The sequence below is a fragment of the Pseudomonas sp. genome (assembly GCF_028293835.1).
Taxonomy (GTDB): domain Bacteria; phylum Pseudomonadota; class Gammaproteobacteria; order Pseudomonadales; family Pseudomonadaceae; genus Aquipseudomonas.
On record NZ_JAQGNX010000127.1, the window covers coordinates 1 to 57,671 of the forward strand.

General features: G+C 57.1%; 47 protein-coding genes and 1 pseudogene (1 of these 48 running past the window's edge). 26 read left to right on the plus strand and 22 right to left on the minus strand.

Annotated features, from left to right (window positions below):
• Positions 1–440: pseudogene (locus JWR17_RS17585) on the plus strand (dienelactone hydrolase); the annotation flags it as partial.
• A 28-nt stretch (positions 441–468) separates the two neighbouring features.
• Here the strand turns inward: JWR17_RS17585 and JWR17_RS17590 are convergent.
• The 9 genes from JWR17_RS17590 to JWR17_RS17630 form a co-directional block, all read right to left on the minus strand.
• Positions 469–1,227 (minus strand): PIG-L family deacetylase, encoded by a 759-nt coding sequence (locus JWR17_RS17590; protein ID WP_299833221.1) that lies wholly within the window; start codon positions 1,225–1,227, stop codon positions 469–471.
• Positions 1,228–1,317: 90 nt separating this feature from the next.
• Positions 1,318–3,522, minus strand: a complete 2,205-nt coding sequence (gene glgX, locus JWR17_RS17595) for a glycogen debranching protein GlgX (RefSeq protein WP_299833222.1) — start codon at positions 3,520–3,522, stop codon at positions 1,318–1,320.
• A gap of 158 nt (positions 3,523–3,680) precedes the next feature.
• Positions 3,681–4,049, minus strand: coding sequence for a DUF2934 domain-containing protein (locus tag JWR17_RS17600; RefSeq protein WP_299833223.1), 369 nt, complete (start codon positions 4,047–4,049; stop codon positions 3,681–3,683).
• 17 nt (positions 4,050–4,066) lie between these two features.
• Positions 4,067–6,859 (minus strand): malto-oligosyltrehalose synthase, encoded by a 2,793-nt coding sequence (locus JWR17_RS17605; RefSeq protein WP_299833224.1) that lies wholly within the window; start codon positions 6,857–6,859, stop codon positions 4,067–4,069.
• On the minus strand, positions 6,856–8,934 hold the full coding sequence (gene malQ, locus JWR17_RS17610; RefSeq protein ID WP_299833225.1) for a 4-alpha-glucanotransferase: 2,079 nt from the start codon (positions 8,932–8,934) through the stop codon (positions 6,856–6,858). The genes JWR17_RS17605 and malQ overlap by 4 nt, the downstream gene beginning before the upstream one ends.
• On the minus strand, positions 8,927–10,738 hold the full coding sequence (gene treZ, locus JWR17_RS17615) for a malto-oligosyltrehalose trehalohydrolase (protein WP_299833226.1): 1,812 nt from the start codon (positions 10,736–10,738) through the stop codon (positions 8,927–8,929). The genes malQ and treZ overlap by 8 nt, the downstream gene beginning before the upstream one ends.
• 14 nt (positions 10,739–10,752) lie before the next feature.
• Complete coding sequence (gene glgA / locus JWR17_RS17620; protein ID WP_299833227.1) at positions 10,753–12,339, minus strand: glycogen synthase GlgA; 1,587 nt, start codon at positions 12,337–12,339, stop codon at positions 10,753–10,755.
• A 607-nt stretch (positions 12,340–12,946) separates the two neighbouring features.
• A complete protein-coding gene (locus tag JWR17_RS17625; RefSeq protein ID WP_299833228.1) occupies positions 12,947–14,689 on the minus strand; it encodes a phosphoethanolamine transferase CptA in 1,743 nt (580 codons plus the stop codon).
• Positions 14,690–14,949: 260 nt separating this feature from the next.
• Positions 14,950–15,126, minus strand: coding sequence for a DUF6026 family protein (locus JWR17_RS17630; RefSeq protein ID WP_299833230.1), 177 nt, complete (start codon positions 15,124–15,126; stop codon positions 14,950–14,952).
• A 219-nt stretch (positions 15,127–15,345) separates the two neighbouring features.
• Here JWR17_RS17630 and gnd point away from each other — a divergent pair, with 219 nt between their 5' ends.
• The 4 genes from gnd to JWR17_RS17650 all read left to right on the plus strand — a co-directional run bounded on the left by gnd (position 15,346) and on the right by JWR17_RS17650 (position 20,693).
• Positions 15,346–16,419, plus strand: a complete 1,074-nt coding sequence (gnd, locus tag JWR17_RS17635) for a phosphogluconate dehydrogenase (NAD(+)-dependent, decarboxylating) (RefSeq protein ID WP_299833231.1) — start codon at positions 15,346–15,348, stop codon at positions 16,417–16,419.
• Complete coding sequence (gene zwf, locus JWR17_RS17640) at positions 16,419–17,948, plus strand: glucose-6-phosphate dehydrogenase (protein WP_299833232.1); 1,530 nt, start codon at positions 16,419–16,421, stop codon at positions 17,946–17,948. The genes gnd and zwf overlap by 1 nt, the downstream gene beginning before the upstream one ends.
• The gene (locus JWR17_RS17645) at positions 17,945–18,772 is read left to right on the plus strand and encodes an HAD family hydrolase (RefSeq protein WP_299833233.1); all 828 of its coding nucleotides are present in this window, start codon (positions 17,945–17,947) and stop codon (positions 18,770–18,772) included. The genes zwf and JWR17_RS17645 overlap by 4 nt, the downstream gene beginning before the upstream one ends.
• Before the next feature lie 97 nt (positions 18,773–18,869).
• Positions 18,870–20,693, plus strand: coding sequence for a glycoside hydrolase family 15 protein (locus JWR17_RS17650; protein WP_299833234.1), 1,824 nt, complete (start codon positions 18,870–18,872; stop codon positions 20,691–20,693).
• Between the two features lie 24 nt (positions 20,694–20,717).
• On the opposite strand, the gene alkB is transcribed toward JWR17_RS17650, so the two are convergent.
• The 3 genes from alkB to JWR17_RS17665 all read right to left on the minus strand — a co-directional run bounded on the left by alkB (position 20,718) and on the right by JWR17_RS17665 (position 22,058).
• On the minus strand, positions 20,718–21,398 hold the full coding sequence (gene alkB / locus JWR17_RS17655; protein WP_299833235.1) for a DNA oxidative demethylase AlkB: 681 nt from the start codon (positions 21,396–21,398) through the stop codon (positions 20,718–20,720).
• A 93-nt stretch (positions 21,399–21,491) separates the two neighbouring features.
• Complete coding sequence (locus JWR17_RS17660) at positions 21,492–21,671, minus strand: hypothetical protein (RefSeq protein WP_299833236.1); 180 nt, start codon at positions 21,669–21,671, stop codon at positions 21,492–21,494.
• Between the two features lie 81 nt (positions 21,672–21,752).
• Entirely contained in the window at positions 21,753–22,058 is a 306-nt protein-coding gene (locus JWR17_RS17665; RefSeq protein ID WP_299833237.1) for a DUF1883 domain-containing protein, read from the minus strand.
• Between the two features lie 164 nt (positions 22,059–22,222).
• On the opposite strand from JWR17_RS17665, the gene JWR17_RS17670 reads away from it, so the two are divergent.
• Together JWR17_RS17670 and JWR17_RS17675 are read left to right on the plus strand one after the other, a co-directional pair.
• Positions 22,223–22,576 carry a hypothetical protein gene (locus JWR17_RS17670; RefSeq protein ID WP_299833240.1) on the plus strand — a complete coding sequence of 118 codons (354 nt, stop codon included), beginning with the start codon at positions 22,223–22,225 and terminating at the stop codon, positions 22,574–22,576.
• Between the two features lie 57 nt (positions 22,577–22,633).
• On the plus strand, positions 22,634–22,864 hold the full coding sequence (locus JWR17_RS17675) for a hypothetical protein (protein ID WP_299833241.1): 231 nt from the start codon (positions 22,634–22,636) through the stop codon (positions 22,862–22,864).
• An 86-nt stretch (positions 22,865–22,950) separates the two neighbouring features.
• Here JWR17_RS17675 and JWR17_RS17680 read toward each other — a convergent pair whose 3' ends face one another.
• Together JWR17_RS17680 and JWR17_RS17685 are read right to left on the minus strand one after the other, a co-directional pair.
• Entirely contained in the window at positions 22,951–23,232 is a 282-nt protein-coding gene (locus JWR17_RS17680) for a hypothetical protein (protein WP_299833242.1), read from the minus strand.
• A 116-nt stretch (positions 23,233–23,348) separates the two neighbouring features.
• Entirely contained in the window at positions 23,349–23,540 is a 192-nt protein-coding gene (locus tag JWR17_RS17685) for a hypothetical protein (protein WP_299833243.1), read from the minus strand.
• 293 nt (positions 23,541–23,833) lie between these two features.
• Between JWR17_RS17685 and galU the strand changes: the two genes are divergently transcribed.
• The 3 genes from galU (at position 23,834) to JWR17_RS17700 (ending at position 29,488) form a co-directional block, all read left to right on the plus strand.
• Positions 23,834–24,673, plus strand: a complete 840-nt coding sequence (galU, locus tag JWR17_RS17690) for a UTP--glucose-1-phosphate uridylyltransferase GalU (RefSeq protein WP_299833390.1) — start codon at positions 23,834–23,836, stop codon at positions 24,671–24,673.
• Between the two features lie 118 nt (positions 24,674–24,791).
• Positions 24,792–26,150: a glutathione-disulfide reductase gene (gene gorA / locus JWR17_RS17695; protein WP_299833244.1), complete on the plus strand. Its 1,359-nt coding sequence runs from the start codon at positions 24,792–24,794 to the stop codon at positions 26,148–26,150.
• Positions 26,151–26,239: 89 nt separating this feature from the next.
• Entirely contained in the window at positions 26,240–29,488 is a 3,249-nt protein-coding gene (locus JWR17_RS17700) for a GAF domain-containing protein (RefSeq protein WP_299833246.1), read from the plus strand.
• Positions 29,489–29,647: 159 nt separating this feature from the next.
• Here JWR17_RS17700 and JWR17_RS17705 read toward each other — a convergent pair whose 3' ends face one another.
• Positions 29,648–30,655, minus strand: a complete 1,008-nt coding sequence (locus JWR17_RS17705; protein ID WP_299833247.1) for a DNA-binding protein — start codon at positions 30,653–30,655, stop codon at positions 29,648–29,650.
• Positions 30,656–30,816: 161 nt separating this feature from the next.
• Between JWR17_RS17705 and JWR17_RS17710 the strand changes: the two genes are divergently transcribed.
• The 5 genes from JWR17_RS17710 (at position 30,817) to JWR17_RS17730 (ending at position 36,517) form a co-directional block, all read left to right on the plus strand.
• The gene (locus tag JWR17_RS17710) at positions 30,817–31,791 is read left to right on the plus strand and encodes a site-specific integrase (RefSeq protein ID WP_299833249.1); all 975 of its coding nucleotides are present in this window, start codon (positions 30,817–30,819) and stop codon (positions 31,789–31,791) included.
• A gap of 102 nt (positions 31,792–31,893) precedes the next feature.
• A complete protein-coding gene (gene ahpC, locus JWR17_RS17715; protein WP_299833250.1) occupies positions 31,894–32,457 on the plus strand; it encodes an alkyl hydroperoxide reductase subunit C in 564 nt (187 codons plus the stop codon).
• A 137-nt stretch (positions 32,458–32,594) separates the two neighbouring features.
• Positions 32,595–34,157, plus strand: coding sequence for an alkyl hydroperoxide reductase subunit F (ahpF, locus tag JWR17_RS17720; protein ID WP_299833251.1), 1,563 nt, complete (start codon positions 32,595–32,597; stop codon positions 34,155–34,157).
• Between the two features lie 232 nt (positions 34,158–34,389).
• Positions 34,390–34,719, plus strand: coding sequence for a hypothetical protein (locus tag JWR17_RS17725; RefSeq protein ID WP_299833393.1), 330 nt, complete (start codon positions 34,390–34,392; stop codon positions 34,717–34,719).
• 136 nt (positions 34,720–34,855) lie between these two features.
• Positions 34,856–36,517 carry a diguanylate cyclase gene (locus JWR17_RS17730; RefSeq protein WP_299833252.1) on the plus strand — a complete coding sequence of 554 codons (1,662 nt, stop codon included), beginning with the start codon at positions 34,856–34,858 and terminating at the stop codon, positions 36,515–36,517.
• On the opposite strand, the gene JWR17_RS17735 is transcribed toward JWR17_RS17730, so the two are convergent.
• Positions 36,475–37,056, minus strand: a complete 582-nt coding sequence (locus JWR17_RS17735) for a flavin reductase family protein (protein ID WP_299833253.1) — start codon at positions 37,054–37,056, stop codon at positions 36,475–36,477. The two genes, JWR17_RS17730 and JWR17_RS17735, sit on opposite strands and share 43 nt — an antisense overlap.
• Before the next feature lie 100 nt (positions 37,057–37,156).
• Between JWR17_RS17735 and JWR17_RS17740 the strand changes: the two genes are divergently transcribed.
• The gene (locus JWR17_RS17740) at positions 37,157–37,930 is read left to right on the plus strand and encodes an SDR family oxidoreductase (RefSeq protein ID WP_299833255.1); all 774 of its coding nucleotides are present in this window, start codon (positions 37,157–37,159) and stop codon (positions 37,928–37,930) included.
• Between the two features lie 220 nt (positions 37,931–38,150).
• Here JWR17_RS17740 and JWR17_RS17745 read toward each other — a convergent pair whose 3' ends face one another.
• Together JWR17_RS17745 and JWR17_RS17750 are read right to left on the minus strand one after the other, a co-directional pair.
• Positions 38,151–38,522, minus strand: a complete 372-nt coding sequence (locus JWR17_RS17745) for a histone-like nucleoid-structuring protein, MvaT/MvaU family (protein ID WP_299833256.1) — start codon at positions 38,520–38,522, stop codon at positions 38,151–38,153.
• A 123-nt stretch (positions 38,523–38,645) separates the two neighbouring features.
• The gene (locus tag JWR17_RS17750) at positions 38,646–39,080 is read right to left on the minus strand and encodes a potassium channel family protein (protein WP_299833257.1); all 435 of its coding nucleotides are present in this window, start codon (positions 39,078–39,080) and stop codon (positions 38,646–38,648) included.
• A 270-nt stretch (positions 39,081–39,350) separates the two neighbouring features.
• Between JWR17_RS17750 and JWR17_RS17755 the strand changes: the two genes are divergently transcribed.
• The gene (locus JWR17_RS17755) at positions 39,351–41,285 is read left to right on the plus strand and encodes a PAS domain-containing sensor histidine kinase (protein WP_299833258.1); all 1,935 of its coding nucleotides are present in this window, start codon (positions 39,351–39,353) and stop codon (positions 41,283–41,285) included.
• A 127-nt stretch (positions 41,286–41,412) separates the two neighbouring features.
• On the opposite strand, the gene JWR17_RS17760 is transcribed toward JWR17_RS17755, so the two are convergent.
• Complete coding sequence (locus JWR17_RS17760) at positions 41,413–41,601, minus strand: hypothetical protein (RefSeq protein ID WP_299833260.1); 189 nt, start codon at positions 41,599–41,601, stop codon at positions 41,413–41,415.
• Between the two features lie 283 nt (positions 41,602–41,884).
• Between JWR17_RS17760 and JWR17_RS17765 the strand changes: the two genes are divergently transcribed.
• The 6 genes from JWR17_RS17765 to JWR17_RS17790 all read left to right on the plus strand — a co-directional run bounded on the left by JWR17_RS17765 (position 41,885) and on the right by JWR17_RS17790 (position 48,627).
• Positions 41,885–44,113, plus strand: coding sequence for a CoA transferase (locus JWR17_RS17765; RefSeq protein ID WP_299833261.1), 2,229 nt, complete (start codon positions 41,885–41,887; stop codon positions 44,111–44,113).
• Positions 44,114–44,144: 31 nt separating this feature from the next.
• Positions 44,145–44,897, plus strand: coding sequence for an SDR family NAD(P)-dependent oxidoreductase (locus tag JWR17_RS17770; RefSeq protein WP_299833262.1), 753 nt, complete (start codon positions 44,145–44,147; stop codon positions 44,895–44,897).
• A 35-nt stretch (positions 44,898–44,932) separates the two neighbouring features.
• Positions 44,933–46,234 carry an acyl-CoA dehydrogenase family protein gene (locus tag JWR17_RS17775; RefSeq protein WP_299833264.1) on the plus strand — a complete coding sequence of 434 codons (1,302 nt, stop codon included), beginning with the start codon at positions 44,933–44,935 and terminating at the stop codon, positions 46,232–46,234.
• Entirely contained in the window at positions 46,231–47,295 is a 1,065-nt protein-coding gene (locus JWR17_RS17780; RefSeq protein ID WP_299833265.1) for a phosphotransferase family protein, read from the plus strand. Before JWR17_RS17775 ends, JWR17_RS17780 begins: the two co-directional genes overlap by 4 nt.
• A gap of 110 nt (positions 47,296–47,405) precedes the next feature.
• Positions 47,406–48,176, plus strand: coding sequence for an SDR family NAD(P)-dependent oxidoreductase (locus JWR17_RS17785; protein ID WP_299833266.1), 771 nt, complete (start codon positions 47,406–47,408; stop codon positions 48,174–48,176).
• 100 nt (positions 48,177–48,276) lie between these two features.
• Positions 48,277–48,627, plus strand: coding sequence for a hypothetical protein (locus JWR17_RS17790; RefSeq protein ID WP_299833267.1), 351 nt, complete (start codon positions 48,277–48,279; stop codon positions 48,625–48,627).
• Positions 48,628–48,635: 8 nt separating this feature from the next.
• Here JWR17_RS17790 and JWR17_RS17795 read toward each other — a convergent pair whose 3' ends face one another.
• Entirely contained in the window at positions 48,636–49,235 is a 600-nt protein-coding gene (locus tag JWR17_RS17795; protein WP_299833268.1) for a TetR/AcrR family transcriptional regulator, read from the minus strand.
• Between the two features lie 217 nt (positions 49,236–49,452).
• Positions 49,453–53,019 (minus strand): indolepyruvate ferredoxin oxidoreductase family protein, encoded by a 3,567-nt coding sequence (locus tag JWR17_RS17800; protein ID WP_299833394.1) that lies wholly within the window; start codon positions 53,017–53,019, stop codon positions 49,453–49,455.
• Between the two features lie 231 nt (positions 53,020–53,250).
• Between JWR17_RS17800 and JWR17_RS17805 the strand changes: the two genes are divergently transcribed.
• A complete protein-coding gene (locus tag JWR17_RS17805; protein WP_299833271.1) occupies positions 53,251–54,180 on the plus strand; it encodes a zinc-binding dehydrogenase in 930 nt (309 codons plus the stop codon).
• A 36-nt stretch (positions 54,181–54,216) separates the two neighbouring features.
• Positions 54,217–55,236: an amidohydrolase family protein gene (locus tag JWR17_RS17810; RefSeq protein WP_299833272.1), complete on the plus strand. Its 1,020-nt coding sequence runs from the start codon at positions 54,217–54,219 to the stop codon at positions 55,234–55,236.
• Positions 55,237–55,482: 246 nt separating this feature from the next.
• Here the strand turns inward: JWR17_RS17810 and JWR17_RS17815 are convergent, their stop codons facing one another.
• Positions 55,483–56,325, minus strand: a complete 843-nt coding sequence (locus JWR17_RS17815; RefSeq protein WP_299833273.1) for an SDR family oxidoreductase — start codon at positions 56,323–56,325, stop codon at positions 55,483–55,485.
• Positions 56,326–56,753: 428 nt separating this feature from the next.
• Between JWR17_RS17815 and JWR17_RS17820 the strand changes: the two genes are divergently transcribed.
• Positions 56,754–57,671 carry the 5' portion of a DUF1302 family protein gene (locus JWR17_RS17820; protein WP_299833274.1) on the plus strand. It continues 741 nt past the right edge of the window, so only the first 918 of its 1,659 coding nucleotides appear in the window; its start codon is at positions 56,754–56,756; its stop codon lies beyond the right edge, outside the window.

A 57,671-nucleotide genomic window follows, 5' to 3' on the forward strand; every position in this document is an offset into this window, starting at 1 on the left:
CTTGCAAGACCCGAGGCGAATTGGTTGCCGATCGGGACGACCTGCGCGCCGAGGCTGATCCTCGGGTCGGCGCTTTGATGCTCATGGCGCCGCTGAGTTTGATGTTCGGTCGCCAGGCGCTGGCCGATGTGCATGTGCCGGTGCTGATGTATAGCGGCGACGGCGACCAACTGGTCGCACTGGATAAAAACGCTGAGGCGCTGGCGCGTAAACTACCTAACGCACCGGATTTCAAGCTGCTGCCGGGCGCTGGGCACTTCGTGTTTCTTGCGCCGTGCACGGATGAACAGCGGGCGACACAAGCCATCCTGTGCACCGACGCCGAAGGCGTAGACCGGGTCGATATCCACCGTAACCTCACCGCTGACGCCGCACGTTTCTTTGCTGAAACCATCGGGCAACCAAGCCGGGCCGGGATGCAAACTGCGCATCAGGAGTGAATGGAGAGCTCCCTGCAGTAACCCCAGCTCACAAGAACACTACTTCAAAGGGCTGTAACAAGCGCTCTAACACAGTGGCAGTCAGCACAGGAGAGAGGCTGATGTCCGGATCGCCCTGTAGGGGGTTGGCAAACGCGTCTGCCGCATGGCGTTTGCGCGCAATGGTCATCGGGTCAAGCAGGATTTTGCGGGCACGTTGCCAAGGGATTGATTCATCCTCCGGCTGAGCCCAGTGCCACGTCCATAGGGGAACCTGATAACACTGCGCACCGGCGTTCCGTGCGGCCTGCAGAGCCGCGCGACCGACCGCTTCATTATCGCTACGGCCATCTAGCTCCCAGGTTACGAATACCACGTCGGTGGGGCGCAGCTGGTACTCAATAAACAGGCTCAGCGCCTGTTCCTCCCGGGCGACGGCGCTGTCGCTGAAACCACCACGGACCCATTGCACGCTATCCAAGGGCAGGTCGAGGCGCTGCAGCGCTTCGCTGGACGCTTTCGGCCGTACTGCCGCCACACGCTCTGTAGGCCATGTAGTGGAACCGGGCTGGCTGGGATCGCCATCAATGATCGAAATGAGCTGCATGGTGCGTCCCAGTTGCCCCAACTGTTGCATCAAGCCGCCAAAGCCCACCACTTGGTCATCAGGGTGCGGCGCCACAATGACCGCACGCGAACTGACCGGGACCAGTATTTCGGCACTAATAACCGGCAGTTGTGCCAGATGTGTGGAGTGATCCCATGCGTGCAGCGAAGTACCCTCACCAAGAATCAATTTTTCGCTCATAAACCCCACGTCCTTGCCAGCACTCACCCGGCGCTTTGGCATCGGCATCACCGTGCTTGCGCCAGCTGAGGTATTCGCTAAGCGCCTAGGTCAGGCTTGCTCTTCGTGGTGCAGTTCAAACAACAACAGAGAGCGTGCGGTCACTGCGTAATCGGTTCCGAAGGGCAGTTGCTCTTTACCGCGGATGTCGGGCTGGTTGGTATCGATCAGGCACGTCCAGTGAAAACCCTCAGCCACTTCCGGCAACTTGAAATTGACCATGTCATGGTGCGAATTGACCACCAGCATCAACGTGGCATCGGCCCCAGGGCGACGAATGCCGGTAACTTGCGCCCGGCCGTCCATCAGCATGCCAAGGCAGCGGCCATTGGCGTCTTCCCACTGCTCTATGGTCATTTCGTTACCGTCTGGTGCGAGCCAGGTGACGTCCTTGACGCCGATTTCTTCGTTGTACTCGCCGACCAGGAAACGTCCGCGACGAAGAATCGGATAGGTTTTACGTAACTTGATCAGACGGCGAACAAATTTCAGCAGGGATTTGCCGTCTTCGTCCAGGTCCCAGTTGACCCAACCGATTTCGCTGTCTTGGCAATAGGCGTTGTTATTGCCGTGCTGGGTGCGGGCGAACTCGTCGCCGGCGACTAGCATTGGCGTGCCTTGGGCGAACAGCAACGTGGCGAAGAAGTTGCGCATCTGCCGTAAGCGCAGAGCGTTGATTTCCGGATCATCGGTGGGGCCTTCAACACCGTGGTTCCATGACAGGTTGTTATTACTGCCGTCCTGGTTGTTTTCGTCGTTGTCTTCGTTGTGCTTGTCGTTATAAGACACAAGGTCGTGCAGGGTAAAACCGTCGTGGGCGGTGATGAAGTTGACTGAGGCGAATGTGCTGCGGCCACGTTGGTTGAACATCTGCCCGGACGCGGTCATGCGTGCTGCGAAATCAGACAATTGAGCCTCATCGCCTTTCCAGAATGCGCGCACGGTGTCGCGGAATTTGTCGTTCCATTCCATCCAGCCCGGCGGGAAACCACCCACCTGGTATCCGCCGGGACCGCAATCCCAAGGCTCGGCGATCATCTTCACCTGGCGCAATATCGGGTCTTGGCGGCAAGCCACGAGGAAACTGTGGCGTTCATCAAAACCATCATGGTAACGGCCGAGAATGGTTGCCAAGTCGAAACGGAAACCGTCGACGTGCATTTCGGTGGCCCAGTAACGCAAGGAATCAGTGACCATCTGCAGGACGCACGGGTGGCTCAAGTCCAAGGTGTTACCGGTGCCGGAATCGTTGATGTAGAAACGTTTGTCATCAGGCATCAGACGGTAGTACGAGACGTTATCGATGCCACGCATCGACAGGGTAGGACCGAGCTCGTTGCCTTCAGCCGTGTGGTTGTACACCACGTCGAGGATTGCTTCCAATCCGGCTTCGTGCAGGTGCGCGATCATCTCCTTGAACTCAGCGATTTTGCCGCTAGCCAGATAACGTGGATCCGGTGCAAAAAAGGCGATGCTGTTGTAGCCCCAATAATTGGTCATGCCCTTTTGCAACAGGTGCTGGTCATTGACAAACGCATGGATGGGCAGCAACTCCACGGAGGTCACGCCCAGTGAGCGGATGTGCTCGATGACTTCGTCGTTTCTCAACCCGGCGAACGTCCCGCGCAGCTCCTCGGGAACGGCCGGGTGGCGCATGGTGAATCCGCGGACATGGGTCTCGTATATGATGGTTTTGTCCCACGGCACGCTGACACGGTGATCGCGGCCCCAGGTGTAAGCAGGGTCGATGACTTTGCTTTTCGGCACAAAGGGCGCGCTGTCGCGCTCGTCGAAACTAAGGTCGCCGTCTTCATGACCAATGGTGTAGCCAAAGAGTGCCTCCGACCATTTCAGCTCGCCGACCAGCTGTTTCGCATAGGGGTCGATCAACAGTTTGTTGTGGTTAAAGCGATGACCGTTTTGCGGGTCATAAGGACCATAAACCCGGTAGCCATAGATCAACCCAGGGTGGGCGTCGGGCAAGTAGCCATGGAAAATCTCATCGGTGTATTCAGGCAGCTCGATGCGCTCGAGTTCCACTTCACCGGTTGAATCAAACAGGCACAGCTCAACTTTAGTGGCGTTCGCCGAGAACAGCGCGAAGTTCACCCCCAAACCGTCCCAGTTAGCGCCAAGCGGGAAGGGCAGGCCTTCGCGTATGCGCGAGGTGACTTGTGCTATATCTGCGCTTTCTAGCGCCGATTTGTCAGACTCTTTTGCAGCCTTGTCTTTAGTAGGTGCTTGTTGCGTACTCATAACGTTTCCTGTGCATTAATGCTTTCTGGAGAGCGGCCGAAATCTTCACCGCGGCCATGGGCGCCTCGGTGTGGAGTTAATCTTCAGTTAGAACTACTGCAGGCAGTAATCGGTAATGAGCCGATGCCTGCAGTAATACACTTCTTGGCGACGAACAGTCAGGTCGCAGATGGCTTGCGCGGTGCGCGGGCTTTTTTCGCCGAGGGCGCTACCGGTGCAGCCACTGGGGTGGATTGTGCAGCCGGTGCCGCTTTAACTGCCGGCTTTGCAGCTGCTTTGGCCACAGGCTTGGCAGTGGCTTTGGCGGCTGGCTTGGAAGCTACGGATGTCGCGTCTGCCGCACCGTCGACCTTAGGCAGCTTAGGTTTGGCCGTCTTGCGTACATCTTTCTTGTCGGGCGCCAGAGCTTCGGCTTCAGCCAGTTTGCGAGCCATTTCCCAATGGCGTTCTTCCTCGCCCTCAGGTTGCCCTTCTGACTCCCAGATTTGGTACGCAAAATCCCGAATACGTTTCTCGTCGGCACTCATCTCGGCACTCCCAGGTATTACACAGTTTGAATAATCAGGTTTACAGAAAACGTGTCGAGCGCTGCACTGAGCAGCAGCTCCTTATCGGTTGAGACTGCCACCTCGGAAAAAAGTCCCTTCCAGCGATGGCCCGTCTCGGCGAACGGTACTACCACTCGCGTATCACCCCAACTTTCTGCATTGATCAATGGAGTTTGCGCGGTGCCCAATAGTTCATTGATTAATCGCGGTGCGATGACAACAACATACTTTCCTTCACGTTCCCGTGCGAACGCGACGACGTGTTCGGCCTGTGCACCAAGCACCTGCAACGGTATATAACGACCGCGACTGAACACCTCAGAGTGCTCTGCTCGAACCGTTAATACGCGGTGAATCAACACCTGCTTGATCCGTCCATCTTGCCAGCTCTCGATCAACGCTTGCGGGGTCAGGGCTTGCGTCAAGGCTTCGACCCGGGCGGGGTAATCCACGGGGCGCCGGTTGTCGGGGTCGACCAACGTAAAGTCCCAGAACTCAGTGCCCTGGTACAAATCCGGTACGCCGGGTGCGGTGATCCGCAGCATCGTCTGGGTCAGGCTGTTGACAGCACCGGCGGCGGCGATGCGATTGGCGGTGGCACCCACCGATTGACGCAGGGCCAGTCCCTCCGGTGCCAGTAGCAGGGCTTTGAGAAATGCTCGGCATGCGCTTTCATAGGGTTCGTTGGGCGCGCTCCAGCTACTTTGCAGTTTGGCCTCGCGCAGTGCTTTTTCCTGCCATTTAACCAGGCGCTCGGCATACGCTTCGAATGCCGGCTCGCCTTCCATGTTCAGTGGCCAACTGCCGATCAATGCTTGATAGAGCATCAACTCGTCACCGGCACTGATACTGACCTCGGCGCTTTTCAGCGGTGCGGCCAACTGTCGCCAATGCTCGACTTGTTCGGCGTACCAACCGGCGCACTCACTTAATACCGCGAGCCGGGCACGGGTGTCTTCACCGCGTTTGTGATCATGAGTCGCGGTGGCCAACAGATTGTCCGGGAAAAATTCGACCCGGCGTTGACAGGCGTCATGGAAGCTTTTGATCGGGGCGCTGAAGTGCTGAGGATGGAAACCAACGTCGTTGCGTGACAGCAACACAGCGGACCGATAAAACGAGGTGTCTTCAACGGATTTCGCGGCCACCGGCGACGTCAGTTGCTGAAAACGTACGCAGGCATTGCGGTGAATCTTGCGCAAACGTCCCAACGGCAATTGACGCCAGGGTTGACCACCCAACCAGCGTTGCAAGTAATTCAATACCGGCCAATCGGCCTCGCCTAGGCTAAGTCGTGCGCCTTCCAGCGCTTGCTGGAAAAACCGGTCATCTTCAGCGGAGCGACCACACGCACTGATGTAGGTACGGTAAATCGGAAAGTTCACGATCAATGCCAATAACGCCCGGCGAATCGCGCCGAAGGTCAAATCCCGGCTCATCAGATCACTGCGGGCCACCTGCAGCAGTGCCTGGGCAACGCTCTCAAAATCGCCAGCCAACGTTCCGTGCAGCACCAAGTCCCGGGCTTCCAGAACTTCTTGGTTAAAGTCGGCGGTGCGCTCGCTGAGCCGATTCCACAATTCGCCCAGAGGCACTTCACCTTGAGGGTCGTGTTGCAGCAATGACACCTGGTTCATGAACTCATAACCGGTGGTGCCATCAACGCCCCAGTCCAGCGCCAGTTGTTCATCCGGGCCGAGAATTTTCTCGACGAAGATCGGCACATGGCTCAGTTGGGTTGCAGGGGGACGTTTCGCCAGCAGGCCCTCGACTCGCCGCCGCAGCTTGCGGCAGTAACCGCGCGGATCGGCGAGGCCGTCGATATGATCGATGCGTAGGCCGTCTACAAGGCCCTCGCTGATCATTTCGAAGATTTTTCCATGGGTAGCCTCGAACACATTCGGTCGCTCGACACGCAGTCCGCCCAGTTCGTTGATGTCGAAAAAACGCCGCCAGTTGATATCGTCGCCCGCCGTACGCCAACTGGCCAAACGGTAGTGCTGACGTTCGAGTAGCTGGTGTAAGCGTTCGAAGCCGTCGGGCTCGCTGGAATCAAAGTGCTTCAGTCCCCCTTCGATGGCTTGCTTGATGTCCGGCTGCAGTGCCAGATCAGCCAGTTCGGCACGGGCTTGTCGCGCACGTTCGTAAGCCTGTGGGTACTGGTCAAGCGCGGTGAAGCGTTGAGCCAGTTCACTGAGCGCCGGGGATTGGGCCGCCTCCAGTAGCGAGCCAAAACAGCCCGGATTAATGGGGAAGCGATGCTGGTAGTGCTCGATGTAAAACGAACCCTGCGCCGGGTCGAAGCGCAGCGGAATCTCACCCGCTTGCAGCACGGCGCCGTAGTCACTGCTGAGGAATGGCAGCAGCAGTTGGCCTTCCAGCAGGGGGTCGGGCGAATGCCATTGGATGTCGAAGAAATCTGCGTAGGGACTGCGGCGACCCCATTCCAGCAAATCCAGCCACCACGGGTTGTCCGCACCGCCGACGGCCATATGGTTGGACACGATGTCGAGAATCAGGCCCATGCCGTGTTCGCGCAAGGCGCTGACCAGGCGCCGCAGTGCCGGTTCGCCGCCGAGCTCCGGATTGATCACCCTTGGATCGACGACGTCGTAACCGTGCATTGAACCGGCGCGCGCCTTAAGCAGCGGCGAGGCGTAGACGTGGCTGATGCCCAGGCTCGCAAAATAAGGCACCAGGGGCACCGCGTCGTCTAGGGTAAAGTCCTTGTGAAATTGCAGGCGTTGGGTGGCGCGCAGGGGTTGCAACGGCTTGATTGGCGTATTCATTGGTCACGCTCTGTGGCTTGCAGGCGTGACTGAGAAAGCAACTCTAAACGGCGAGCGGCGGTTTCATCGTCAAGCAATTTCGCGCTGTCGCCGGGTAAACGCCGGCGCCAATTGGGGTGACTGTCGGTGGTTCCCGGCAAGTTCGCTTGTTCGTGGATGCCTAAGGCGTCTTCCATGGGCAGCAGCACCAGCGGTGCGCGGGTATGGCCGAGGTAGCGCACGCTTGCGTCAATCACCTGCTCGCATTCGCTGAGGCGGTCACGGAAATTGGCGTGATCCTGTCGCAAGGCATGATGCAGACCTTCGCGTTCCCGTTGGCGATTGCCACGGGCCTGCTGCTCGGTATATTCGTCGATCAGGCCCAGCTCCCGACTGCAGTCGATATCCACTTCATTCCACCAGCCGGTGAGGGTTGGCAGGTCATGGGTGCTGGTAGTGGCCAAGGCTTCGTCGGACCATTTCAAAACCGGTTTGAAGTGCGCGTTGTCCTGTTCGAACAGCAGTACGCGCATGCCGAGAATGGCCCGAGCCGACAGTTTGTCATGCATGCCTTCAGGCACAGTGCCAAGGTCTTCACCCAGTACCACGGCTTTGTAACGCCAGGACTCCAAGGCCAGCAAGCGCAGCATGTCGTCCAGTGGGTAGTTCAAATAAGCGCCTTCGCTCGGCGGCGAGCCAACCGGCACGACCCACAAACGTTGCAGGCCCATCACGTGGTCGATGCGCAAGCCGCCGGCATGGGCGAAATTAGCCCGCAGCATTTCGATGAATGCGCGAAAACCATTCCTTTTCAATCCGTCGGGTGAGAATGCGGAGATACCCCAGCTTTGGCCGGAGCGATTGAGAACATCCGGTGGCGCACCCACGGTCAGGGACGACAACAGTTCGTCTTGTCGGCTCCACGCCTGGCTGCCAGCGCCGTCGGCACCCACCGCCAAATCCGCAATCAGTCCCACGCGCATGCCGCTGCTGCGTGCGGCGACTTGCGCACGTTCAAGTCCCCGTGCGATTAGCCATTGGGTAAACGCATGGAAGCGAATCTGCTCCGGGTGCTGCTGTGCAAACTCAGCAATGGCCGTGCCTTCAGGGTCCTTGAATTCTTCCGGCCATTCGCGCCAGTCAAGGCTCATTCCTCGGTCAACACACTCCGCCTGCAAGGCTTCGAAGCGGCAATGGTTTTCCAGCGCTTCGCCGCCGCTGTCGCAAAAACTCGCGAAGTCTTCACTGAGCGGATGGCTGCCATTGTTGAAGCTTTCAAACAGCGCATGCAGCAGTGTCCATTTGGCAGCGGCTGCTGCTGGCCAGTCGATCAGCGACAGCGCTTCGAGACGCTCGAACTCATCGGCCAGTTGCGTTTGCTCAATCGCCATGCGCACGTCCCGTTCTCCCAGGAGGGCACCGGGCGCCGCATACAAGCTATTCAGAAACAGGCGGCTGGAGGGCGAGTAGGGGCTGTAACGATGAGGGTCGCTGGCGAACATTGCGTGCATGGGGCTGATGGCCACGGCATCTGCGCCGCGCTCACCGGCGGCGCGAACGAACACTTCCAATGCTTGGGTATCACCGAAGCCTCCATCGCCCTGCCGGCGTAACGCATACAACTGCACGGTCAGACCCCAGACGCGAGGCCGGGCTGATTCAGTGGCCATGGCGATGCTGTAGCAGGTTTTTGGCGCTACGGCCAACGTCAGGCGCTGGCCCTCAATGATCAATTGCTGATAACCCACCGCAGCCAACGCAGGTAGCTGCGCCGTGTCGGTCAGTACTGCGTCGAGGGTGCCGCCGTCTTCGAGCTCCAGCACAAAGGCGGTGTTAGGCGCGAACCAGGCCGACAGGTCAAGGGTCTGCCCGTAATCGACGGTCAGCAGGGGCGGCGCGGCGCGTTGTTTTTCTGCATCGTCCAGGCGTTGCAGGCTGCATTCGATATCCTCGGCGCTATCGGCAGGGTAGCCGAGGCCGTCCAGGACTTTACACAATACGTTGGAGCTAACGGTCTGTGGTCGTCCGTTCGCATCGACCCAGTCGACTGACAGACCAGCGCGGGTAGCCAATCTCTGGAGTAGCTCATTACTCATCCTGTTCCTCCAACACATCGTTCTCTACCAGGCTGACAATAGCCGTGTAGGGATTGAGGGTGCCGTGGCGAGAAAGTTCTGCCGCATTTGGCAAAGTCTCAAAAACGACGGTGCCGTGCTCGGATGCAACAACCTTGACTGGATGTTCGCTCAAGTTGAGGTCGATGCGCAGTATTTGCCCATCACCCATTTGCCAACGTGCAATGACCGCGCCATGGCCCACTACAGTCGCGCCTAAAGGTCGCGCACCGAGCAGACGCGGCACGATGTGCTGATGCCTAAGCGCCAATAACCGGGTGTATAGCGCGAGCCATTGTTGGTGGTCGCTGCCTATATCGGTTTCGAGGAACACCACGTCAAATGCCGGACGTGACGCCTCGAAGGTGCTGTGAGCATTGGGGTCGGGAATGTGCTCGCGTTTTTCTTCGTCGGCAAACGCCGGAAAATCAGCGAATTCGGCACGACGACCTTCGCGCACTGCGTCGGCCAATTCGCCGTGATGGCTGGTGAAAAATAGAAAGGGTTCGCTGGCGCCCCATTCGTCACCCATGAACATCAACGGGATCATCGGCGACAGCAGTAACAGTGCGGTGGCTGCACGCAATGCTGGAGCGGGGGTCAATAACGGCAGTCGTTCGCCGTAAGCGCGGTTGCCGATCTGGTCGTGGTTTTGCAAAAACAGTACGAATGCACTGGGCGGCAAATGCCCGCTGGGTTCGCCGCGCTGATGACCGTGGCGGGTATTTTCCCCCTGGTAAACGAAGCCTTCACCCAGGCACCTGGCCAGTTTTTGCGTGGGCTCCTGGGTGAAGTCGGAGTAGTAGGCTTCGCTTTCACCGGTCAACAGTACGTGCAAGGTGTTATGGCCGTCGTCGTTCCATTGAGCATCAAAGCCCTCCGCTAACAGACTGGCCTCGTTATGCTCGTTCTCCAGGTTCAGCCATACCTGCCGCGGCGCCTCGACGTGATGCCGAACCTGCTGGGCAAACTCTTGAAGGAAAGTGGGGTCGTTGATGGCGTGGACAGCATCCAGACGTAGGCCGTCGAAGCGGTAGTCCAACAACCACATCAGAGCGTTATCGATGAAATAGTCGCGAACCTGCCGGCGGCGAAAATCGATGGATGAGCCCCACGGGGTTTTTATATCGTCGCGGAAGAAGCCCTTGGCATAATTGCCCAGGTAATTGCCGTCCGGGCCGAAGTGGTTGTAGACCACGTCGAGGATCACCATCAGGCCGTGGCTGTGGGCGGTATCAATGAGGTGCTTTAGTTGATCCGGAGTCCCATAAGAGGATTGCGGCGCATAAGGCAGAACGCCGTCGTAACCCCAGTTACGATCACCTGGAAATTGCGCCAACGGCATCAGCTCAATGGCAGTGATGCCCAGTTTGGCAAGATGTGGCAGGTGTTTTTCGACCTCGGCATAGCCGCCAAGCACCCCGACATGCAGTTCGTAGATAACCGCCTCATGCCATGGCCTTCCGGTCCAGGCTGTGTGTTGCCAGCGGTAGGCTGACGAATCGACCACCACACTGAAGGAATGCACACCGTCCGCTTGGGCTCTTGACGCTGGGTCAGGCACCTTAAGCTCATCATCGATGCGGAAGCGGTAGTGAGTGCCTGCCGGGCAGCGGACTTCCAGCACAAACCAGCCGTCCTTCTGTGGCAGCATCGCCACAGAAGACTGGTTTTCAAACTCAACGCTTACGTCGCGGGCATCCGGTGCCCAGAGGGCAAACCGGGTATGTTCTGCATCCATCAATACGGCGCCGTGGCGCCAGTTTTCATCCGTGCGCATTGGCATCCGTTCAACCCCTTCTAGAGATGGGCGATAGCACCCACGTTCTTTTTCAGTAGTTCTTGATAAAGCTCAGCATACGGCTCAACTGCTTGAGTCCAATTGAAAGGCGCCGCCATGGCGCGGCAGCGCATGGCATTAAGCAACTCGGGACTATTGAACACTTTGAACGCCCGATTGAGTGCCTCGGTGTAACTTTCGATGGTCGCGTCTTCAAACAAGAAGCCGGTGACGCCGTCTTCAATAGTGTCAGCCAGGCCACCGGTATTGCGTGCCACTGGCAATGAGCCAAACCGCTGCGCATACATCTGGCTCAAGCCACAGGGTTCATAGCGCGACGGCATCAATAAGAAGTCACTGCCAGCAAACATACGCCGGGCGTCAGTCTCGTTGAAGCCGACACGCACACTGACTTGACCGGGGAAGCGCAGGGCGAGTTCCCTCATTGACTCTTCTTCTTCCGGTTCACCACGACCGATGATTGCGATCTGGCCGCCGAGGTTGACAATGTGTTCAGCGACACCGATGGTCAGGTCTAGGCCTTTCTGGAAGACCAACCGTGATACCACGGCAAATAGCGGTCCCTGGGACGGCTCAAGTTCAAACAGCTCACGCACGTAGTCGGCGTTGATTTCCTTACGCTGCCATTCGTTGGGCTCAAAACGGCAAATCAAGTGCTCGTCAGTGGCTGCATCCCAACTGGCATCAATCCCGTTTGGAATCCCGCTCAACAGACCCTGCTCGGCTTTGCTCTGGAGAAAACCTTCCAGACCACAGCCGAATGTCGGGGTGGTTATCTCTTTAGCGTAAGTAGCGCTCACCGTGGTGATATGGCTCGCGTAAGCCATGCCCGCCTTGATAAAGGAGAGCTTGCCGTAGAATTCCATACCGTCGGTGCCCAATGCCTGGTCAGGAATACCCAGTTCACGGTTGCAGCCGGTACTCACCGTCCCTTGGTAAGCAAGGTTATGGATGGTGAAAATGCTTGGCGTAGTCTGGCCGCGCCATTTCATATAGGCAGGCGCCAGTCCGGCAGGCCAGTCGTGGGCATGAACCAGTTCAGGGCACCACTGGGTTTTAACCGAGCCCCCTGCAAAATCCGCAGCGGCAAGACCAAGGCGCGCGAAGCGAATGTGGTTGTCGGCCCAATCGCGACCATTCTTGTCGCCATACGGTGTGCCTTCGCGTTCATACAGCTCAGGACAAATCACCACATAGATAACCAGGCCGTCTTTCATGTCCATGCGACCGATCTTGCATGGAGGCAGCCCGGCATATCCGCTCAATTGACTAATAACGTGTATCGGGTTGCCGCTGTTGAGAACCTGTGGGTAGCCGGGAATCAGCACTCTGACATCGTGCAGGTGGCGCATCGCTCGCGGCAGTGCGGCAGACACATCGCCAAGACCTCCGGTTTTTACCAGGTCAGCCATTTCCGAAGTCACGAATAGAATCTTTCTTTTATTCGTCAGAGTAACCGTTGGCGAGGAAGTCGGCAGTTGCAGCAGTGGCGCGCTAGTCGAGGCGAAGATCGGCAGAGGGGTCAGCCCGCTTGCCGGCTGGTTGAAACTCTCTCCCTTCTGGGTTTGGACAGCGCCGCTAATCATCTTTCTCTCCCGTTAAATGCAGTGATTGGTGCAGCTTTGAATTTCTTGTAGGCCATATCCTATGGCGTCCACACAAGCGCTACGCAAGAACAGTACCCATTTACCGGATGCGTTATAGCTGGACAGGGGACAGAGCCTGAACTCGGGTTATGCCAATAGCTTAGGCTCTCTTTCATGATGACCCACCGTTGTCGTAGAAAGTTTCGAATATTTTTCCAAACGGGTCTGGAGCAGGGGTCGGGGCGTAGCTGACTGCTTTAGCGAAGGATATTACAAGGCATTTTTTGTGTGGAATGCGCTTTTATGGGGCGCGCACCTTGCCTGCCGGTGCTTCAGACCGTTGGTCTGATTGTTCTACAATGAAACAACACGACGATGAAGGGGCCAGAATAAGCTTCAACAAAATAAGCGGAAAGTCGGGTAAAAAACTGACGTGCATTTTATCGGTGCGCGGATAGTTCTAGTTGTACGGATTTGAACGGTTTTCGTGCGAGGGTTAAGGAGTGATTTATATCGGCTCAGGTACGTCAGGCGTATTGGCGATCAACAGAATATGTGGGTGTATTTGTATAATAAAAGGCCCACCAAGTGGGTGGGCCTTAAGCGCTTACTGGGCGACTACCTTCGCTACAGGGGGCGGGGGTGTGTTGCCGCGCATCAGACTGAAGTCAGTCAGGCCTTTCTGTGCGTAGGGGTCACCTATCAAGCGTGGGCGTTCTTTGAAGTCAAAACCCACCAGGCTCTTGGTACTGTCCAACTGATCAAAGCTCAAGCCCGCCAACTGCGCCCAGGTGTGGATCAGCGACGAACTGCTGAATGGCCGGCTCTTGATAGCGGAGAAGTCCCAGTTGTGGGTTTGGCGCCACTTCGGTGAGGCATACAGCATGAAGGGGATCGTATACATCGGTACGGTCGGGGCGGCCTCATTGCGGCCAAGCACATTGTATTTAGGGCCGTCATAGACGTCTTCGCCGTGGTCGGACAGGTACATCAAGAATCCGTTTGGGTCGGACTTGGCGTAGCTTTTAATCAGGCTAGACACCACGAAATCGTTATACAAGACTGCGTTGTCATAGGTGTTGTAGATCGGCACCTGGTCATCAGTGAGTGCCGCTGGCACGCCCGTCCGGTCGGTAAACTTGTCGAACGACTCGGGGTAGCGGTACTGGTAGCTCATATGGGTGCCCAGCAAATGGACGACGATGAATTTGCGCGGCGCCGGATCGTCAAGAACCTTGTTAAACGGTTCGATGACATCGCCATCGTACTGGCGCGCATTTTGGTTGCGGTTGTTGTTGAGGTAGACCTGCTCGTCGGTCTGTTCAGAGAACGTCGTGAGCATGGTGTTGCGCTTGGTCATGGTCTGCTGGTTGGTGATCCAGTAGGTCTTGTAACCGGCTTGCTTCATGACGCTAACGATCGACGGCGTTTTCAGGTAAAGGTCCGGGTCCTGTTCGTTGGCGAAGGTCAGCACCTGTTGCAGCGCTTCAATGGTGTAAGGCCGTGGGGTAATGACGTTATCAAATACCTGCAACTGGTCTTTCAGCGCGTCCAGGTTGGGCGTGGTCTCGCGGGGATAACCGTAGAGGCTCATGCGCTGGCGGTTGGTTGATTCGCCGATCACCAGCACCATGGTCGCTGGAAGATTGGCCTGTTGGTCCTTCAAGTTCGTCAGCGGCGGGATCTCGCTGCTGCTTTTAAGCATGCCTTGCATGCTGTTCAGCTGTTGGCCGTAACGGTGGTAAGCCACCAGCATTTGCCATGGCACCGCGGGCTCGACGCGAGTTTCAAAGCTTTCGAACGCTCCTGCCATGTCACCGTGCCGGTCTATCTGCTTGTAGAACGGCAGCACGATAAGCATGAACACGATGAACGCTGACGCGATCCAGGCCCTGCGGCGCGGCATTAGCACCGGGCGCAAGCGAGTCCAGAGGAATATCGCGAAAGCGGTGTGGGCCAGGAATGCCAGCAACATCCACCAGGCGAAATACTGGGTGATGTATTCGCCGGCTTCCGAGACGTTGGACTCGAACATGATAAAGATGACGCTTTGCGAGAACTCTTGCTGGTAGATGAAGAAGTAACCCAGGCTCGCCAGCGAACATAACCACAGCACGACGCCGATGACAGCAGCCATGACGCGGGTTTTAGAAGGGATCAACAACATTGGCACAAGCCACAGCGCGCTCATGACGAACGCCTGGCGGAAACCGGCAAAGCCTGAAGTCCCGGTCACTTGGATAAGCAGCTGGGTGATGCCGGAAAAATACCAAAAGAACACAAAGAGCCAGCACAGCCCGGCCCAGTCAAAACCTTTCGGGGACGTCTTACCCCGTTTGAAAATCGCCATCAAGCGCTCCAGCACATAAACCCGTGAGAATCCGGCGGCAAAAAGCCAGGCCGACTATCTCTTCACCCGAGAGCCGGGCCGTTTGAAAAGGGCGAGAAGTATAGCCGAGAGGACGTGAAGAAATCACATCAAGTGACGGGCGAGGGGAAAGGGGGCGGAACGTTAGTCAGTGTATCTGGTCCGAAGCAACAGTCTCGGCGCACAATGGCGCATGGGAAGGGGGCTCGAAGAAGACCTGCGAGCCGCCCGGACCGGTTAGCTCACTGACGCAGTGGGGGAATTGACTCAAGCGGCAGGGACGTTTGGAGCATGAGTGTTAGATGAGCAATTTTTTGCTGCAACTGTGCGTTTTCGTCCTTGAGCTGCCGCAACTCGTCACGGCGAATGCTCACGAACAGCGTTTGGGGTGGGAGTGCTGCCAGTAGGGTGGTGACCATTGCTTGCCTCGAAAAAAAGACGTGTATCGGCTCAGCGTCAGGCGTTTCGAGATTTTCAGGCTTCGTTGAAGCATGACTTTTCGTTTAGCCTACTGAGCTATCGGCGCGATTCTGGTTTCTTTTATACAAAATTGGAACTTTTTTATTTTAAATTGTCGCGAACGTTGCTTGATCGCGAAAACAGATTGAATCAGGCAGGCTCACCTATGCCCCCTGCCTATGGCAAACCTGGTCCGAACGCTCTGGACTACCCTTTTTGTACTGCTGGGCTATAAGGTGAGGCATCCCTTTCTTCGTATTCAGGAGCACACCCACATGCAACTCGGGATTATTGGTTTGGGCCGTATGGGCGGCAACATCGCGCGACGGTTGATGCTTGATGGCCATACCACGGTTGTGTATGACCGCGATGAGAGCTCCCGCGCCGCGCTCGCTAAAGAAGGCTCGACGGCCGTTGTGGACCTGGCGGCGTTGGTTGCCGGACTGGATAAACCCCGCGCAGTGTGGGTCATGCTTCCTGCGGGCGCGCCTACTGAAGACACGATCAATACCCTAAGCGAGTTGCTTGAGCCCGGCGACGTGATCATCGACGGCGGCAACAGCTTTTATAAAGACGATATTCGTCGCGCCCAGGCCCTGACGCAGCAGCAACTGCACTACGTTGATGTCGGCACATCGGGCGGCGTCTGGGGCCTGGAGCGCGGTTACTGCATGATGATCGGGGGTGATGCCGAGGTGGTTCAACGCCTTGATCCGCTGTTCAACACCCTGGCTCCCGGTTACGGATCGGTAGAGCGGACCAAAGACCGTAACGCGGCCGATGATCGTGCTGAACGTGGGTATATCCATGCCGGTCCCGCTGGGGCGGGGCATTTCGTGAAGATGATCCACAACGGCATTGAATACGGAATGATGCAGGCGTTCGCCGAGGGCTTCGACATCCTCAAGATGAAAAACTCGGAAAACTTGCCGCCAGAAGAGCGCTTTGATCTCAATGTCGCTGATATCGCTGAAGTCTGGCGCCGGGGCAGTGTGGTTTCTTCCTGGTTGCTTGACCTGACTGCCGACGCTTTGGCGATTGACCCGCAGCTCAGTGCCTACTCCGGCAAAGTGGCGGACAGCGGTGAAGGCCGCTGGACCATTGATGCCGCCATGGAGCAATCGGTGCCGGTGCCGGTGCTGTCCAGCGCACTTTTTGCACGGTTTCGCTCACGCCAGGACAGCACCTACGGCGACAAAATGCTGTCGGCCATGCGCTTTGGCTTCGGCGGTCACAAAGAGGGGCCAAAATAATGGGTCTGTCGCGCACGAAAACCAGGCAAGAACCGAAAGTTGCACCGCCGACCACGCTGTTTCTATTCGGTGCCCACGGTGATTTGGTCAAGCGGCTGCTGATGCCCGCGCTGTATAACCTGAGCCGTGATGGATTGATTGGCAACGGCATACACATCGTGGGCGTCGACCATAACGCCATTAGCGATGCCGATTTCGCTAAAAAGCTTGAGGACTTTATCCGCCAGGAAGCCGCCAGCAAGGTCGCCGAAGGTGGGGCAGAGCCGCTGGACCCGGAATTGTGGGACCAACTCGCCAGCCGTATCAGTTATGTCCAGGGTGATTTCCTCGACGACTCCACCTACCGCGACATCGGCGAAAAAATCAAAGCAACCGGCACTGGCAACGCGGTGTTTTACCTTGCCACTGCTCCACGCTTTTTCAGCGAAGTCGCCAAGCGTCTGGGTTCATCGGGCCTGTTGCTGGAAACCGATGACTACTTCCGTCGCGTGGTGATTGAAAAGCCGTTCGGTTCCGATTTGCCTAGCGCAGTGGCCCTCAATGCCTGCTTGCTCAAAGTCATGGCGGAAAAGCAGATTTACCGGATCGACCATTACCTGGGCAAAGAGACCGTACAGAATATTTTGGTCAGCCGTTTTTCCAACGGCCTGTTCGAATCGTTCTGGAATAATCATTACATCGATCACATTCAAATCACGGCAGCGGAAACCGTAGGCGTTGAGACCCGTGGCAGCTTTTACGAGCACACAGGTGCACTGCGTGACATGGTGCCCAACCACTTGTTCCAACTGCTGGCGATGGTTGCGATGGAGCCACCTGCGGCATTTGGCGCTGATGCGGTACGCGGTGAGAAAGCCAAGGTCATCGGTGCCATTCGCCCGTGGACCGAGGAAGAAGCCTTGGCCAACTCGGTGCGCGGCCAATACGCTGAAAGCACGATTGGCGACAAAAGTGTCGCCGGTTATCGGGAAGAGGCCAATGTGGCGCCGGACAGCACCACTGAAACCTTCGTCGCGCTGAAAGTGATGATCGACAACTGGCGTTGGGTGGGGGTGCCGTTCTATTTGCGCACGGGCAAGCGCATGAGCACTCGTGACACCGAAATTGCGATTTGCTTCAAACCCGCGCCTTATGCTCAGTTTCGCGACACGGAAGTGGATCAACTCAAGCCGAATTACTTGAAAATTCAGATTCAGCCTAACGAGGGCATGTGGTTTGACCTGCAGGCCAAGCGCCCAGGTCCGACCCTGGACATGGAAAACATTGAGCTGGGGTTCGCCTATAAGGACTTCTTCGAGATGCAACCGTCGACAGGTTACGAAACCCTGATTTACGACTGCCTGACCGGCGACCAGACCTTGTTTCAGCGGGCAGACAACATCGAAAATGGTTGGCGGGCCGTGCAACCGTTCCTGGATGCCTGGGCTAAACACGCCCAGGTCGAACAGTACAAGGCCGGTGAAGATGGCCCGACGGCTGCCGACGAACTTCTGCAACGTGACGGTCGCGAATGGCGCAGCATTAAATGAGCGATCCAGCGCAGCCCCTCATCCAGTTCTTGTTATCGGACATCGATGGCACATTGTTGCGTCCTGACCACAGCTTGAGTCAGGCCAACATTGACGCCATTGGTGAATTACGTGCCGCAGGTATTCGTTTCACTCTAGCCAGCAGTCGCCCGCCGAGGGCCATGCTTCAGCAGATCGAAGCCTTGGGCATCGATCTGCCGACGGTGGCGTTCAATGGTGGTCTGATTACCCATCCAGACGGTCGTGTGTTGTCTGCCCACCGGATTCCCCGGGCGGCGGCCGAGGACGCGCTGGCCATGTTCACCGGCAGGGACTGTTCGGTCTGGGTGTTTGCTGATGACCAGTGGCTTTTGCGCGATTTGAATGGAGCGTACGTCGACCATGAGCGCAAGACGCTGGGTTACGATCCGGTGCTGGTCGGCAGTTTCGATCCGTACCTGGATCGAATCGACAAAATCGTTGCAGCCAGCGCTGACCATCAATTGCTCAAGGATCTTGAAGCACAGCTCAATCCGCAGATTATCGGATTGGCGTTGGCGTCCCGGTCGCAGGTGTACTACCTGGACGTTAACGCGGTGGCGGCCAACAAAGGTAATGCCTTGACCGTCCTGGCTGAATTTCTTGGCGTCCCGCTCGCGCACACCGCTGCCATTGGTGACGGCAGCAACGATGTGGCAATGTTTCGTGTGGCCGGCTTGTCCATTGCCATGGGGCAGGGTGAGGAAAGTGTTCGCAGCCAGGCAGACCATGTCACTGGCAGCAATCTGGAAGACGGCGTAGCGACGGCGATCAAACGCTACATTTTGCCGGGCCGGCTAAGCTGACAACGGTCTGGCGGAGGCGACATTACATTACCCTGCGGGTCTCCTGGAGCGGGGGCCCGTTCGGAAATCGTTTACTGACATTTTCGGATAACTGCCCATGGCCGCACTGATTGAAGACTACGCATTGCTCGGCAACTGCAAGACTGCCGCGCTGGTCGCCAAGGACGGTTCACTGGATTGGCTGTGTTTCCCCCGATTTGACGCTCCCGCCTGCTTCGCAGCATTGTTGGGTGAAGCCGATAACGGCCGCTGGAAAATCAGCCCGACCGATCCCGTCATCACCACCGAAAGACGTTACCGTGACGGCACGTTGATCCTGGAAACGGTGTTCGAGACCGACACCGGTCGCGCCATGCTCATCGACTTCATGCCCACCGAGACGTCCAGTAGCGTGGTGAGGATCGTCGTCGGACTGGAGGGTCGCGTTGAGTTCGACATGGACTTGGCGATTCGATTCGATTACGGCAGCAGCGTGCCGTGGGTCGAGATGAAAGATGAACACACCCTGACTGCCGTCGCCGGGCCGGAGATGCTGATCCTGCATACGCCTGTCCATTTGCACGCCCTGGATCACCACACCGGCAGTCACTTTCTGGTCGAGACCGGCCAGCGCAAAGTCTTCGTCCTTAGCCATCAGGCGTCGAATCATCCGGTGCACTCCGGGATCGATGGCGAGTTGGCACTGAAAAAAACCGAACATTTCTGGCTGAAATTTTCTGATCGCTGTCCGGAAGTCGGGCAGTGGTCCGCTCAAGTCAAGCGTTCGCTCATTACCCTCAAGGCGCTGACCTATGAACCGACCGGGGGCATCGTTGCGGCGGTGACCACATCGTTGCCGGAGCAGCTGGGTGGCGAGCGTAACTGGGACTACCGGTTTTGCTGGCTACGTGATGCAACCATGACGCTGCTGGCCTTTATGAACCTTGGCTATTACGAAGAGGCCGAAGCCTGGCGTGGCTGGTTGCTACGGTCGGTGGCGGGCAACCCGGAACAAATCCAGATCATGTACGGCCTTGGCGGAGAGCGGCGGTTGCCAGAATACGAACTGCCTTGGCTCAGCGGTTATGAACATTCCAGGCCGGTGCGCATCGGCAATGCGGCGGCGACGCAAATGCAGTTAGATGTCTTCGGCGAAGTTGCCGATGCCATGGCTCAGGCTGCTAAAGGTGGGCTGCCAAGGCCGCCACGCAGTGCAGCGATCATCAAGGTGATCATGCCGTTTCTGGAGAAGGTCTGGCACTTGCCGGACAAAGGTATCTGGGAGATGCGTTCCGATCCGCAGCACTTTACCCACTCGAAGGTCATGGCCTGGGTCTCTTTTGACCGCAACGCGTACTTTGCCGAACAGTCAGCGAAAACCGACGAGGACCGGGCTCTGGCGATCCATTACCGGGCCATTGCCAACGAAATACATGCCGACGTCTGTCTCAATGGTTTCGATGCTCAGTTGGGCAGTTTTGTCCAGACCTATGGTTCCCAATCATTGGATGCGAGCCTGCTACAGATCGCGTTGACCGGCTTTTTGCCAGCCGACGATCTACGGGTAGTCGGCACGGTGCAAGCCATCGAGAACGCCCTGATGCAAGAGGGATTATTGCTGCGTTACGACGCAGACCGGACGGTGGATGGGGTCGCGGGTCACGAGGGTACGTTCCTCGTGTGTTCGTTCTGGCTGGCCGATGTTTATGTGCTGATGGGACGTTGGGCCGATGCTGAGGCACTATTTGAGCGCTTAAGCGGGTTGTGCAATGACGTCGGGCTGCTCGCTGAGCAATATGACCCGCGGGAGAAGCGCATGCTGGGTAACTTCCCGCAGGCGTTCAGCCACATTGGCATCATCAATACCGCATTGAATCTGCACCGATCTGCCTGTCCCGCCGTGGCGAGAGCCAGTGGTCATAGCGAGCCGTTAGCGAGCTGAATCCACTGTTGGGGCTATTTCGGGTTATTGGGCTTTACGAAACGTAACGTTAATTCGCTGTTCACCCAGCAACGGGTGTTCAGCGTGCTTGATCGGTAGCACGCCATGGTAGCGCAGGCGGTCTTCGCCACCCCAGACAACTACGTCACCATGAAACAACGCAACGCGTTGGGTTTTGTCGCTGCGCTCCATGCCCCCAAACAGGAAAATTGCGGGAATCCCCAGTGATACCGAGACCACCGGCCATTCATAGCCGTGCTCATTTTTATCTTGATGCAACGACATCTTTGCCCCAGGGACATACCGATTGATCAGGCAGGCGTCCGGGGTAAAGCCTGGAAAGCCGCTTTCGGCTGCTGCGGTTTGCGCCAGTTTCAGCAAGACGTCAGGCAGCGCCGGCCATGGCGCATCGGTTTCAGGATCAATTCGAGTGTAGCGATAGCCACTGCGGTCAGTGACCCAGCCCACGCGGCCACAGTTGCTCAGCGCCACCGACATGGTAAATCCGCCAGGCGTCATCATGTGCCTGAAAGGGGATTGTTCAAGCACCTGCTGCAAAGCAGGCAGCACTTGCTCGATCAGCGGTAGCGCAAAACCTCGTAGTACAAAAGCGCGTGGGCCGATTTGCTCGGTGCGCGGCGCTTGTACTGCCTCGTCGGCGAACATGTCCAGGGTGGTGGGTTCTGAACCCATGCGCCTAAGCATTCAGTGCCCTCCGTGAAGGGGGTTTTGTGCAGGTTGCCGACTTCACGGTGGTAAACACCCGGCACTTGTGGTCGAATCCCGGCCCGGAACGTTTTAGAGCGCCTTGCTGACTTTAACGTCAGTGATTTTATCGTCACTGCCGCTGTGCATTTTTTCAAGGGTCGCTGTAGCTTCTTCCGCTGAAGCCGATTGCAACTGGGCAAATTCAAAACGGCGTTCGCCATTGAGCTTGTAACTGATTGCGTATTTGGTGGTGGCGGTCGGGGTGCTCACAGGCGGCTCCTTTCAGATGCAGGGCTTCAGCTTCAGCTTTCGATACAAAAAAGTCAGGAAGTCAGGAAGTCAGAAAACGTATCAGCTCAGCCGCGTTGCCGAGCGACGAACGATTTTAATAGTGTGAGTGAACACGGCCTTGCGACCGCCACCCGCATCGGCTTTACGGCCGGTGGTATCGATTGTGATGTTCCAGAAGCCGGTGCTGGGTGCAGCGATTTTTGCCGGGAAGCGGTCAAACGCACCGCCGTGGTAGGTGTGGCGTCCGCCGTTCTTGAAGCTGCGAAAATTCGCATCGTTCATCAGCCGGATGTTGCAGAGCTGGGAACACTCAATAACGACCAGGTCGTCTTCGTTGAGGTGTTCGCGCTGGTGTACAAATTTCATGGTGTCTCCGAAAAGGCTTTTTCTGCAAAATCAAAACGATAGCATGGGCGCGACGCCATTTATTCGTCGCGAATGGATTTATTGCGTTTATACCCGATAAAAGTGCCTAAATAGGGATCTATTCGGTCACCAGCCTGTCGTAGGTTTTTTAATGGAGTGATTGTATGAAATTAGCTGTAGTTGTTTTGGCACTTGCGATGACCGGATGCGCGACCGTTGCCGACCTGGAGCATACACCGCCGACGTTAAGTGTGATTTCTGGAAAAAGCCCACAGGGCTATGCCGAATGCCTGACCAATAAACTTGCCGGTAGCCGCAAACCACCGCTGGTCGAGCCGCATCATGATGGCTTGCGCATGATTATCTCGCAGAATCTCAGTAAAGACCCTGCTGCGGTCGTGGTGATTGAAACCCGCACGAACAACGGCAGCTCCATCAAGCTGTATGAGCATTTATCCAACGTGCCAATCCGTCCTAAAGACATCCAGAACGCCGCTACTGCTTGCATTTCCGGCTGATGTTCGACTGGTTCCTGTACACATGGGGCAGGCACACATGCAGCAAATGGAGCGGTAATGAAGCGCGAACTGGTTAAGCAACGTCACGCCGAAGGTCATATTTCAGCCACGCACATCATCCAGAATCCAGCCGTTGCCGGCGAGTGGATCGTTTTTTTCAAGAAGAGTGCGGGCAGAAGTTTTTTTCTGGTGGATGACAGCGACGAGGTAGAGTCTTTCAGCCAGTTGGACGAAGTGGTGGTTATCGTCCGTGGGTTGGGCATCAAGTTTGCCGAGATACATCTTTGAAGGCAGCTACAAGCCAGGCGCTTCAAGTCAGAAGCAAGAAGCCGGCCGCGCGGTCGAGCTTGAAGCTTGAACTCGTAGCCTCCAGCTTACTTACACATCACCACAAGACTGCGGCTCTTGTAGTTGCCGACATCGACCCCGAGGGTCTTGTCGCTTTCATTGGGCTGTGGTGTGCCATTGGTAGCAACAATGTTGTAGCCCTTGCCTGGGCAGGAGGCATCTGCTTTTTGATAGCAGCTGTCCCATGACATCGCTTCGCCCGAGCAATCGATGCTGATGCCTTGTTGGCCATTTTTGAGGACGGTGCTGGAGGCAGTCGCACAGCCGGTGAGCCCTGATACCGCTATAACCAGTAAAAGTCTGTTCATGTATTCATGCTTCGCAATAAGGACTGATGAGGGCCGTGGTGTTTCAAGACTGAAAATTCGACTGGCTGATTGCGTAATAGTTGCGCTGTGGCGAACCCCTGCAGTCGGGCTCGGAATCAGGGCTTGGGGCCAGAGCGACGACGGGAGTGCGCCTTGGGTTGGTCCTGCAACACGGCGGCGACTTCAATGGCCGCTGCTTCTGAGGCGAACGGACCGGCAATGGCCTCTCCGCTGGCATCCGATACCCACCACTGTCCATCGTGCAGTTTATTGATCAAATACCCGTTTACGTTTTTAGCTTCCGACATCGATCTATCTCGTTAAATGATTCAAGCGGCCCATGATAGAGCGCATGGTCATCGCCTGCACATTATTCCCGCACAGACCGGGCGCTCAGCTAGACTTTCCTCAGCCATTACGCTTCATAACCGCTGGATCTCGGCGTGCGCAATGTCATCTTTGATGGAACTATCCTTACGCAAATCCCTCTACCAAGGCATAAGGACGGCCAGTAAGGGCATTGTAAGGTGCCCTTAGCCTGATTAGACTGCGCCGCAAACAGCCACAGCCTTTTTTATTAGGGAATTATATGAGCCAGAATGTGATCAAGAAATGCTTGTTCCCAGCAGCCGGTTACGGCACTCGCTTTTTGCCAGCGACCAAAGCCATGCCCAAAGAAATGCTGCCGGTGGTCAACAAGCCACTGATCCAGTACGGCGTAGAAGAAGCACTTGATGCTGGCTTGAAGGAAATCTCCATCGTTACCGGTCGCGGCAAGCGCGCACTGGAAGATCATTTCGATATCAGCTACGAGCTGGAGCATCAGATCAAGGGCACCGACAAAGAGAAATACCTGGTGGGTATTCGCCGTATTCTTGATGAGTGCAGCTTCTCTTACACTCGCCAAACCGAGATGAAAGGCCTTGGCCACGCAATTCTCAGCGGGCGTCCACTGATCGGTGACGAACCTTTCGCCGTGGTACTGGCAGATGACTTGTGCGTTAACCTCGAAGGCGACGGCGTTCTGACCCAGATGGTCAAGCTGTACAACAAATACCGTTGCTGCATCGTCGCCATCCAGGAAGTACCAGCTGACGAAACGCAAAAATATGGTGTTATCGCTGGCGAAGAAATTCACCCAGGCCTTTACCGTGTCAGCCACATGGTGGAAAAACCGAAGCCGGAAGATGCACCGTCCAACCTGGCGATCATCGGTCGTTACATCCTGACCCCGGATATCTTCAAGATGATTGAAGACACTCCGCCGGGCAGAGGCGGCGAAATCCAAATTACCGACGCTCTGATGAAAATGGCCGAAGAAGGCAACGTTCTGGCCTACAAATTCAAAGGTCAGCGTTTCGACTGCGGTGGTGCTGAAGGCTACATTGACGCCACCAACTTCTGCTTCGAGAACTTCTACAAGACGGGCAAAGCGTACTAAACAGCGCTTGTTTGATTGTAGGACAAAGCCACCTTCGGGTGGCTTTGTCGTATATGGCTTTCGACGCTGACCGAAGCCGCCGAAGCGGTTATGCTGTGCAACAGCTTAGGAGACCACAATGGCTTACGACTTCGACCTCTATGTAATTGGCGCCGGCTCTGGCGGTGTACGTGCTGCACGTTTTGCTGCCAGTTATGGTGGGCGAGTAGCGGTAGCAGAAAGCCGCTACCTGGGCGGCACCTGCGTTAACGTGGGCTGTGTGCCGAAAAAATTCCTGGTGTACGGAGCGCATTTTTCCGAAGACTTCCAGCAGGCCAAAAGCTACGGCTGGTCTAGCGGCGAGCCTGAGTTCGATTGGGCAACGTTGATCAGCAACAAAGACCGCGAAATTCACCGCCTTAATGAGGTGTATCGCGGCCTGCTGACTAACAGCGGCGTCACCCTGCACGAAGGGCATGCCAGATTGGTCGATCCACATCGGGTTGAAGTCAACGGTCAGACGTACAGCGCCGAGCGCATTCTGATTGCTACCGGCGGCTGGCCGCAGGTGCCGAAATTTCCTGGCAGCGACCTTGCAATTACCTCCCAGGACGCGTTTTTTCTTAATCAGCTGCCTAAGCGTATCGTGGTGGTGGGCGGCGGTTACATTGCTGTCGAGTTTGCCTCGATCTTCAACGGTTTGGGGGCCGAGGTAACCCAGCTCTATCGCGGCGAGCTATTCCTGCGTGGCTTTGACAATTCTGTTCGGGTCCATTTGAAAGAAGAGCTGATCAAGCATGGCATTGACCTACAGTTCAATGCTGACATCGAACGCATCGATAAAAATGACAACGGCAGCTTGCGCGTTACTCTGAAAAACGGCGGCGTGCTAACCACCGACTGTGTGTTTTATGCCACGGGCCGCCGACCAATGTTGGATAACCTCGGTCTCGAAAACGTTGATGTAAAATTGACCGAAGCCGGTTTCATCGAAGTGGATGAGCTGTTTCAAACCAGCGAGCCTTCGATTCTGGCACTTGGCGATATCATCGGCGGCGTGCAACTGACACCGGTAGCCCTGGCGGAAGGAACCGCGTTGGCCCGTCGCCTGTTCAAGCCGGAACAGTATCGCCCGGTGGACTACCGGCACATACCGACCGCAGTGTTCAGCCTGCCTAATATTGGCACCGTCGGTCTGACCGAAGAAGACGCTAAAAAAGCCGGCCATAAAGTGGTGGTCTTCGAAAGCCGCTTTCGTGCGATGAAACTGCTGCTGACCGAGGGCATGGAGCGCACACTGATGAAGTTGGTGGTCGACGCCGATACTGATCGGGTGCTGGGCTGCCACATGGTCGGGCCTGATGCCGGTGAGATTATTCAGGGTCTGGCAATCGCCTTGAAAGCAGGCGCAACCAAGCAGATTTTCGATGAAACAATCGGCGTGCACCCCACAGTCGCCGAAGAGTTTGTCACTATGCGTACACCGGTCGGCAGCTAAGCGCCGGGCGGGGCGGGGCTGTCAGCGCTACTCGGGCGTCCGGACGACGCTTGATGCACTTCAGGACTCTTTCAGGACACGGATCCATCTTGAATAACTATAACGTCTGGTCAGCGCCGCCTTGGCTCGAGCAGGACCGGCTTGCCGCTCTTGCGCGCCTGGAAATCCTCGATACTTCCCCGGAGCTGGCCTTCGAAGAGCTTGCCAATCTCGCGGCTCAGCTGTGCGATGTGCCCATGGCCCAGATCAATCTGATCGACGCTGATCGGCAATGGTCCATGGCGCAATTCGGTCTGTCGGAGCCCGATCAACCCCTTGAATTGTCCCTGTGTGCGCACGCTATTCACCAGCCTGGTGGAATGGTCATTGACGATTTGCGGACGGATCCGCGGTTTGCCAATCATCCGCAAGTTGCCGGTGGTGCCGGCTTGCGGTTCTACGCGGGTGCGTTATTGAACTCCGCCGACGGGCCTCTGGGCGCTATCTGCGTACTCGATGTGCGCCCGCGACATCTGTCTGAGCGCCAGGTTGCGGCGTTGGCAACCCTGGCACGTCAGGTGGTCAGCCAGCTGGAGCTGCGCCGAGCATTGTCTGCTCAGCGTGAAAGCGAGATTCGACACCTGCAACAACAGGCGCGCCAATCTTTTTTGCTGCAGCTCAGTGACCGCCTGCACGACGCGGTTCGCGCTGAAGATGTAGTGTTCAACCTTGGCGAGAGTCTGGGGGCGACCCTTGAAATTCAGCGCATTGGCCATGGTCGCTTCGATTCGAATGGGCTGTTGACCATCGAAAGCGAATGGCTGGCGGGGCCGGCACTCAGCAGTCGAGGCCAGCACCGAATCAATGAATACGGCGAAGGTTTGTTCGAACGCTTGAGTCAAGGTGAACTGGTCGCGGTTGAGGACGTCAACCTCGACCCGCGCACCGTTGGCGCTACTCAGCGCTATGCCCGGTACAACGCGCGCAGCATATTGATTGCTCCTCTTGGTGACGAGGACAGATTCAATGCATTGCTTTATATAAGCTCTGAGCAGCCACGGGTGTGGTCAGTTGAGGACATCGCTTTGGTACGCGAGGTGGTGGACCGTACTCGGGCCGCGGACGAGCGCGCCAAGGCTCGAAAAACGCTGATGGAGGCGGATCAGCAGATCAAACTGGTCAACTCGATGCTGGAAAGCCAGATCGCCGAGCGTGCGCGCGCCGAGCGTTTTCAAGCGGCGCTGTTGATCCTTGGTGATCAACTGCGGGAGAAGACCGGGTGTGCAGAAATCCGCCAGTCCGCCGGAAGAATTCTCGGCATGACCCTAGGTATCCAGCGTGTTGCGTTCGCTAAAGTCAACGTCGAGCTGGACAGCGTTGTTATCAAGCGCGATTGGGTCTTGGGCGCTACCCCCAGCATCGTAGGCACGTACAGCCTCGATAGCTTCGGCGCGTTGTTCGACAAGGTCCGCCCAGGAGAAGCGGTGGTGGTCAACGACACGCAACTCGATTTGCGCACCGCTTCGGGTCGTTGCGAATGCCAGACCCGGGGAATGCGCACGCTGATCAATGTTCCTTTGCTTGAGCGCGGGGTTATTAACACGTTGCTGGCGTTGCACGGCGTTCAGCCGAGGGTCTGGAGTGACGAAGAGCTGAGCTTCGTTCGCGACGTCGCCGAGCGCTGCTGGGTTGCAATGGAGCGGTCCCGGGCGGAACAGGCCCTGCGGGAAAGCGAACTGCAGTTCCGCACGCTCGCTGACAACATGAGCCAGTTGGCCTGGACGGCGGAACCCTCGGGCAAGATTTATTGGTACAACAAGCGTTGGTACGACTACACCGGCACGTCGCTGGAAGCGATGCAGGCGCTGGGTTGGCGCTCGGTTCATCATCCGGCGCATTTCGAGCGGGTAACCGCCCGGATCAAGCATTGTTTTGCCACGGGTTCGGTCTGGGAGGATACGTTTCCGCTGCGCAGTAAAGACGGCAGTTACAGTTGGTTTTTATCCCGCGCCTTGCCCATTCGCGATGGGTTGGGGCACGTCATCCATTGGTTGGGAACCCATACCGACATTACGGCGCAGGTGAACGCCGAAGAGGCGTTACGCGAGCTCAATGACAGCCTTGAGCGTCGTGTTGCGGAACGTACCCGGGAAATGGTCGCGATCAATGAGTTGCTGCAGGTCGAGATGTCCGAACGCGAGAGTGTTGAAGAGGCCTTGCGTCACGCACAGAAAATGGATGCCATCGGCCAACTCACCGGCGGCATTGCCCACGACTTCAATAATATGTTGACGGGTGTTTTGGGGGCGCTGGATTTAATTCAGCGCCGGGTCGCTGCAGGGCGTGTCGCCGAGGTCGACCGTTATATCAATGCGGCAATCACGTCGGCCAACCGCGCCGCTTCGTTAACCCATCGATTGCTGGCGTTTGCCCGGCGTCAATCGTTGAACCCGCAAGCTGTGGACGTCAACCGAATGGTGATGTCCATGGAAGAATTGCTTCGACGCACCCTCGGTGAACGTATTGAGTTGTGTATCGATCTCCAGCCTCGCTTGTGGCATGCCAACACCGATGAGCATCAACTGGAGAGTGCGCTGCTGAACCTTGTAATTAACGCGAGGGACGCCATGCCAGACGGCGGACGCCTTACGGTCAGCACTGCCGTGGTTCACATTGAGGCTCAACTGGACGCCATGGTCCCCGGCGAATATGTGCTGCTGAGTGTGGAGGACAATGGTTTCGGGATGTCTGCGGAAGTCATGAGGCGCGCTTTTGACCCGTTTTTCACCACTAAGCCGATCGGGCAGGGCACCGGGCTTGGGTTGTCCATGGTATATGGCTTCGTCAAGCAAACCGGCGGCCACGTGCAGATCGAAAGTGTTGTTCAGCAGGGCACGCGGATTCAGCTGTATTTGCCGTGTCATCTTGAGCAAGGCGAGCGGCATATCACCGAACCGGAAAACCCGAGCACTCCGCGTGCGTTGATTGGCGAGCAGGTATTAGTCGTCGAGGATGAAGTGGCTGTGCGTACGCTGGTCATCGATGTGTTGCGCGAACTGGGTTACTCGACCCTCGAGGCAGAAAACAGCGAGACCGCGCTGCCGGTCCTGCAAGGTGTGGAGCGCATCGATCTGCTGGTCAGTGATGTGGGGCTGCCGGGGCTTAACGGTCGTCAATTGGCGGAAATGGCTCGGCAATACCGGCCAAATCTACCGGTGCTATTCATGACCGGCTATGCAGGGAACCCTGAAGTGCGGGCTGAGTTTTTCGACCCTGGCATGGACATGTTGATCAAACCGTTTAGCGTCGACGACCTGGCCTTGAAGGTGCGAGAAATGATTGGCGACAAGAAAGTCTGAACATTTCTCGATTTTTGTGGGGCGCGGACTTGTTCGGGAGGTTGGCAGTGCGGTTTGTCTGATACGCCGAGGTGCTGCATTCGGGAACAAGTTCCCTCCCATGTGATCTGTGGGTTGGCCCAGGTCCAGCGCCACGCCGCGATTTCTATGGGAGCGAATTTATTCGGGAAGCGCTATAAGCTCTGGCGGCTGCGGCGGGGGTTTTAAAGCGGCCGCGTCCAGGGCCAGTTGGGTCTTGATCAGCTCAAGCTGTACCACCTGATGGGCCTGTTGCTGCTCAGTCAGCGTCTGCTTGAGTGCGCCGTTTTCGTTTTGTGCGGTACTCAAACGCTCTTGGAGTACGGTGCACTGCGTGTGAGCAAATTGGTATTTCTCGCCTAATTCGGCCGTTACTCGGGTGGAGTTCTTCAGTTGTTCCTGGTGCGTGCCAAGCTCGCGTAACGTACTGCGCGTTTCGCTCAACAAGCGTTCGTTGTCTCTATTCAGCTGGGTAAGCTCTTCCTGTCGCACGATGGCCGCCTGCTGAGCCTGGCGTAATTCCATCTGCACCTGTTGCAGTTGCCCTTCGTGACGGCGCTGCTCCTGTTCCCGTTGCTCCTTGGCTGCGTTGCGATAGTGCTCGAGCGCATCACGGGCGTGCAGGTGCTTTTCTTCCAGGGAACGGATCTGTCCATCTTTGTCCTGTAGCCGAATTTCCAGATCGAGATGCGCTTGCTGGAGGCGGGCGTTAGTCGTTTGTGTGGTTTGCAACGCGTGCCGGGCACTGTCCAGGGTGGCGTTTGTAGCTTCCAGTTCACTGTTGAGCGCCTTGTTTTGTTGCTGCAGCGCGCCGAAATGCAACTGGGTTCTGGCCAACTCCTCCGACAGGGTTTGCAATTGATCATCGAACACGGCCTGGGCGCGATCAATGCGCTCTTGCCCTTGGTCCTGTAGTCGCTGAGCAAGACGGCTGACCAACTCGGTCAGCTCATCGTCGATCTGGGCGGGCGGCGCCGCCCGCCGCGACTCCTGATCATCCAGCTCTTTCAGATAACGATGAATCGTGGTCTTGGAGCCGGTGTTACCCATCTCAATCCGCACGGCATCGATGCTCGGGTTTTCGCCGCGAGCCAGTAACGCCATGCGCGCCGTTTGAACCACTGCCTTGTTGACTCCGCCGCGTGCCATGCCGTACTCCTATGATTTCGTACTGTGGTACGTACACTGTAATTACATACGATTTAATTCGCAATTATCATCCGTGTCTTTTAAAAACACACACGGAATAATAAGGTATTATCCCGCGTCATCGACTAATTCGGCATTTGGACGTGGTTTTCAGTACAAATATGAACCCCTCCGGCAGCAACGAACTGGATCGTTACCTCAACGCCGCCACCCGCGACAACACGCGGCGCAGTTATCGGGCAGCCATTGAGCACTTCGAAGTGACGTGGGGCGGCTTTCTGCCTGCCACCAGCGACAGCGTGGCGCGCTATCTGGTGGCGTTTGCGGGGGTGCTCTCCATCAATACGCTAAAGCTGCGCTTGTCAGCGCTGGCGCAGTGGCATAACAGTCAGGGATTCCCTGACCCCACCAAGGCGCCGATGGTACGCAAGGTGTTCAAGGGCATTCGGGCGCTACACCCCGCGCAGGAAAAACAAGCCGAGCCGTTGCAGTTGCGGCAACTGGAGCAGGTGGTCGCAAGGCTTGATCTTGAGGCCGCACAGGCCGTTGCCGATAGCGATCGTCCGTCACTGCTGCGTTGCCGGCGCGACGCCGCGCTGATTTTGCTGGGATTCTGGCGTGGCTTTCGCAGCGATGAGCTGTGCCGACTGGACATCGAGCATGTGCGGGCGATGCCAGGCTCGGGGATCAGCCTGTACCTGCCGCGCAGCAAAAGTGATCGCGACAACCTCGGACGTACCTATCAAACGCCGGCCTTGAAGCGTTTGTGTCCGGTGCAGGCTTACATCGAATGGGTCAACTGTGCGGCGCTGGTGCGTGGGCCGGTATTTCGGGGAATTGATCGTTGGGGGAATCTGGCAGAGGAGGGCTTGCACGCCAACAGTGTCATTCCGTTGCTGCGCCAGGCTCTGGAACGCGCGGGTATTGCCGCCGAACACTACACCAGCCACTCATTGCGTCGCGGCTTCGCCACGTGGGCCCATCAGAGCGGCTGGGACTTGAAGTCACTGATGAGCTACGTCGGCTGGAAGGACGTCAAGTCGGCCCTGCGCTACATCGACGCCAGCCCGTTTGCCGATATCATCGCGCCCTCAGATGTGTCACAGATTTCTTCTATTAATAAGAACCCCTTATAGTGAAAAGTAATCGGCGGCATCAGGTTTGCCAATGAGCCTATATCGCCGGTTTTGCGTAAGATTCATTTCATCAACTTTTACCCACCATCAGGAGATTCACCGATGCCTATCATCAACAGCCAAGTCAAACCATTCAAAGCCACTGCGTTCGCTAACAACGAATTTGTTGAAGTGTCGGAAGCAAACCTGAAAGGCAAATGGTCTGTCGTATTCTTCTACCCAGCTGACTTCACCTTCGTTTGCCCTACCGAATTGGGCGACCTGGCTGATAACTACGCTGAGTTCAAGAAATTGGGCGTTGAAATCTACGGCGTGTCTACCGACACCCATTTCGCTCACAAAGCTTGGCACGACACGTCTGACGTGATCGGCAAAGTTACCTTCCCGTTGATCGGCGACCCGACCCACGTGATCTCTCGCAACTTTGACGTTCTGATCGAAGAAGCGGGTCTGGCTGACCGTGGCACGTTCGTTATCAACCCGGAAGGTCAGATCAAGATTGTTGAACTGAACGACGGCGGTGTTGGCCGTGACGCTTCTGAGCTGCTGCGCAAGGTTAAAGCCGCTCAATACGTTGCTGCTCACCCAGGCGAAGTTTGCCCAGCTAAATGGAAAGAAGGCGAAGCCACGTTGGCACCGTCTTTGGACCTGGTTGGCAAGATCTAAGTCGACATGCTTCGGCTGGGGGCCATGGGCTCTGCTTCAAGCACGTAATCAAGTAAGCCGCATCGCCCCCAAAAAACGCCCGGGCGACCATCGCTCGGGCGTTGTTTTTTCTACCGAATGAAAAAGGAAATCGCGCCATGTTGGACGCCAATCTGAACGCCCAGTTGAAATCGTACCTGGAGCGGGTTACCCGCCCGATCGAGATCGTTGCGTCCCTTGATGACGGCGCGAAATCTCAGGAAATGCTGGAACTGCTCAAAGAAGTTTCTAGCCTTTCTAACTTTATTACATTGAAAGACAACGGCAGCGATGCGCGTACGCCGTCGTTTTCGTTAGACAGCCCGGGACAAAATATCAGCCTGCGTTTCGCCGGCATCCCAATGGGCCACGAATTCACCTCGCTGGTACTGGCGTTGCTGCAGGTCGGCGGCTACCCCTCTAAAGCCAGTGCGGACGCTATTGAACAGGCGAAAGCGCTGAAGGGCGATTTCAAGTTCGAAACCTATTTCTCTCAGTCATGTCAGAACTGCCCGGACGTCGTTCAAGCGATCAACCTGATGGCAGTGCTTAACCCGAACATCAAACACGTCGCTATCGACGGTGCGCTGTTCCAGGCGGAAGTGACTGATCGTCAGATCATGTCGGTGCCAAGCATCTACCTCAACGGTGAGCTGTTCGGTCAGGGTCGCATGGGTCTGGAAGAAATTCTGGCCAAAATCGACACCAGTGCCGGTGATCGGCAGGCAGAAAAACTGAACGCAAAAGAAGCCTTCGATGTTCTGGTCATCGGTGGCGGCCCGGCAGGTTCGGCGGCAGCGATTTACGCGGCCCGTAAAGGTATTCGTACCGGTGTTGCTGCAGAACGTTTTGGCGGTCAGGTGCTGGACACCATGGCCATCGAAAACTTCATCTCTGTTCAGCACACCGAAGGTCCTCAGTTGGCCGTGGCGCTTGAAGAACACGTCAAGCAATACGAAGTCGACATCATGAATCTGCAGCGTGCAGACAAATTGATTCCAGGCAAAGCGGGGGAGCTGCACGAAGTGAAATTCGCCAGCGGCGCTTCGTTGAAGGCCCGCACCGTGATCCTCGCGACCGGCGCAAGATGGCGCGAAATGAACGTGCCAGGTGAGCAGCAATATCGGAACAAGGGCGTGGCGTACTGCCCGCATTGCGATGGTCCATTGTTCAAGGGCAAGCGTGTTGCGGTCATTGGTGGCGGTAACTCCGGGGTTGAAGCTGCAATCGACCTGGCCGGTATCGTCAGCCACGTCACCTTGCTGGAGTTCGATGTGCAGCTGCGTGCGGACGCAGTATTGCAGCGTAAGTTGTTGAGCCTGCCGAACGTGACAGTGATCACCAACGCACACACCACCGAAGCCACAGGTGATGGGCAGAAAGTCAATGGTCTGCGTTACAGGAATCGCTTGAACGACGAAGAAATTGCTATTGAACTGGAAGGAATTTTCGTTCAAATCGGTTTGCTGCCTAATACCGATTTCCTGAAGGGCACGATCGAACTGTCACCCCGCGGCGAAATCGTTGTGGATTCCCGTGGCGAGACGTCGATTCCAGGCATCTTCGCAGCTGGCGACGTGACCACCGTGCCGTTCAAGCAGATCATTATTGCCTTGGGCGAAGGTGCCAAAGCGTCGCTGAGCGCCTTTGATCACTTGATTCGCACTTCAGCGCCAGAGTAAACAAACGTTGCTGTGCAACACCTGAGCGTCAGGAAAATCCGGAATCTGAAAAGACTCCGGATTTTTTTTGTGTAAGAGGGCCACACAGATTCTGGGGGCAACCTGTTGGCGAAGCGCTTTCGCACCGTGGCGCAGCCGTCGGTAAATCCCACAAATAAGGTCCATTGCTGGCCCTTTGACCTTGATCTTGTTGTCAGAATCGTCGGCTATTCAGGCGCTTGGGATAAGCCGCATGCGGATTTTGGTGTCGATACTCGCAACGTTTTTCTTGGTTAGTGTTGCGCTTTGCGCTCAGGCAAAGGAGTTGAGCAAGAGCGACCGGTTTGTGTGCGGTTGGGGAGCGGGAATAGCGGGAGGCGCTCAGGCATCAAAACTCTCGGGAGTTAGTCTTTACGGTGCCCGCAGAAAGTTACAGTACCGCAGGTTCCAACAAAGCTGGATGCGCATGATGGCAATGGGGATCACCGAGCAGACGTACAACAGTGCATCACGGCTCAAGCCTGACGGCGTTGCCCAGACGTATAACGAAGAATGCTTGAAGCATGAATTGGCGCAGCGGTAAAAAGGCAGTCGCGTCTGTGTATCACGCGGTCCGGTAGTTGCATGTCGAGTGCCATCCGCCGGGATGTTGACGCGTGTAAAACGGCATTGCCTGAATCACGCTTGATCCGGCAACTCGCTGACTAGGTGATCTGGACGTGATACTCGACCGTTTGTTTTCGATACCTGCGCCGGCATTGCTGCTGTTGGCCTCAGGAATCGCACTGGTCGTCACCCTGCGACTGGTGCCCCGACGCGAGGGGCCGGGGCGCCGCGACCTGATCGGTTTTTTATGGGCAACGGTCTGGTGGAGCGCCTGCTCTATGACCGAAAACCTGTCGCTGCCAGCGACGTATCGTCTGGTATTCGGCAATCTCGCCTGGTTCAGTGTCACCTTGGCGCCGTTACTCGCGTGTTTCCTGTTGTGGGCCAATACGTTTGGCAATCGCCGTTCCGTGTCAGCAAGGCTACGCGCAGCCGCCGTTACTGTTAGCGTGGGCGTCTGCCTCGTCGCGTTCATTAATCCCGCTCACGCGATGTACCAACAGGTGATCCCCTCAGCCGACAACAACGGTCCGTTGCGTTACGTTCACGGGCCGTTCTTTTATCTGATCGTCAGCCTGATTTACCTCATCGTCCTGCTGACCATGGCGATCACGGCGTGGGCACAGCGCAAGCTGTCAGCGCGCCGACGGCGCATCCATGTGGGTGTGATCCTTGCGATCAGCGCGCCACTGATTGCCAGCGCCTTTTACGCCAGTGGCCTGTTATTGGTCTTCGCTTACGACCCAACCCCTTTTACTTTCCTGCTCACTGCGCCGGTGTTGGCGTGGCTGTTGGCCTATAACGACCTGTGCGATCCGTTGCCCATCGCGCGTCGGGCGTTACTCGACGTGCTAAGCGACTCGGTTATCATTCTGGATAACGACGGGCGTATCGTTGACTTGAATCCGTCCGCTTACAACTTGGCGCAAATGCCGGCGCGACCCCTAGGCACCGTGCTTTCGCAGCTTTCGTATTGGCAGCAGACAGTAAATCTGTCCGTTGCCCAACCGCATCATCCCGTGTCGGTTCGTTTGCCCCTGGACCCGCCGCAATATTTTGAGCTGACGACGACGGTACTCGAAGATTCGGGGATCGTTGCCGGACATTTGCTCCTGGTGCGGGACATGACCTTGCGCCAGGAAACGGAAAACCACCTGCAAGCAACGTTGGACGCGCTGAATGTGCAACTGGCCGATAACCTGTTGTTGCAGGCCGATCTGCACGCTCAGGCACGGCGCGACCCGCTGACCGGCTTGTACAACCGGCGGCAACTGGATGAAGCGTTGCCCTCGACGCTGAGCAACGCGATCCAATCCAGGCGTCCCGTGTCCGTTGCGATGATCGATCTGGATCATTTCAAATCGATCAACGATAACCACGGTCACATGTTTGGCGACAGCGTGCTGAAAGCCTTCGCCACCCATCTGGCCCAGATTTCTCGCAAGAATGATGTGTTGTACCGCATGGGCGGCGAGGAGTTTCTCGCCGTCCTGCCCGACACTTCGCCCAATGAGGCCGCCGAGGTGGTCGGTCGTTGGCTGGAAAGTTGCCGGGCAGGATTGATGGTCGAGGGCAAGATGCTGTTTATCACTTTCTCTGCGGGAATCAATGCGGTGCCGACGCTTGAGTCGGACCCCGGCATGCTGGTTGCCCACGCCGACAGTGCGACTTATTTAGCCAAGCGTCGCGGTCGCAACCAAGTGATTTGCTACCAACTCAATGGTCCAGATACTCAATTTGAGCCGGAAACAACAAGTGGATCGCCGATGGCGTAGAAGTGGCCTCCGGCCAAGTAATGCAGACTTCTCCAGCGCGGTTCTGCGGTTTCGAACTTCCAGTGCCCATTTTCAAAGATTCGGGTATCAGCCCACGCGCCGATCACTTCTCCGATGAACAGGTCATACGTCGTTTGGTTGTGCGGTTCCGGAATGATTTTGCAGATCAGCCAACCCGAGCATCCCTCAACCAGCGGCGTGTCGAAACCATCGATTTTGAACAGCTTGGCGCCGCTTCGCTCGACCTTGTCTGGCGTGTCGCCCAAGCTTGAGTTTCCTAGGGCGTAGGTGAGTTCGAGCTGGCCGGCATTGGGGATCTGCAGGGCGAAATAACCGCTCTTCTCTACGAGTTGTCGTGTCTGCGCGGTTTTATCAATCACCACCGTCACCTTGGGTGGAGAAAAATCCAGGGCGCATGCCCAAGCGGCAGCCATGACATTGTCGGCGCCCGCATAGCTGGACGACACCAGAACCGTCGGACCATGGTTCAACAGGCGGTAAGCCTTGTGCAACTCAACACTGCGAATGTTCTCGTCCATTGTCCTTACCCTTTATTCAGTCGGCAAGAATAATACTCCAGTGCGCGGCGTAAGTAGCGGTGTAGGCTGTGGGCAAGCAACCACTCCACAGGGTACACACATGGAAAGCTTCAAGGCGAAGGTCGTCCTCGTAACCGGCGGCTCGAAAGGTATCGGCTTGGCGTGCGCCAAGCATTTTGCCGCCGAGGGCGCGCGCGTGGTGATCAGTTCGCGCTCCCAGGCCAACATCGACACGGCGCTTGAAGCGTTACCAAATGCGATCGGCTTTGCCGCCGACCTTTCGGACGATGTTGCGGCCGCCGCACTGGTTGAGCGCGTTATACGGGAAGTGGGACCTATCGACGTGCTGGTGAATTCGGCGGGCGCGGCCAAGCGGTCGCCGCCGGACGACCTCACTCCGGCGTTTTGGCGTGCTGCCATGGACGCCAAATTCTTTTCCACGATTAACGTCCTTGACCCCGTGGTGAAGACCATGGCTGCGCGTGGTCAGGGAGTCATCGTCAATGTCATTGGTGTGGGCGGAAAAGTCGCTAGCCCCATTCATCTAGCCGGCGGTTCGGCCAACGCTGCGCTGATGTTGGCGACTGCCGGGCTCGGTAATGTTTATGCGGCATCGGGTGTGCGAGTGGTGGGGGTCAGCCCAGGGCTGACGGAAACCGGTCGCGTCGCAGAAGGCATGGCGGCGGACGCGAGTCATGCCGGGATTACCCTGGAAACGGCGATGGCGCGTAGCGTGCAGAAAATTCCTATGGGCCGCATGGCCAAACCGGAAGAAGTCGCCGACCTTGTACTGTTCCTGGCGTCTGACAAGGCACGCTATATCACCGGCATCACCGTCACTATGGACGGTGCGATGTATCCGATGGTGGTGTAGGCGCTGGCCGAAACCGCCCATGGGAGTACGAACGTTGATGGATTTTCTGACGGCACAAGAGGAATAACTGCACTGGCTACGAGATCGGAACCGGCAGATAGATTCAGCGGGATGAGATTGTTATTTTTTGTGAGGAGTAACCGAGCGGGGGTTATATTTTTTGCGCACCGGGAAGAGTACGAACCTTCCCGATGTCGCTCATACCATCAACGCTTTTAAATCAGCGCTTAAGCCAAGACTCAACTTCATCCGAGCCATGCTCGCTTTTCCAAGCCTTCAATAGCTTGTGATTGCCGCCCTTAGTTTCGATCGACTCTCCCGTATGCGGGTTGTTGTACACCTTCATAGTACGAGCGCGGCGAGTTACTTTGCCAGCAGGTGCGGCCGTTTTCATGCCTTTGGCGCCAGCATGTGGGTCGAGAATCGATACGACGTCTCTTAGGCTTTTGCTGTATTGGCCCAGCAGAGTGCGCAGTTTGCTTTCAAATTCAATCTCTGCCTCCAGGGCTTTGTCGCCTTTCATGGCTTCCAGGGCTTGGAGCTGTTCAGCCAGGTGGCGTTCGAGCTGGCGGAATTCTGCGAGTTTTGACATGTTGATCTCCGTTAGTCAGGTGGATAGCTTTAGCTGATCATAAAATAAGCTTATCAGGCAGTTGGTGAAAGCTTTGTTAGTTTCAAGAAATATTTAGTGCGTTGTAGCGTTCGTCACCGGGGTTCAACTTCGGTGTTCGGGTTTCCAATATTTTTGCATCTCCAGAAACAGAAAGGACGCCGTCCAGGTAATCAGCATAAGGCCGGTCAGAGCTTCTAGCCCCGTTAGAAATTTGATGTGGCCAACAGGATGGATATCGCCGAAGCCGATGGTGGTGAAGGTGGTGAAGGAAAAATACGCGCAGTCCAGTAGGCTGCCATCGAACTGGCCCTGCAGACTTCCCCAATCACCGTATTGGATGATTAAGTAGTAGGTCAGCGCAAAGCACCATACTTCCAGAGCGTGAGCAGCCATTGCGCCAAGCACGCCCAATACGATCCTGAAGCGATGCCGCCGGTTGAGCCGCGAAAAGACCAGATTCATACGCAGCAAGCATTCGTAATGGATCATCACCGCAGTGACGATGACTATTAAATTGACGAGAATCACTGCGATCATTCAGCGCTACATCCTTTATGAGGCCAGCCGTGGCTATTTTACTGTGCTAACGGTTTTTGTGAGGCAGCACAAAGCAGCAGTTTCTTCGTGCAGCTACCTGCGCATTGAATCGGCACCGGCAATGGGGCTGGGCACGGGAAGCGCGGCCAGTGGCGACACGCACAGCTTCAGCCCGCAACGGCACTTCCTGGTTGCGAGATAATTAGTTCGCACAGCGCGCTTGTTTCGCCATAATACTCGACCATAACACCCAGCTTTCACGAGGCAGTCATGTACCCGTCCGAGCCCCTCAACGAGACCTTTGCGGAAGGCGACCGTTATCGACTGCTTGTAGACGCCGTGGTTGATTACGCAATTTATATGCTTGATCTCGACGGCATCGTTCGCAGCTGGAATTCCGGCGCGCAGCGAATCAAGCATTACAGTGAAAGTGACGTGTTGGGAAAACATTTTTCGCTGTTTTATACGCCTGAAGACCTGGCCACGGGTTTACCTGCACGCGCACTCAAAATCGCTGCTGACTCGGGACGGTTTGAAGGCGAAGGCTGGCGCGTCAGGAAAGACGGTACGCGGTTCTGGGCGCTGGTTATCATCGACCCTATACGCTCCCCGAAGGGTTCGCTTATTGGTTTCGCGAAGGTCACACGGGACCTGACCGAGCGGAAAATGGCGCAAGAGGCCCTGCGTCATAGTGAGCAGCAATTCAGTTTGCTCGTACAAGGTGTGACCGACTATGCGCTTTATATGCTGGATCGCTCTGGCATCATTACGACGTGGAACGCAGGTGGTCAACGCATCAAAGGGTATGAGCCCTCAGAAGTTATAGGGAAGCATTTCTCCATTTTTTTTCAGACTGAAGATGCCCGCAAGGGTATTCCTCAACAGTCTCTTGACCTTGTTATTCGCGACGGGCGTTACGAAGGTCAGGGCTGGCGCCTGCGAAAAGACGGTACTCGGTTCATGGCCCATGTTGTTATTGATCCGATAAAAAACGACCATGGCGTACTGATCGGGTTCGCGAAGGTTACAAGGGATATTACCGAAAGTGCTCAGGCGCAACTTGCGCTTAAGGAGGCCAGGGAGGCCTTGTTTCAATCGCAGAAAATGGAGGCTCTGGGGCAGCTCACAGGCGGTATTGCCCATGACTTTAACAATCTGCTGATGGTAATTCTTGGGAGTCTGGAACTTGCCAGGAAGCGCATCTCAAGCGACTCCAGGATTTTTGCTCTGCTAGACAACGCCATTGCCGGCGCTCAACGGGGGGCGACGCTCACTCAACGCATGCTGGCGTTCGCCCGCCGCCAGGAGCTTGATCCTCAGCCCGTACATGTAGTCAGCCTGATTCGGGACATGTCAGATTTATTATCCCGCATGTTGGGCTCCGGTATCGCTGTAGAAACAAGATTCCCCCTGGTCCTGCGCCCTGTTCTGGTCGACATGGGCCAACTGGAAATGGCGATCATAAACTTAATGATCAATGCCCGGGACGCAATGGCGGGAAGTGGCAAAATTTTGATATCGGCAAGGGAAGCTACATTTCCCAATAGTCTGGAGGGTTCGGACGACTTTCTGTGTATTTCCATTGTCGACGAAGGAACGGGAATGGATGAAGCAACGCTACAGCGAGCAATGGAGCCGTTCTTCACGACCAAGGGAGCAGGTAAGGGCACAGGATTGGGTCTATCGATGGTTCATGGACTGGCCGCGCAATCCGGTGGCCATTTTGTATTAAAAAGTACGGTGGGAGAGGGCACCACCGGAGAACTTTGGCTGCCGGTCGCACTGATAAATGCCGCTCCACCCGTATCTGCAGCCAATCCTGTCCCTGTCCCATCAAAGTCTTCAGAGCGTCGAGGCTTCAAAATTCTGTTCGTCGACGACGACCCCTTGGTCCTCATTAGCACTGAAGCAATGCTGGAAGACCTTGGTCATTTCGTCATTTCAGCGGCCGGGGGACAGGAGGCATTGTCGTTGTTGGAACAATCTGCGGGGTTCGACTTGGTCATCACCGATCTGGCAATGCCCAATATGACCGGGATTGAACTTGCGGCGAAAATTGCACCGCTGTTTCCCAGGCTGCCGATCATTCTGTCATCAGGCTACGCGGAACTTTCTTCAGACGTCACGACCAGCCTGACCAGATTGCCCAAGCCATTTGATCAAGCCGCGCTGGCCAGAGTAATCGCTGAGGTTATGCAGTGTTGACTGCTGTCTGAAGTCGACGACGCTGCCTGATTCATTATTTGATCCCAGGCGCAAAACTGGCGCCAGACAGAATGGGTTGAGACTCAGCCATGCGACCTCTATCCCAAGCTGCCGAAAAAACACCCTTCTAGTTACCGTCCGCGACCTTGCGTTCTATCTCCGCTGTTTTTCGACTAAGTTCATCAGCAGGGTTCTCCTCGTTGCTATCTGTGGAGGTCGTGACGTTTTCATCAGCATTTTCGATGTCCTCACTATTGCTGTCCTCGATATTCTGTTCGACGACGTTATCTGGTTTTCCCGACGTATCGTTGCTCATTTCGTTGTCCCCCTGCGGTGGAGCCTTGAGTTTAGACCAAGGCACGGCTGCTGAAGGCGACTGCGCCCCTCTTCGTCGCCTCGCTGTTGTGCGCACACACACACACACACACACAAGCGCGATCCATGCCGAAGCGCTCAGGGGTGATATTCACGTCAATTATTCTTTGACGAGAATGCTAGTCTGCATTGGAAATTATGATATTGATGACGTCTGAACAGACGGCTGAGGGTCAGCAAAGCTGCCAAGTCGCCCTAATAATAAAAGAACTTAAAGGTGCGCCATGAACGACGGGATTCTGCGCGGGATTCGGGTTATCGATGTGTGCAGTGGTATCGCGGGCTCGGCGGCTGCCTTGCAATTGAGCGAAGCGGGTGCCGAGGTGCTGAAGGTCGAACTGCCTGCGGGTAACCTTCAACGTGGCGAGCCGCTGTTCGCGGTGCTTAATCGGGGGAAGCTCAGCGTCACGCTGGACCTGGATAAACCCGATTCGCTGGATTCTCTGTTGGCCGGCGCGGACGTACTGATTCATGAATTCACCCCAGCTAAAGCAGCCAGTCTTGGGCTGGATGACGCGACCCTCGGCCAGGGTTTTCCTCGGTTAGTAGTTTCGGCAATCGGTGGCTGGCCTCAACGCCATGAATTGGCTAATGAACTGTCGAGGGAAACGCTGGTATTGGCCCGGCTTGGCCTGCTCGATGAGCAACCCGGTCACCGCGCCGGGCCTGTTTTTGTGCGGATGCCTTATGCGAACTGGCTGGCCTGTTGGCTGTGCGTGGTCGGCGTCATGGCGCGGCTGATTGCACGGGACCGAGACGGTCGCGGCGGCCCCGCCCATACCAGCCTGGCGCAAGCGGCACTGGTGCCCATGACCATGCATTGGACCCGCGCCGAAACCCCGACGCCGGTGTTTGCCAAAGGTCTGGATAAGCACATTCCGATCCCGCTGCACCGTTGCAGCGACGGTCGTTGGGTGCATGTGCATTACTCTCCGGATAAAGCGCCGTGGATGGCGGCTGCGTTTGCCCAGTTGGGAGCCGCCGAGGTGGCGCGACTCAACGGGTTATGGCCGCCTAGCCACGTCGCGCCGAACTTCGGAGCAAATCGGGCTGTTTTCGCCACCCGAACGGCGCAGGATTGGGTTGAACATTTGTGGGCGAATGACGTCGCCGGGCAAATCGCAGCGCCCTTCGGTGCGATCTATTTCGATGAGCAGGCGAAGCTCAACGGCTACGTGGTCGCGGTGGACGATCCGCTGTTGGGGAGGACCTTGCAGCCGGGGCCTTCTTATTGCGTCGAACCACCCGCGCACGTGCGTGGGCCCTTGCGTGCACCAGGGGCGGACAACCACTGTTTGGCGGACCGTGTGCCTGTGGCAACGGTGCGGCAAGAACCTCCTGTTGATCCTCAATTGCCGCCGTTGCACGGCCTGAAGGTCCTGGACCTCGGCGCCTATCTGGCCGGTCCTTTCGCCTGCATGATGTTGGCTGACCTGGGTGCCGAGGTGATCAAGGTCGAGGCGCCCACCGGTGACGCCATGCGCCGCCTGGAGCGCACGTTCAGTGGCACTCAACGGGGCAAGCGTGGGGTTGCGTTAAAGCTTGGCGACCCACAGACCCTGCCACTGGTAGAGGCATTGGTGCAGTGGGCGGACGTAGTCCACCACAACATGCGCCTGCCCGCTGCGCGCAAACTCAAGGTTGATTACTCCAGCCTGAAAGCGCTCAACCCCAGCTTGCTTTACTGCCATGTCAGCGCATACGGACCGCACGGTCCGCGTGCCGACTGGCCCGGCTTTGATCAATTGATGCAGGCTTCGTGTGGTTGGGAAACGGCTCAGGGCGGCGAAGGCAATCCGCCGCAATGGTTGCGATTCGGTGTAGGGGATTTCTTTGCCGGGCTGTCCTCGCTGTATGCCCTGTTGCTCGGTCTTTACCAGCGTAATCGCAGCGGGGAAGGGCAGATGGTCAGCTCATCGCTGCTGGGCGCGACGCTATTAACCATGAGCGAAGCGGTGGCGTTGGACGATGGCAGCATCAGTGAAGTCGATGTGCTCGACAGCGAACAGACCGGGGTGAGCGCCGAACACCGTCTCTATCGCTGCCTTGATGGCTGGATAGCCGTGGCGGCGTTTGAACCTGCTGAGATTGAGAACTTTCACGTCACGGTGGGCGCCACGCCCACCGCCTATTTCACAGCGCGCACCCAAGCCCAGGCGTTGGCAGATCTGCAGGCTGCCAACGTACCGGCCGACATCGTCCGCGAGGCACAGCTCGATCCATTTCTCGACGATCCAGCCCATGCCGCAGCCGGCTTGCATGCCCATTACCCGCACGCGGTTTACGGCAATTTGCAGCAAATCGGTGGGTTCTGGGATTTCGGTGATCTGCCGCTTTCACTCAACCGTGCGCCGCCATCATTGGGCCAACACAGCCGCGAAGTGCTCAACGCCCTTGGTTTTACCGACGAGCAGCTTCAACCGTTGGCCGACGCTGGCTTACTCAAGCTGTAAGCCAGCCCTTTCTCGATACAAGGAACCTTACATGCACGAGCGTCACAGGCACGAGCTGGATTTCAGCGGTAAAACCGTTCTGGTCGTCGGCGGCTCCAGCGGAATCGGCAACGGGATTGCGCAAAACTTTCTGAGTCGCGGCGCCGAGGTGCACGTTTGGGGCACTCGGGCGACAGCAGAGGATTACGTCGACTCATCTGACTCCAATTTGCAGGGTCTGCATTACACCCAGGTCGATGTGGGTGACGCCGGGCAAATTGAAGGTGCGCCTGTGGTCTTCGAACGCCTGGACGTGCTGGTTCAGGCCCAAGGCACCGTGTTGTACGACCGACAGGAGTTTCAAGTCGAGGGCTTCCGTAAGGTAGTCGACATCAACCTCACCAGCCTGATGGTGTGTGCGCAAAAGTTTCACCCGATGCTTAAGGCGGCGCAGGGCGCGCTGATCATCGTCAGCTCAGCAGCGGCCTTCCATTCCACCCGTGGCAACCCGGCCTACAACGCGTCGAAAACCGGCGCGTTCGGCCTGACCCGAACGTTGGGCGAGGCATGGGCGCGAGATGGCATTCGGGTCAACGGCATCGCACCGGGGCTGGTGGAAACCAAACTCACGCGCATCACCACCGGCAATCCCAAACGCCTTGAAGGCGCGCTGCGTGCGATTCCCTTGGGTCGTCTCGGAACCCCCCAAGACATGGCCAACGTCGCGTTGTTTCTCGCTTCACCGTTGGCCAGCTACATGCTCGGCCAGACCCTCTTGGTTGACGGCGGCATGTTGCTCGCCTGATTGCATGCACTGTACGAAAAGTTAAGGAGGCCCCGATGGCCTGGGATTTTGAGACCGATGCCGATTTTCAGGCAGAGCTGGACTGGATCACCCATTTTGTTCGCGAAGAAGTCGAACCGCTGGAGCATGTGCTGGGCAGTCCATGGAATATTCATGACCCGCTGTTCAAAGAGCTGGTACGACCGCTGCAGGCGCAGGTCCGTGAGCGTCGTTTGTGGGCCTGTCACTTAGGCCCCGAGTTGGGCGGCCCGGGTTACGGCCAGGTGCGGTTGGCGCTGATCAACGAAATCCTCGGTCGGGCGTTGTTTGGCCCTATGGTTTTCGGATGCCAGGCGCCGGACTCCGGCAACAGTGAGATCCTCGCGCATTACGGTACCGCCGAACAAAAAAGCGCTTATCTGCAACCGTTGCTGGACGGCGAAATCGTCTCCTGTTTTGCCATGACCGAACCCCAGGGCGGTGCCGATCCGAGTGTGTTCACCACTGAGGCGCTGCGCGAGGGTGACGACTGGATCATCGACGGGGAAAAATGGTTTGCCTCCAATGCCCGCTACGCTGCGTTTGTGATCGTAATGGCGGTGACTGATAAGGCCCTCGGCGCCCATGGCGGCATGTCCATGTTCATTGTGCCTACCGACACACCAGGGCTGCTGATCGAGCGCAACGTCGGCATTGCCGATGACCCGGAAGCGACCCACGCCTACCTGAAATTCAACCAGGTACGAGTATCGGCCAGCAGCATGCTGGGTAAGCCAGGGCAGGCGTTTGTGGTTGCGCAGGTCCGGCTCGGCGGCGGACGCGTGCATCACGCCATGCGGGTCATCGGTCAAGCGCAAAAAGCGCTGGACGCCTTGTGCCAGCGGGCCTTGTCGCGCACTACTCAGGGCAGTCGTTTGGCAGACAAGCAAATGGTGCAGGAAAAGATCGCCGATTCGTGGATTGAGCTTGAACAGTTCCGCCTGCTGGTGATGCGCACGGCGTGGCGGATCGATAAATATCAGGATTATCGCCAAGTGCGCAAAGACATCGCTGCCGTTAAAGCTGCCATGCCCAAAGTGCTGCACGATATCGCCGCCAGGGCGCTACAAATCCACGGCTCACTGGGCGTCAGTGAAGAAATGCCGTTTGCCGGTTTTATCATTCGTTCGTTCCAGATGGGCCTGGCGGATGGCCCGACCGAAGTGCACAAAGTCACGGTTGCCAAGCAACTGCTGCGTGACTATCAGCCGGAAGAACGGATGTTCCCCGACTACCACCGGCCGACGGCCGCGGCCAAGGCACGGGAAAAGTACCGGGTCGAACTGGCACGCTGTAACGACCGGGAAACCCAGCGATGAGCAGTTCGGACTGGGAAGCCTTGGTGGATATACCTCGGTTGAAGCGGTGGATGGACGAGCAAGGCCTGGAAAGCGGTCCCATACAGAACCCAAAACGCCTGACCGGTGGCACGCAAAACCTGCTGCTGCACTTTCGCCGTGGTGATCGTGAGTTTGTGCTGCGTCGGCCGCCGTTGCACCCGCGCCAGGACGGCAGCAAAACCATCGCTCGAGAAGCGCGGGTTTTAGCGGCGTTGGCAGGCAGTCGCGTGCCCCATGCGGCGTTGATTGCTGGGTGTGACGATGCATCCGTGCTTGGCGCTGGCTTTTACCTGATGGAGCCAGTGGATGGCTTCAACGCTTCGGCGGGGATGCCGGCGCTGCATGCCAGCGATCCGCAGGTGCGTCGGCAGATGGGGATGTCCATGGTCGACGCTTTGCTGCGGCTGGGCGAAGTGGATTATCGAGCGGTGGGACTGGACGACTTCGGCAAGCCCGAGGGCTTTCTAGAACGTCAGGCGCCGCGTTGGCTGTCACAACTGCAGGGTTACGCCGATTACTCCGGTTGGCCTGGGGTTGGTGGGTTGCCTGATGTCCAGGCGATTGGGCAATGGCTGATGCAGAACTGCCCGACCCACAACACCCCCGGTATTTTGCACGGTGACTTTCACCTGTCGAACGTGATGTTCAGTAGCCACGGTCCGACACTGGCTGCCATCGTCGATTGGGAGCTGGCGACCCTGGGCGACCCGTTGCTGGATCTGGGCTGGTTAGTGGTCAGTTGGCCCGGTGCCGACGGCCATGGCGCCGGGACTATCCATGTGCAGCCGTGGGACGGATTTCCCAGTGCCGATGAACTGGTTGCCCGGTATCGCGCCTCGACCCACCGCGACCTGTCCGCGCTGGACTGGTACATCGTGCTCGCCGGTTTCAAACTCGGAATCCTGCTTGAAGGCAGCTACGCCCGGGCCTGCGCCGGAAAGGCACCCATGGATGTGGGCCAGACCCATCATGGGTCGGCGTTGCGGCTGTTCCAAGGAGCGCACGCCTCGATTTCACGCAGTAAACACAACTCTCTGTAGGAGCCAACTTGTTGGCGAGGCGGCTGATTGCGTACATACGGCTGGGCCTCTCGCTAACAAGTTGGCTCCTACAGGTGCGCTACTTAGATGTGATTGATAGGAGCTTGGCAATGGAAACCCGTTTGCAGTTGCAAGGCAGGAAAATCATCGTCACCGGCGGCGCTCGCGGGATTGGCGCCGCCGTGGTCAAGGCGTACGTCGACGAAGGTGCCCACGTGGTCAGCCTGGACATCGGCGAAAGCGCGGTGCCAACGGCGGAGCAGGGCGGTGGTTGGGCCAAAGGCTATGTCTGTGACATCTCCAGTCCTGAGTCCATCAGTGAAGCGTTCGCCTGGGCGGCGCAGCAGTTGGGTGGGCTGGACGTGCTGGTACATGCGGCCGGCATTGCACCCAATGCCATGGCTGATCAGATCGAACTGGACGAATGGGAGCGGGTGTTCGCGGTCAACACTCGCGGCACCTTCCTCACCAACCGTGCAGCCTACGACCTGCTCAAGGACCATGGCGGACGCATCATTAACTTCGCTTCGGCGGCGGGGGTGGTCGGTCAACCGGGTAAGGCCCATTACGCCGCCAGCAAGGGCGCAGTCCTGGCATGGACTCGCACCGTGGCGCGAGAGTGGGGAGCCAAAGGTATTACGGTAAACGCTATCGCGCCGGCCATGTGGACGCCGATGTATGAAAACACACGGGCCAGCATGTCGGCAGACCAACTGAAAGAGCACGACGCTTTCATGGCTGGGCAGATACCCATGGGCGGGCGTTTGGGCGATGCGGCCCAGGACTTGGCACCTGTGCTGGTGTTTCTGGCGGGTGAAGGTTCACGTTTCGTCACGGGCCAGACCCTGATGATAGACGGCGGCATGGTGATGCTCAGTTGAAGACTCTGTTGGGTCACCGAAAATAGTCTGAACTTGCTTCGAGTTGCGCTTCTCTATTGCTGTGTGTGCATTTCTTGCACACTTTTAGGAGAACTGCCCAATGAACAGGAACAGTCTTTTGCTTGTGAGTGTCATCGCCTGCTTGCCAATGCTGGCGATGGCCGACGATGTGCTGATGGATAAACACTTCAACGGTCTGAAAATCGACGCCGCAATGGAAGGCAGCAGCGACAGCGGTGGTCAGAACGCTGGCGGCAGCATCCAGGCCTTGAAGCTCACCAATAACGATACGGTCGCTGTGGTGTGCATGCTCAAGCCCGGTCCAGCGGAATCCAGTGACGCCCAATCACCACCAGCGGTTATGGCGCCCGGAGAGTCGGCGTTGCTGCGGGTCGAGGGCAAATACACGGGGGCACCGCTCAAGGCCAGTCTGGACTGCCATAAGAAGTAAGGGATGCATTAGTTCGGCGTGCCTGCAGAAGGCAACAAGGCGCCGCCGATCATTTTCATGTTGAGCTCGACGGCGGCGGTCATCGACACATGCGGGCCAAACCAATTGCCCGCATCGTTGAGTAGCGACAGTAAGCACGGGACGAGGGTATCGACCGCCACAGGTTTGAATACCCGACGCTCGATGCCATGGTCCAGGATTGCAGCCAACCGTTGAGTACAGGTCGTACGCAGGTGCTGAATGTAAAGCTGTTGCTCAGGTTCCAGGCAGCGGAATTCCATACGCGTCAGGCGTGAGCGTTGCGCCTGGCGCAGGGTGAAATGGAGAAACGCGCGGACAAAGATGCCGAGGGTCTTGTGCGGATCAGGGTCCAGAGACTTGGACCTGGGCAGGGCTTGCAGGAGTTCGGTTTCGTAGCTTTCGATCAGTTCAAACAACAACGCCTGCTTGCTCTCGAAGTGGTTATACAGCGATCCCGCCTGCATCCCTGCGGCCGATGCCAACTGACGCAGGCTGACGGCCTGAAAACCTTGCTCGACAAACAAATCAAGCGCCACATTCCGGACGTGTTCCCGTGGGGATGTACAAATTCTTTCCGCAACAGACATGAGGTTGACCTTAAACGGACCTGTAGGAGCTGCCGAAGGCTGCGATTCGACCGGGAACCGGTCGCCCTCGTTATACCGCTGAAGGTCGTGCCGGTCGCCCGCGACCCCGGCCTATCGCAGCCTTCGGCAGCTCCACAGGTTGTGTGTTTGCTGCGCGACAGCGCGGCGCCGGAGACGTGGCGGAACGTCCTACAGAGAGTTGGGATTCAGCTATGAATCACAGCTGTATGACCTCTATCTTTTTCCCCGCCGGCGCTGCGTCGACAAACAACGTTTTGCCTTGCCATTGATTCAGCAACACCTGGCGTTTCGCTTGGGCATGCACCAGATAGCGCTCTTTTACCGGGCCATAGCCGCGTACGGCATCGGGTAATTCGGCCAGGCTTACGGCGAGTAGGTGATTGTCCAGGCTCAATTCCTTGAGAATCAGATCAAGCACCGTTTCGTAGTCCGCCAGCCATTGGCGTTCGACCTTGCGCTCATGGGTGCGGCCAAACGGGTCGAGCCACGTGTTGCGCAGGAATTTCATTCGCGCCAACACTTTGAAACCGCTGAGCATCCATGGGCCATAGCTGCTTTTCTTCGGTTCGACGCCGGCTTTATTTAACACGGGCGGGGCGAGGTGGAAGCGCAGGGCGAAATCTCCCTCGAAATTGGCCTCGATCTTTTTCAAAAACTCACCGTCGGTAAACAACCGCGCCACTTCGTATTCGTCCTTAATCGCCAGCACTTTGAAGTAATAGCGCGCCACGGCTTCGGTCAGCGGCCCTGGCTTGCCCAGCAGCAGGGACTCAGCCTTGCGAATCGCTTCGATGCGGCGCTGATAGCGTTGCGCATAACCTTCGTTTTGATAGGCACGCAATACATCCATACGGCGGTTGATGGATTGGTTCAGGGTTTGTGACAGCACCCGATCCGGGCTTTTCACCTTGAGGGTTTCCAGGCGCGCCAACAGGCGCGGCAGATCGACCGCAGCGCGACGTCCCCAGAGAAATGCCATGCGGTTGAACTCAACGGCCGTACCGTTCAGTTCTATGGCTTGCATCAGTGCCTCTTCTCCCACCGGCAGCCAGCCGTTTTGATACGCATGGCCGAGCATGAACGTGTTGGTGGCAATAGAGTCACCCATCAACGCAGTGGCGATTCGGCTGGCGTCCAGGAACACCGCGTGGTCACTGCCGACGCTGTCGACAATCTGTTCGGCCATGCCCTGACTGCGAAACAGTGGATCCGGGTTGGCGTCCAAGTCGCCGGTTTCCGCCTGTCGGGCGAAGGTACGGACAAACGCGCTGGTGATGCTCTGTTCGCTGTTGATCAGCGCATGGGTCACGCCGTGCCGCAGTTTTGTCAAGGTTTCGCTGTGGGCACTGACCACCAGGTCACAGCCCAACAGCAAGCTGGTTTCTCCCTCGGCAATGCGGGGCGCGAAGAGCTGGTCCTGACGCTCGGCGATACGGATGTGCGACCACACCGCGCCACCTTTTTGCGCCATGCCAGCCATGTCCAGGTTAAGCGCACCCTTGCCCTCGATAAACGCCGCCATGCCAAGCAGGGCACCAATAGTGACCACGCCGGTGCCGCCAACGCCAGTTACCAGAATGCTGCACGGCTCGTTCAGCGATAAGGCCGCTGGAGTGGGCAATACCCACTGTTCTTCCGCACGTTGCGTTAGGGCCTTGGGTTTGCGCAGGGTGCCGCCTTCGACAGTGACGAAGCTCGGGCAGAAACCGGTCAAGCAAGTGAAGTCTTTATTGCATGACGACTGATCGATTTCACGTTTGCGGCCGAACTCGGTGTCCACCGGCACCACCGACATGCAGTTGGATTTGCTGCTGCAGTCGCCACAGCCTTCGCACACGGCTTCGTTGATCACCACCCGACGTGCCGGGTCGGCGAATTTGCCGCGTTTGCGCCGACGACGCTTTTCTGCGGCGCAGGTTTGGTCGTAAATAAGCGCGGACACGCCGGCAAATTCCCGTAACTCATGCTGCACCTGGTCCATCAGGTCGCGGCGATAGACCGGCACCCCGGGAGCAAGATCATTAATGTGCTGATATTTATCAGGTTCTTCACTGACCACGACAATTTTCAACACGCCTTCAGCGGCCAATTGTCGGCTGATCTGCGCAACACTTAGGCTGCCGTCCACCGGTTGGCCGCCAGTCATGGCCACGGCGTCGTTGTAGAGAATTTTGTACGTGATCGAGACCTTGGCCGCCACCGATGCCCGAATCGCCAGAAGGCCCGAGTGGAAATAAGTACCGTCGCCCAGGTTAGCGAACACATGGCGGGTTTCGGTGAATGGCGATTGCCCGATCCAGGCGACGCCTTCGCCGCCCATTTGGCTGAAGGTCTGGGTTTGCGGATAGATCCATGCCGCCATGTAATGGCAACCGATCCCGGCCAGCGCACGGCTGCCTTCAGGGACTTTGGTCGAGGTATTGTGCGGGCAGCCGGAGCAATAATGCGGCACTCGCTCCATCAGATTGCCCAACGGTTGGCAGGCTTGCAGCTGGGCATCGAGCACCGCCAGACGCACTTGTAACGGACCGCTCTGGCATACGCGCAAGATACGTCGGGCCAACGCCCGAGCAATCTGTGCCGGGGTCAGTTCACCAATCGCCGGCAATAACCAGTCCGTGTGCGGCAGGCTCCATTCGCCTTTGTCGTCAAACTTGCCGACGATGCGTGGGCGAACGTCTTCGCGCCAGTTGTAGAGTTCTTCTTTAAGCTGGTACTCGATGAGGTGGCGTTTTTCTTCCACCACGACGATCTCTTCCAGGCCCTCGGCGAACTGCCGTACGCCATCGGCTTCCAGTGGCCAAATCATCCCGACCTTGTACACCCGCAAGCCAATCTGGGTTGCCAAAGCCTCATCGATGCCAAGAATTTTTAGCGCCTGGCACACGTCCAGGTAGGACTTGCCCGAGGTGATGATACCGATCCGCGCCTTGGGCGAATCGAGCACTATGCGGTCCAGGCGGTTGGCCTTGGCGTAGGCGAGGGCGGCGTACAGCTTGTGTTCCAGCAGGCGTTTTTCCTGCGCCAGCGGTGGATCTGGCCAACGGATATTGAGGCCGCCTTCGGGCAACTGGAAATCCGGGATGATCGGCTGCACGCGTTGTGGGTCGAGGTCGACGATGGCCGCGCTTTCCACAGTATCCGCCACGGCCTTTAGCGCCACCCAGCACCCTGAGTAGCGCGACATTGCCCAGCCGTGAAGGCCGTAGTCAAGGTATTCCTGAACCCCGGATGGCGCCAGCACCGGCATCATCACGGCTTTGAAAATATGCTCGGTCTGGTGCGGCAGTGATGAACTGCGGGCACCATGGTCGTCGCCAGCAATCGCCAACACACCGCCAAAAGTGGAGGTCCCAGCGGCGTTAGCATGGCGGAACACATCACCGCAGCGGTCGACACCCGGACCTTTGCCGTACCACATGCCAAATACGCCATCGTATTTGGCGCCTTCAAAAATGCTGACCTGCTGCGTACCCCAGACCGAAGTGGCCGCAAGGTCTTCGTTGACCCCTGGGTGAAACACCGTGTGATTGGCTTTCAAGTGATCACGGGCTTTCCACAACGCCTGATCGAAATTGCCCAACGGTGAGCCGCGATAGCCGGAAATGAAACCGGCGGTATTCAGCCCGTTGGCCAGGTCACGCTGACGCTGCATCAAGGGCAAGCGGACCAGCGCTTGAATACCGGTCAACAACACCTTGCCATGCTGCTGCAGGTACTTGTCTTCCAGGGATGGAAGCTTACTCATTGGGGCGTTCTCCAGGCTTGTTTTGGCGTGCGTCCGCAGGGAGAGAACCGGCGCACTTGTTATGAATTCGAGTTTCGGCAGGTGACCTGACAACGTAAAAAACCGACATTTCCACGCTAGGCATTCGTCAACCAGGTACCACCCGCAGTGATCTCATCTGCTTAAAGTAAGACATATTTCTAAAAAGTGTTCTATTATTTTCAATCGGACGATTGCCAATCACAAAAATCATAAAAGGAGTCAGTCATGCGTGCTGCTGTCATTCATGAGCGAAACGCCCCGCCGGTACTTGAAGATTTCGCCGAACCCCAGGCTTTGCAAGGCTCGACGCTTATCGATGTCGATACTGCCGGTCTTGGTGGCTGGGATGTGTTGGGCGCTTATCGACTGGGGGTGAGCTATCCCTGTGTCATTCGTGGCGAAGGTGTCGGGCATACCACGGACGGCCGTCGGGTGTATTTCGGCGAGCGCTCCGTTCAGCCGTTCGGTGCCTGGGCAGAACGCACAGTGGTGCCCAGTGAAGAGGTCTGGGATGTACCGGACGATATCGATGACAAGACAGCGATCAGCATGGGCATCGCGGCGACGGGGGCCATCGTGCCGCTGGAATACGCAAAGATTCAGCAGGGTGAAAAGGTCTTGATCCTTGGGGCCACCGGCACCTTGGGTCTGATCGCTTTGCAACTGGCGCGACATATGGGCGCGGGCCGGGTCGTGGGTGCTGCGCGTTCTGAACAGGCGTTGCAAGGGCTCAAGTCACGCGGCTTCGCCGATGAGGTGGTGTGCCTGGGTGGCGACAACGACAGCGCTGCGTTGAAAGAAGCGGCCGATGGCGGCTTCGATGTGGTGCTGGACCTGGTCTGTGGTCAGCCGTTGCTGTCGGCACTCAAAGCGACTAATTGGGGCGCACGGATCATGACCATCGGCACCGGGGCCGGGCGCAAGATTGAGTTGGACATCGCCGACCTGTTGTTCCGCAACCTGTCGTGCATCGGTACTGGGCAGCGCCCACCGGCGGATCGGCAGCAGATCTGGCAGCGCTTGTTACGCATCGCCAAAGAGCGCGAGATTCAGGTCGATTACGCGGACTACACCCTTGACCAGGCGGCACAAGCCTGGGCCGCGCAGGTCGCCGGTCCCCACGCGAAGATCACCGCCAGCATCCGCCGCTCATAGCACCCGGCACGGACCACAACAATAAGGAGAGCAACAATGCTGATAGACGTACACGCGCACCTGCTGACCAAAGGGATGCTCAACCAGCATGAGTTCTGGGGGCCATTCATGAAGACCCAAGGGTTGACGGTAGGGCACTTTTCCCTGGGCACCAAACAACCGACGAAGGCTGCCACCGACGAAGAAGCGGAAGCCAACCTGCTGGCCCGCATGACCCACGCCAGCCGCCGAAAGCTCATGGCCGAACGTGGCGTCGATAAGTTGGTGCTGTCTACGCCGTCACATGCATTCATGTACTGGGCAGGGGAGTTCGGCACGGAGTATGCCCGGACCTGCAACGATGAGTTGTCAGCGTTCTGCCGTGCCGACCCGGCGCACTTTGATTTTTGGTGTCACGCCAATCTGGCCGAACCCGCAGCCGCAGTCAAAGAGATCGAGCGGGCGGTAACCCAGCTCGGGGCCAAAGGCGTGTGCGTCGGTGGTGCGAATTTCAACGGGCTTGAAGCCCATGACAAGCGACTGTTTCCAGTATGGGAAAAACTCACCCAGCTGGATGTACCGATCATGGTTCACGGCTACAACCAGTCGATTTACCTGGGCGAAAAGCACACCGACGATAAATTTGAAACCAGCTCCATCGTGGGTGACTGCGTCGATGAAACGTTGTTCTTCTGGTATTTGATCTGCGGCGGCGCGCTGGATGTATTCCCAACGCTGAAAACCTATATCACCCATGCGGGCGGTATGGCAGTGTTCCAGTTGGGGCGTTTGAGCGAGTTGAACCGGGCCATGGCGCCGGATACACGGAACAAGCGCCCGTTCATGGATTATCTGGCCAATTTCTATTTCGACCTCGACGTGCATGCGCCTGGTTTACGCCGTGGCGTGGCGGAAGTGGTAGGCAGCGAACGGCTGTTGTACGGGACCAATTTCGGCGGCGCCTATGACCACGGCGACTTGACAGAGGGCTTGGGATTATCGACTCAAGAGCGCGAGCGTATTCGCAGTGGTAATGCGATTGAGTTGTTGAAGCTAGAGGTGCCGGTAGCAGTCTGATCGAAACATGGACACAACCCCTGTAGGCGTGAGCTTGTTCGCGAGGCGTTAAACCTGACACGCCGCGCCCGGCCTCTCGCCGACAAGTTGGCCCGTACAGATATCTGTCGGGCCAAGATTTTTTGTGTATTGAATATCGATTTGCGGAACCGCAATCTCGGTGGGAGCGAATACGTTCGCGTTCACCGAGATCCGGGTGATGCCCAGCTGGATATATACACTCAGGTAAGCGCCAGGAAAATCGCCTCAGACCCCCTCATTACGCTTTCTAACCATCTCCGCAAAATCACGCTTCAGCGTCGGGAAGTAGGCAATCTGCCCACCCATGCCCCCCGCGATGTCGATCGACGCGGCGCTGATGAAGCTTGCATATTCACTGGCAAGAAACAACGCCATGCCCGCCACGTCTTCCGGCTTGCCATAACGCCCCAGCGGCACGACTTTCATGACCATGGCGTCGAACTCTTCCCGCGTTACGCCTGGCCCCATCTCTTTGTAGTGACGATCCCATTGCCCGGTATCGATCCAACCCATGTTCAGGCTGTTGACCAGGATATTGTCCTTCGGCAGCGACATCCCGAGTGACCGCGACAGCGCGACGCACGACGCGCGGTTAATCACCGAGGGGATGCCGTCTGGTGTTGGAACAACCCCCGCCAAGGCGTTGATTTCGATGATCCGTCCCCAACGCTGCGCACGCATGTGCGGCACCACCGCCTGCACAAAACGGAAATGCCCCATCTGCAGGATATTGGCGTGTTCCAGAATCAATTCCGGCGTGAGGGTTTCAAGGTTGCCTCCGCGGCCCTGACCCGCGTTGTTGACCAGCACATCAACGCCGCCCCAGGCAGACGCAACCTCATTGACGAAGGCTTTGACCCCCTCGCTGTCGGTCACGTCCACCGCGCGAGCGATGACCGCTTGAGCCTGTTCTGCCAGTTGATCGCCGGCAGCCTTTACCGCCTCCTCACTGCGCGCACAAATCGCGACCCGGGCACCTTCCGCCGCGAAAGCGCGGGCGATTGCCAAGCCGATACCACGTGACGCGCCCGTAACGATGACGCGTTTCCCACTCAAATCAATGTTCATGACGGTTCCTTTGCTGTTCTTGTTTTATGGCTACCTGTCAGGTCGTGTCGGTGCACTGTCGCGGTTCGACAATCGACCGGGGCGAGCCATTTAAACCGAAAAATACGGGCTAACAAAGATTATTTGAACATTTATGTTTGATCTGTGCAGTAATGTCCGAAGGCGCTAAGCTGCGGCTTGCCGGGAGATACACACGATTTACAATCAATTCTGTATAGAGAACTGCAATCTTTATGTGGAATTCTGAATGATGATCCGTTACGGTGGCATTCAGCTGAAGAGGCTTGGTGATTACTCGATGTGGCGCGAGCCCTCATGAGCCAACCGTTCAGATGGAGGTACGCAGTGACGGAGCATGCTGTACGGTCGCTGAAGAAACCGTTTGAATGTACATAAACGACTGAAAATAAAAATAAAAGGTAGTTTGTATGAACGACAAGTTTCGCTGCAGTCGAAAAATTACCAATGGGGCTTTGACGCTCCTGACAATAGGTATCGCTCAAGGCGCCTTTGCAGCCGCTATTGATTTGCCTAACCCCGAATACCGCCTGCGGATCGACACGACCGTGCGCTATAACCTGGGTATGCGCATGGAAGGCCAGGACAGCCACATCGCCCATAGCCCTTCGTACGATGAGTCTGATGGCAAGTTCGGAAAAGGCGATGTTGTTACAAATCGTCTGGATCTGTTGAGCGAAATTGACTTTTCATATCTGAACCAATGGGGCGCGCGACTCAGCGCTTCCGGCTGGTACGACCAGGCCTACCACGACACCGACGTGAAAAGTAACGTTGCCGGCTACGCCACCAGCTATAACAACAACACCTACAGCAACGAGGTCAAACGCTATGTTCGTGGGCCGTCCGGGGAAATCCTCGATGCCTTCGTGTGGAAGAACTTCAACATCGGCGCCACGCCGGTCAACGTGAAGATCGGTCGCCACACCAACTACTGGGGCGAGGGCCTGCTGTTCGGCGCCCACGCCATTTCATATTCCCAGGCACCTACCGATGGCGTGAAAGCGTCTACCAGTCCGGGTATTGAAACCAAGGAAGTATTCTTGCCAGTCGGGCAGATCTCAGCCAAGGCGCAAGTCACTGACAACCTATCGGTCGCCGGTCAGTACTTCTACGAGTGGGAGCCGACCCGTATCCCATACGGCGGCACTTATTTCGGTGCAGCGGATCCCCTGTTTGAAGGTCCGGACCGTTTGCCGTTGGCTCCTAACGGCGCGACCTTTCAACGCCAGGATTCGAAGTTCGGACGTGATGGTCAGAACTGGGGTGTGATGTCCAAACTTAACGTGGAAGCCATCGAATCGACGTTCGGCGCCTACTACCGCCAG

Excerpts from the sequence above, each read along its gene's own strand:
- JWR17_RS17590 (WP_299833221.1), bottom strand. The coding sequence starts at position 1,227 with ATGAGCGAAAAATTGATTCTTGGTGAGGGTACTTCGCTGCACGCATGG.
- glgX (WP_299833222.1), bottom strand. The coding sequence starts at position 3,522 with ATGAGTACGCAACAAGCACCTACTAAAGACAAGGCTGCAAAAGAGTCT.
- JWR17_RS17600 (WP_299833223.1), bottom strand. The coding sequence starts at position 4,049 with ATGAGTGCCGACGAGAAACGTATTCGGGATTTTGCGTACCAAATCTGG.
- JWR17_RS17605 (WP_299833224.1), bottom strand. The coding sequence starts at position 6,859 with ATGAATACGCCAATCAAGCCGTTGCAACCCCTGCGCGCCACCCAACGC.
- malQ (WP_299833225.1), bottom strand. The coding sequence starts at position 8,934 with ATGAGTAATGAGCTACTCCAGAGATTGGCTACCCGCGCTGGTCTGTCA.
- treZ (WP_299833226.1), bottom strand. The coding sequence starts at position 10,738 with ATGCCAATGCGCACGGATGAAAACTGGCGCCACGGCGCCGTATTGATG.
- glgA (WP_299833227.1), bottom strand. The coding sequence starts at position 12,339 with ATGATTAGCGGCGCTGTCCAAACCCAGAAGGGAGAGAGTTTCAACCAG.
- JWR17_RS17625 (WP_299833228.1), bottom strand. The coding sequence starts at position 14,689 with ATGGCGATTTTCAAACGGGGTAAGACGTCCCCGAAAGGTTTTGACTGG.
- JWR17_RS17630 (WP_299833230.1), bottom strand. The coding sequence starts at position 15,126 with ATGGTCACCACCCTACTGGCAGCACTCCCACCCCAAACGCTGTTCGTG.
- gnd (WP_299833231.1), top strand. The coding sequence starts at position 15,346 with ATGGCAAACCTGGTCCGAACGCTCTGGACTACCCTTTTTGTACTGCTG.
- zwf (WP_299833232.1), top strand. The coding sequence starts at position 16,419 with ATGGGTCTGTCGCGCACGAAAACCAGGCAAGAACCGAAAGTTGCACCG.
- JWR17_RS17645 (WP_299833233.1), top strand. The coding sequence starts at position 17,945 with ATGAGCGATCCAGCGCAGCCCCTCATCCAGTTCTTGTTATCGGACATC.
- JWR17_RS17650 (WP_299833234.1), top strand. The coding sequence starts at position 18,870 with ATGGCCGCACTGATTGAAGACTACGCATTGCTCGGCAACTGCAAGACT.
- alkB (WP_299833235.1), bottom strand. The coding sequence starts at position 21,398 with ATGCTTAGGCGCATGGGTTCAGAACCCACCACCCTGGACATGTTCGCC.
- JWR17_RS17665 (WP_299833237.1), bottom strand. The coding sequence starts at position 22,058 with ATGAAATTTGTACACCAGCGCGAACACCTCAACGAAGACGACCTGGTC.
- JWR17_RS17670 (WP_299833240.1), top strand. The coding sequence starts at position 22,223 with ATGAAATTAGCTGTAGTTGTTTTGGCACTTGCGATGACCGGATGCGCG.
- JWR17_RS17675 (WP_299833241.1), top strand. The coding sequence starts at position 22,634 with ATGAAGCGCGAACTGGTTAAGCAACGTCACGCCGAAGGTCATATTTCA.
- JWR17_RS17680 (WP_299833242.1), bottom strand. The coding sequence starts at position 23,232 with ATGAACAGACTTTTACTGGTTATAGCGGTATCAGGGCTCACCGGCTGT.
- JWR17_RS17685 (WP_299833243.1), bottom strand. The coding sequence starts at position 23,540 with ATGTCGGAAGCTAAAAACGTAAACGGGTATTTGATCAATAAACTGCAC.
- gorA (WP_299833244.1), top strand. The coding sequence starts at position 24,792 with ATGGCTTACGACTTCGACCTCTATGTAATTGGCGCCGGCTCTGGCGGT.
- JWR17_RS17705 (WP_299833247.1), bottom strand. The coding sequence starts at position 30,655 with ATGGCACGCGGCGGAGTCAACAAGGCAGTGGTTCAAACGGCGCGCATG.
- JWR17_RS17710 (WP_299833249.1), top strand. The coding sequence starts at position 30,817 with ATGAACCCCTCCGGCAGCAACGAACTGGATCGTTACCTCAACGCCGCC.
- ahpC (WP_299833250.1), top strand. The coding sequence starts at position 31,894 with ATGCCTATCATCAACAGCCAAGTCAAACCATTCAAAGCCACTGCGTTC.
- ahpF (WP_299833251.1), top strand. The coding sequence starts at position 32,595 with ATGTTGGACGCCAATCTGAACGCCCAGTTGAAATCGTACCTGGAGCGG.
- JWR17_RS17725 (WP_299833393.1), top strand. The coding sequence starts at position 34,390 with ATGCGGATTTTGGTGTCGATACTCGCAACGTTTTTCTTGGTTAGTGTT.
- JWR17_RS17735 (WP_299833253.1), bottom strand. The coding sequence starts at position 37,056 with ATGGACGAGAACATTCGCAGTGTTGAGTTGCACAAGGCTTACCGCCTG.
- JWR17_RS17740 (WP_299833255.1), top strand. The coding sequence starts at position 37,157 with ATGGAAAGCTTCAAGGCGAAGGTCGTCCTCGTAACCGGCGGCTCGAAA.
- JWR17_RS17745 (WP_299833256.1), bottom strand. The coding sequence starts at position 38,522 with ATGTCAAAACTCGCAGAATTCCGCCAGCTCGAACGCCACCTGGCTGAA.
- JWR17_RS17750 (WP_299833257.1), bottom strand. The coding sequence starts at position 39,080 with ATGATCGCAGTGATTCTCGTCAATTTAATAGTCATCGTCACTGCGGTG.
- JWR17_RS17755 (WP_299833258.1), top strand. The coding sequence starts at position 39,351 with ATGTACCCGTCCGAGCCCCTCAACGAGACCTTTGCGGAAGGCGACCGT.
- JWR17_RS17760 (WP_299833260.1), bottom strand. The coding sequence starts at position 41,601 with ATGAGCAACGATACGTCGGGAAAACCAGATAACGTCGTCGAACAGAAT.
- JWR17_RS17765 (WP_299833261.1), top strand. The coding sequence starts at position 41,885 with ATGAACGACGGGATTCTGCGCGGGATTCGGGTTATCGATGTGTGCAGT.
- JWR17_RS17770 (WP_299833262.1), top strand. The coding sequence starts at position 44,145 with ATGCACGAGCGTCACAGGCACGAGCTGGATTTCAGCGGTAAAACCGTT.
- JWR17_RS17775 (WP_299833264.1), top strand. The coding sequence starts at position 44,933 with ATGGCCTGGGATTTTGAGACCGATGCCGATTTTCAGGCAGAGCTGGAC.
- JWR17_RS17780 (WP_299833265.1), top strand. The coding sequence starts at position 46,231 with ATGAGCAGTTCGGACTGGGAAGCCTTGGTGGATATACCTCGGTTGAAG.
- JWR17_RS17785 (WP_299833266.1), top strand. The coding sequence starts at position 47,406 with ATGGAAACCCGTTTGCAGTTGCAAGGCAGGAAAATCATCGTCACCGGC.
- JWR17_RS17790 (WP_299833267.1), top strand. The coding sequence starts at position 48,277 with ATGAACAGGAACAGTCTTTTGCTTGTGAGTGTCATCGCCTGCTTGCCA.
- JWR17_RS17795 (WP_299833268.1), bottom strand. The coding sequence starts at position 49,235 with ATGTCTGTTGCGGAAAGAATTTGTACATCCCCACGGGAACACGTCCGG.
- JWR17_RS17805 (WP_299833271.1), top strand. The coding sequence starts at position 53,251 with ATGCGTGCTGCTGTCATTCATGAGCGAAACGCCCCGCCGGTACTTGAA.
- JWR17_RS17810 (WP_299833272.1), top strand. The coding sequence starts at position 54,217 with ATGCTGATAGACGTACACGCGCACCTGCTGACCAAAGGGATGCTCAAC.
- JWR17_RS17815 (WP_299833273.1), bottom strand. The coding sequence starts at position 56,325 with ATGAACATTGATTTGAGTGGGAAACGCGTCATCGTTACGGGCGCGTCA.